The organism is Nostoc sp. NMS4 (assembly GCF_017115095.1).
GTDB lineage: Bacteria > Cyanobacteriota > Cyanobacteriia > Cyanobacteriales > Nostocaceae > Nostoc.
The window spans coordinates 1-43,619 of record NZ_JABXKI010000102.1 but is presented as its reverse complement, the minus strand read 5'-3'; the positions used below and the strand labels follow the sequence as shown (position 1 = coordinate 43,619).

Annotated in this window: 36 protein-coding genes; 22 read left to right on the top strand and 14 right to left on the bottom strand. The window is 42.1% G+C overall.

The window, feature by feature from the left end; genetic code table 11:
- Positions 1 to 127: 127 nt before the first annotated feature.
- Both HWQ37_RS07445 and HWQ37_RS07440 read right to left on the bottom strand, forming a co-directional pair.
- Positions 128 to 1,078 (bottom strand): AAA family ATPase, encoded by a 951-nt coding sequence (locus tag HWQ37_RS07445; protein WP_292745411.1) that lies wholly within the window; start codon positions 1,076 to 1,078, stop codon positions 128 to 130.
- An 85-nt stretch (positions 1,079 to 1,163) separates the two neighbouring features.
- A complete protein-coding gene (locus HWQ37_RS07440) occupies positions 1,164 to 2,258 on the bottom strand; it encodes a DUF4350 domain-containing protein (protein ID WP_292745408.1) in 1,095 nt (364 codons plus the stop codon).
- A gap of 296 nt (positions 2,259 to 2,554) precedes the next feature.
- Here HWQ37_RS07440 and HWQ37_RS07435 point away from each other — a divergent pair, with 296 nt between their 5' ends.
- On the top strand, positions 2,555 to 4,462 hold the full coding sequence (locus HWQ37_RS07435) for a calcium-binding protein (RefSeq protein WP_292745406.1): 1,908 nt from the start codon (positions 2,555 to 2,557) through the stop codon (positions 4,460 to 4,462).
- 136 nt (positions 4,463 to 4,598) lie between these two features.
- Here HWQ37_RS07435 and dpdE read toward each other — a convergent pair whose 3' ends face one another.
- Positions 4,599 to 7,910, bottom strand: coding sequence for a protein DpdE (dpdE, locus tag HWQ37_RS07430; RefSeq protein WP_292745404.1), 3,312 nt, complete (start codon positions 7,908 to 7,910; stop codon positions 4,599 to 4,601).
- A 438-nt stretch (positions 7,911 to 8,348) separates the two neighbouring features.
- On the opposite strand from dpdE, the gene HWQ37_RS07425 reads away from it, so the two are divergent.
- The 8 genes from HWQ37_RS07425 (at position 8,349) to HWQ37_RS07390 (ending at position 14,547) form a co-directional block, all read left to right on the top strand.
- Positions 8,349 to 8,603, top strand: a complete 255-nt coding sequence (locus tag HWQ37_RS07425; protein ID WP_292745402.1) for an RNA-binding S4 domain-containing protein — start codon at positions 8,349 to 8,351, stop codon at positions 8,601 to 8,603.
- A gap of 47 nt (positions 8,604 to 8,650) precedes the next feature.
- Positions 8,651 to 9,067, top strand: a complete 417-nt coding sequence (arfB, locus tag HWQ37_RS07420) for an alternative ribosome rescue aminoacyl-tRNA hydrolase ArfB (protein ID WP_292732951.1) — start codon at positions 8,651 to 8,653, stop codon at positions 9,065 to 9,067.
- Positions 9,068 to 9,116: 49 nt separating this feature from the next.
- Positions 9,117 to 9,293 (top strand): hypothetical protein, encoded by a 177-nt coding sequence (locus HWQ37_RS07415; protein ID WP_292745400.1) that lies wholly within the window; start codon positions 9,117 to 9,119, stop codon positions 9,291 to 9,293.
- Between the two features lie 301 nt (positions 9,294 to 9,594).
- Complete coding sequence (locus tag HWQ37_RS07410; RefSeq protein WP_292745398.1) at positions 9,595 to 10,479, top strand: lipid kinase; 885 nt, start codon at positions 9,595 to 9,597, stop codon at positions 10,477 to 10,479.
- Between the two features lie 206 nt (positions 10,480 to 10,685).
- On the top strand, positions 10,686 to 11,291 hold the full coding sequence (locus HWQ37_RS07405) for an exopolysaccharide biosynthesis protein (RefSeq protein WP_292745421.1): 606 nt from the start codon (positions 10,686 to 10,688) through the stop codon (positions 11,289 to 11,291).
- Between the two features lie 633 nt (positions 11,292 to 11,924).
- Positions 11,925 to 12,482 carry a hypothetical protein gene (locus HWQ37_RS07400; protein ID WP_292745396.1) on the top strand — a complete coding sequence of 186 codons (558 nt, stop codon included), beginning with the start codon at positions 11,925 to 11,927 and terminating at the stop codon, positions 12,480 to 12,482.
- A gap of 203 nt (positions 12,483 to 12,685) precedes the next feature.
- On the top strand, positions 12,686 to 13,594 hold the full coding sequence (locus HWQ37_RS07395) for a methyltransferase domain-containing protein (RefSeq protein WP_292745394.1): 909 nt from the start codon (positions 12,686 to 12,688) through the stop codon (positions 13,592 to 13,594).
- A gap of 176 nt (positions 13,595 to 13,770) precedes the next feature.
- Positions 13,771 to 14,547: an SDR family NAD(P)-dependent oxidoreductase gene (locus tag HWQ37_RS07390; RefSeq protein ID WP_292745392.1), complete on the top strand. Its 777-nt coding sequence runs from the start codon at positions 13,771 to 13,773 to the stop codon at positions 14,545 to 14,547.
- 79 nt (positions 14,548 to 14,626) lie between these two features.
- On the opposite strand, the gene HWQ37_RS07385 is transcribed toward HWQ37_RS07390, so the two are convergent.
- From HWQ37_RS07385 to HWQ37_RS07375, 3 genes are all read right to left on the bottom strand, one after another.
- Positions 14,627 to 15,406, bottom strand: a complete 780-nt coding sequence (locus tag HWQ37_RS07385) for a photosystem II S4 domain protein (RefSeq protein ID WP_292745390.1) — start codon at positions 15,404 to 15,406, stop codon at positions 14,627 to 14,629.
- Between the two features lie 205 nt (positions 15,407 to 15,611).
- The gene (locus HWQ37_RS07380; RefSeq protein WP_292745388.1) at positions 15,612 to 16,121 is read right to left on the bottom strand and encodes a hypothetical protein; all 510 of its coding nucleotides are present in this window, start codon (positions 16,119 to 16,121) and stop codon (positions 15,612 to 15,614) included.
- Positions 16,122 to 16,249: 128 nt separating this feature from the next.
- On the bottom strand, positions 16,250 to 16,627 hold the full coding sequence (locus tag HWQ37_RS07375) for a hypothetical protein (RefSeq protein ID WP_099099288.1): 378 nt from the start codon (positions 16,625 to 16,627) through the stop codon (positions 16,250 to 16,252).
- Positions 16,628 to 17,089: 462 nt separating this feature from the next.
- On the opposite strand from HWQ37_RS07375, the gene HWQ37_RS07370 reads away from it, so the two are divergent.
- Complete coding sequence (locus HWQ37_RS07370) at positions 17,090 to 17,869, top strand: FkbM family methyltransferase (protein WP_292745385.1); 780 nt, start codon at positions 17,090 to 17,092, stop codon at positions 17,867 to 17,869.
- Positions 17,870 to 18,049: 180 nt separating this feature from the next.
- Here the strand turns inward: HWQ37_RS07370 and HWQ37_RS07365 are convergent, their stop codons facing one another.
- The 5 genes from HWQ37_RS07365 to HWQ37_RS07345 all read right to left on the bottom strand — a co-directional run bounded on the left by HWQ37_RS07365 (position 18,050) and on the right by HWQ37_RS07345 (position 23,461).
- Entirely contained in the window at positions 18,050 to 18,214 is a 165-nt protein-coding gene (locus HWQ37_RS07365) for a hypothetical protein (protein WP_292745383.1), read from the bottom strand.
- A gap of 255 nt (positions 18,215 to 18,469) precedes the next feature.
- Positions 18,470 to 20,713 (bottom strand): TolC family protein, encoded by a 2,244-nt coding sequence (locus tag HWQ37_RS07360; protein WP_292745381.1) that lies wholly within the window; start codon positions 20,711 to 20,713, stop codon positions 18,470 to 18,472.
- A 103-nt stretch (positions 20,714 to 20,816) separates the two neighbouring features.
- Positions 20,817 to 22,379 (bottom strand): circadian clock protein KaiC, encoded by a 1,563-nt coding sequence (gene kaiC / locus HWQ37_RS07355; protein ID WP_292745379.1) that lies wholly within the window; start codon positions 22,377 to 22,379, stop codon positions 20,817 to 20,819.
- 80 nt (positions 22,380 to 22,459) lie between these two features.
- A complete protein-coding gene (gene kaiB / locus HWQ37_RS07350; RefSeq protein WP_069069132.1) occupies positions 22,460 to 22,774 on the bottom strand; it encodes a circadian clock protein KaiB in 315 nt (104 codons plus the stop codon).
- Between the two features lie 105 nt (positions 22,775 to 22,879).
- Complete coding sequence (locus HWQ37_RS07345; RefSeq protein WP_292745377.1) at positions 22,880 to 23,461, bottom strand: KaiA family protein; 582 nt, start codon at positions 23,459 to 23,461, stop codon at positions 22,880 to 22,882.
- A gap of 560 nt (positions 23,462 to 24,021) precedes the next feature.
- Between HWQ37_RS07345 and HWQ37_RS07340 the strand changes: the two genes are divergently transcribed.
- The 8 genes from HWQ37_RS07340 to HWQ37_RS07310 all read left to right on the top strand — a co-directional run bounded on the left by HWQ37_RS07340 (position 24,022) and on the right by HWQ37_RS07310 (position 38,542).
- Positions 24,022 to 27,339, top strand: coding sequence for an ATP-binding response regulator (locus HWQ37_RS07340; protein ID WP_465249676.1), 3,318 nt, complete (start codon positions 24,022 to 24,024; stop codon positions 27,337 to 27,339).
- 562 nt (positions 27,340 to 27,901) lie between these two features.
- Complete coding sequence (locus tag HWQ37_RS07335; RefSeq protein ID WP_292745375.1) at positions 27,902 to 28,141, top strand: hypothetical protein; 240 nt, start codon at positions 27,902 to 27,904, stop codon at positions 28,139 to 28,141.
- Positions 28,142 to 28,188: 47 nt separating this feature from the next.
- Positions 28,189 to 29,571, top strand: coding sequence for an aminopeptidase P family protein (locus HWQ37_RS07330; protein ID WP_292745373.1), 1,383 nt, complete (start codon positions 28,189 to 28,191; stop codon positions 29,569 to 29,571).
- Between the two features lie 717 nt (positions 29,572 to 30,288).
- Entirely contained in the window at positions 30,289 to 31,209 is a 921-nt protein-coding gene (locus tag HWQ37_RS07325; RefSeq protein ID WP_292745417.1) for an NHLP bacteriocin system secretion protein, read from the top strand.
- 300 nt (positions 31,210 to 31,509) lie between these two features.
- Positions 31,510 to 31,599, top strand: a complete 90-nt coding sequence (locus HWQ37_RS34585) for a hypothetical protein (RefSeq protein WP_363318093.1) — start codon at positions 31,510 to 31,512, stop codon at positions 31,597 to 31,599.
- 150 nt (positions 31,600 to 31,749) lie between these two features.
- Positions 31,750 to 31,971, top strand: coding sequence for a hypothetical protein (locus HWQ37_RS34825; RefSeq protein WP_465249675.1), 222 nt, complete (start codon positions 31,750 to 31,752; stop codon positions 31,969 to 31,971).
- Complete coding sequence (locus HWQ37_RS34820; protein WP_465249674.1) at positions 31,925 to 36,418, top strand: NHLP family bacteriocin export ABC transporter peptidase/permease/ATPase subunit; 4,494 nt, start codon at positions 31,925 to 31,927, stop codon at positions 36,416 to 36,418. Before HWQ37_RS34825 ends, HWQ37_RS34820 begins: the two co-directional genes overlap by 47 nt.
- Before the next feature lie 216 nt (positions 36,419 to 36,634).
- Complete coding sequence (locus HWQ37_RS07310; protein WP_292745371.1) at positions 36,635 to 38,542, top strand: heavy metal translocating P-type ATPase; 1,908 nt, start codon at positions 36,635 to 36,637, stop codon at positions 38,540 to 38,542.
- Between the two features lie 56 nt (positions 38,543 to 38,598).
- On the opposite strand, the gene HWQ37_RS07305 is transcribed toward HWQ37_RS07310, so the two are convergent.
- Entirely contained in the window at positions 38,599 to 39,174 is a 576-nt protein-coding gene (locus HWQ37_RS07305; RefSeq protein ID WP_292745369.1) for a PadR family transcriptional regulator, read from the bottom strand.
- A 273-nt stretch (positions 39,175 to 39,447) separates the two neighbouring features.
- Here HWQ37_RS07305 and HWQ37_RS07300 point away from each other — a divergent pair, with 273 nt between their 5' ends.
- Together HWQ37_RS07300 and HWQ37_RS07295 are read left to right on the top strand one after the other, a co-directional pair.
- A complete protein-coding gene (locus HWQ37_RS07300) occupies positions 39,448 to 39,861 on the top strand; it encodes a hypothetical protein (protein WP_292745367.1) in 414 nt (137 codons plus the stop codon).
- 484 nt (positions 39,862 to 40,345) lie between these two features.
- Positions 40,346 to 41,317, top strand: a complete 972-nt coding sequence (locus HWQ37_RS07295) for a DNA polymerase III subunit delta' (RefSeq protein ID WP_292745365.1) — start codon at positions 40,346 to 40,348, stop codon at positions 41,315 to 41,317.
- Here the strand turns inward: HWQ37_RS07295 and HWQ37_RS07290 are convergent.
- Together HWQ37_RS07290 and HWQ37_RS07285 are read right to left on the bottom strand one after the other, a co-directional pair.
- Positions 41,284 to 41,499, bottom strand: coding sequence for a ParE family toxin-like protein (locus HWQ37_RS07290; RefSeq protein WP_292745413.1), 216 nt, complete (start codon positions 41,497 to 41,499; stop codon positions 41,284 to 41,286). The two genes, HWQ37_RS07295 and HWQ37_RS07290, sit on opposite strands and share 34 nt — an antisense overlap.
- Before the next feature lie 38 nt (positions 41,500 to 41,537).
- A complete protein-coding gene (locus HWQ37_RS07285) occupies positions 41,538 to 41,738 on the bottom strand; it encodes a hypothetical protein (RefSeq protein ID WP_292745363.1) in 201 nt (66 codons plus the stop codon).
- A 183-nt stretch (positions 41,739 to 41,921) separates the two neighbouring features.
- On the opposite strand from HWQ37_RS07285, the gene HWQ37_RS07280 reads away from it, so the two are divergent.
- Both HWQ37_RS07280 and HWQ37_RS07275 read left to right on the top strand, forming a co-directional pair.
- Complete coding sequence (locus tag HWQ37_RS07280; RefSeq protein WP_292745361.1) at positions 41,922 to 43,115, top strand: Coenzyme F420 hydrogenase/dehydrogenase, beta subunit C-terminal domain; 1,194 nt, start codon at positions 41,922 to 41,924, stop codon at positions 43,113 to 43,115.
- Between the two features lie 238 nt (positions 43,116 to 43,353).
- On the top strand, positions 43,354 to 43,605 hold the full coding sequence (locus HWQ37_RS07275; protein WP_292745359.1) for a UPF0175 family protein: 252 nt from the start codon (positions 43,354 to 43,356) through the stop codon (positions 43,603 to 43,605).
- The last annotated feature ends 14 nt before the right edge of the window (positions 43,606 to 43,619 follow it).

Here is a 43,619-nt window from a genome sequence, read left to right as displayed (position 1 = left end):
TTGAGTTTAACTACTGAGCTTTAGCCACTTGACAAGTTTCTATTTTTCTTAACTTTACACCAATGGCATCTTGCCCATCCCACAAGAATAATAAAATCATCCCGCAAATATGCAACGCCAAATTTTTTCATCTTGGAACTGGTACTTGATTAATTACCGACGCAATTACCGCATCCATTTGTAAACCATCTAGCATCGCTTCTGGTTTCAAAATGAGACGATGACGTAGCAACGGCGATGCAACTGCTTTTACATCATCTGGTGTCACAAAATCTTTTCCAGCTAACCACGCTAGGGCTTGAGATGTCTGCAACCAAGCACCGGTGGCGCGAGGCGATGCACCCAAAGTTAAATCAGGATATTGACGCGATGTTCTCACCAACGCCAATAAATAATCAACGATCGCTTCTGATACTTTAACTTCTTTGACTGCTTGTCGTGCTTGCAAAATGTCGGCTACTGTTGCGATTGGTTTCAAACGGCTAATATCTAAACGCCGTGCTGCAAACCCCGCCTGACGATTGAGTAACATTTGCTTTTCAGCAGCTTGATCGGGGTAATCTACCACCAGCTTAAATAAAAATCTGTCCAACTGCGCCTCTGGTAAAGGATAAGTCCCCTCAAATTCCAGAGGATTTTGCGTCGCAATTACCCAAAACAAATCTGGTAAAGGCAAACTTTCACCATCTAGTGTTACCTGCATCTCTTCCATCGCTTCCAGCAGCGCCGCTTGTGTCTTAGGCGGAGTACGGTTGATTTCATCTGCTAGCAGTACTTCGGTAAATATTGGGCCTTTTTTCAAAGTAAAATTGCGGCTATTCAAGTCAAAAATATTTGTACCAGTAATATCTGAAGGTAAAACATCTGGTGTTAATTGAATCCGGCGAAACTCCCCTTGAATTAACTGCGCTAACACTTTTACTAAAAGGGTTTTACCAGTTCCCGGGACTCCTTCTAAAATTACGTGTCCACCCGCTAGCAGTGCTACTAAAAGTTGCTGTATGAGGCTAGATTGTCCGACAATTACTTGATTAAGACCTTGACCAAGACGAATTAAGATAGGATGTGTTTCGCTCATATTTTTGTTTATAAATCATTTACTTAGAAGTACTCAGGCACAAAGATGTTATGCACAGTTCCAAAGGTTGACGCTCAAAGTCAAATTACGAATTACGAATTAGTCTAATACTTCGCCATTTCCCCAACCAGCTTAACAGGTCTCGTTCACTGATAGGTTGTTTGCGAGATTGTAGCTTTAAAACCGCATCTAGTTCTGCTGCACTTGCGCCTGTTTTTTCTATCCAGAAATCGATCAAGATTTGACGTTCTAAAAATACTTGCCCTAATCCCAAGGCTTTTTGGAGTTGTAGTTGTTCTTGTTTACCCACCATTTCGACAACAAAATCGGTGGTATCAGCTTTCTGCAACACTCCGGCTAAAGCTTGGATGTATGCCTCACTATTATCGACAACTGGTGTATCTAAAGCTACTGGCTTTCCAAAGCGGCGATTTTGCGCCCAAACTAGCACCAATAGGATGATACTTACCTGTATCAATATTGGAAATAAAGGAGTTTTAGCAATAAAACTAGATAAATCTCCTTCGCTTTCTTTCTTCCTGACATCAGCATCTTTATAGCCGTGGATGTATTCATCGACAAGTAATGTGTTACTTTTTTCAGTAACTAAACTAGCTAAATACTTGAAATTACTTAAATAATCTTGGTAAGCATTGGCGGCTAAATAAGGAGTGGTAGAAAAAATCACCTTTCCTTTTTTGTAATTTTCTTTCCAGACAACAGCACCAAAGCGATCGCCTAAATTAACTTGCTGGGAGTTAGCTTTTTTATATCGTCTACGTGTATCAATTTTAATATCACCTTCAGGAGATTTTTGCATAGTGCTAAACTCCGCTTCTGTAACTCGCGCCTTCGCACCCAAAATTACCAAAGTATTCCCTTTCTCTACCCATTCTCGCTCTTGACTATCCAGTATTGTTTCCCTGAGATAGCCGCCTACCTGTAGCAAGGTAACAGGGCTATTTTCTGGCTGAATATCGCTAAAAGGCTTTTGCCAGCGCTTGATAGAAATTCCCTGTTGTTGCATAAAAGCATACCAAGCACCATAACCATCGGAGTTACGGTTATAGGTAGAGCCAGTGTTAAGTTTAGTATTATTGGGAGCCGCGAACAAACTAAGTAAAACGATCGCAGCGAGTGCGATCGCACCCATCCAAGCAAGGCGATTTGGACGTTTCATTTTCGATTTTCATGGCCTTTGAATATCACTAGTGTTAATACTTACTTATTTTTCAGGTAAAGTCAAAAATGTAATGAACTTTATCAATACCTTCACCAATTTACAGTTCAGCCGAGACAACCACCAAGATTTCTCTTTTACCAGATCCAACGGCTGATGTCGGTTTAACCTAAACAGAGTATCAAGTTAGACATATTTGCTGAGGCTGTTTAATTTTAAAAAAAGCGAAGCTAGGGAATTCTGTGATCGCAGGGGCGACAGAAGAAGGATCAATTATTCTCAGAAAAGACCCTAATATGATTATTAATGGCACTTCAATTGCAAACAAACTGATTGGTACAGAAAACCAGGATATCATCTCAGGATTGCAGGGCAATGACACCCTCCAAGGACTAGGTGATAACGACACCCTTGATGGCGGTGATGGAAATGATTTATTAGAGGGTGGTGCAGGTACTAACAGTCTCATTGGTGGTAAAGGCAATGACACTTATATTGTGGACAGCATCGGCGACATCATTATTGAAGGCTTAGATGCAGGTATAGATTTAGTTAAGTCTTCAGTAAATTGGATCTTGGCAGATAACCTGGAAAACTTAACACTGACTGGAACCCAGGCAATCAATGGTACTGGTAACAGCCTTAATAACATCCTAATTGGAAATACTGATGCCAACATCTTGAGTGGAGAAAATGGCAACGATAGCCTTTTTGGTAGCTCAGGTAATGACACCTTGTTAGGCGGTGTAGGCAATGACACCTTAGATGGAGGTTTGGGAGCGGATAGTCTCAATGGTGGAGTCGGCAATGACATTTACATCGTAGACAATCTCAACGATTTGATTACTGAATCCGCCAATGCAGGTACAGATTTAGTTAATTCTTCGGTGAGTTGGACTTTGGCAAATAATCTGGAGAATTTGACTCTGACTGAAAGCTCGGCAATTGATGGTACTGGTAACAACCTTAATAACATTCTGATGGGAAATACTGCTGCTAACATCTTGAGCGGAGAAGATGGGAACGACAGCCTGATTGGTGGAGTGGGCAATGACACCTTGTTAGGCGGCGTAGGTAATGACATCTTAGATGGAGGTTTGGGAGATGATAGCCTGATTGGTGGAATCGGCAATGATATTTACACAGTAGACAACCTTAACGACTCTATTATTGAAGGCTTAAATGCAGGTACAGATTTAGTTAAGTCTTCTGTAAGTTTGGTGTTGCTAGATAATCTAGAGAACTTGACTCTCATTGGAGGTGTGGCAATCAATGGTACTGGTAACGTTTTTAATAACGTTCTGACGGGAAATAATGCCGCCAACACTTTGAGTGGAGAAAATGGCAATGATAGCCTCTTTGGTAGCTTAGGTAATGATAACTTAGACGGAGGTATAGGCAATGACAACTTAGATGGAGGTGCAGGGAATGACACCTTAATCGGAGGAGATGGCAACGATGACCTTTTTGGTAGTTCAGGTAATGACAACTTAGATGGCGGCGTAGGTGATGACACCTTAGATGGAGGTTTAGGGAATGACAGTCTCAATGGTGGAATCGGCAATGATACTTACATCGTAGACAATCTGAACGATGTTATTACTGAAGACTTAAATGCAGGTACAGATTTAGTCAACTCTTCTGTGAGTTGGGTGTTAGGAACTAACCTGGAGAACTTGACGCTGACTGGAAGCGGGACAAGAAATGGTACTGGTAACAGCCTCAATAACATCTTGATGGGAAATACTGGTGCTAACCTCTTGAGTGGAGAAGATGGCAATGATAGCCTCTTTGGGAATTTAGGCAATGACACCTTGTTAGGTGGTGCAGGTGATGATTTACTAGCTGGTGGAGTTGGTCGAGATGTGCTGACTGGTGGAATTGGACAAGATAACTTCAACCTGACTTACAGCCGGACTGGAGGCTATGATACGATCGCTGATTTTACTCTTGGAGATGATACTATCTTAATTTCTAAGACAGAATTCGGACTTAGCCAATCTCAGAATACGTCGCTGGATTCAGGATTGTTCCGACTTGGGACAAGTGCGACAATAGGAAGCGATCGCTTTATCTACGATCAAACTACGGGAAACCTATTCTTTGACGCAGATGGGGTTGATAGTAAAGTTGCACAAGTTCAAATCGCCCAGTTCTCGAATCAGGTAGCGCTTACTAGTGCAAATATTACTGTGATTGCTTAACAAAAGCTAACTAAGTAAAACTCGTTGTCGTTTCCATGCTGAACATAGAAACGACAAAGAGAATAAAAGCACTACCTAACCCCTCTTTGCGCGCTGGTTTAACGAGGAGATTATGGCTATTTAACCGCAGATAATATCACTCAAATTGCACAAGCGATCGCCCCGATACGACAATAAAACCGACAGAATCAAGCCTGAGAAGCGGCTGACGAATTCCCTCTAGAATGGCTGCATTTAGAGCCGTTTCTATCTTCAATTCTTCAGCTAATGCATTATCCCAACTTTGCTGGTTTAAACGTAGGCGTAACTGTTCTACTCTATTGGCTAATTTCTTTTCGGCGACCTTAGCACAATTTTGGCATAAGTCAATAAAATCGGGACGATTGGAAAGTAATTCTGAAGAAGTGTTACGCATTTCATAGCAAAAGTTTTGCCATTTACTAGGATCAACAAAATCGTCAATAATTCCTAATCGTTCCTTTGCTAGATTGTAATCTCGTCCTTGATTATTGTTTTTATCCTTATATGCACGTTGCAGAATACTCAAGAGTGCTTTATCTTCAACAACTCGTATTGGCTCCTTGCGACCATCAACATAGATAGTTTCTATAATTGGTGGAAATAGAGCATCGACACGTCGCTGCAAATTTTTGAATTGAGAATTATCTAGTTTGTTATCTAGTAAAACTTGTTTGGCAATTCTTAAATTTGCCTCGACGACATAATTGCATTGAAAACCGAACCACTCCTTCCCTTCTTTCGCATCCCAAGATGCATCAGTGCGCCACATCGCAAAGGCTTCACCTCGGTCATCCCAGTTTATATAGTTCAAGAGTGCTTCGATAAATCCTTCGCCAACCCGAAAGAGTTTAATCCCATCATTCTGGTTTGCCACCCGACGATTATAAGTACCAAACTGGTCTAAATAACTATCAGCAAAACGGTTTTGTAACTCATTTATCGGAACCAATGTGCGCGTTGTGGGTTGATAACGTCGCATGTCTGATGAATCTGGGTTATTGAGTCCCCTGAATCCCAGTGCGTCGCAAATCCAGCCTTCAATTGCTCGTTTCATATCTAAATGACAAGCATCATAATTATCTAGCTCTTGAAAATACTCGGTGGCAATTTCATCGTTAGCATCAATTTCATCGAGAGCATTTTGTTCGCTAATTTTGGCTATTTCTGCTTCAATTTGCTCTTGAATTGGTGAAACCATTTCTAACAATCCAGCAGCACTTGATTGAAACAAAACAGTTTCTAATTCGGCAAGTTTATCATCGACATAAAACTGTAAACTGGCAATTGATTGTTGAAAAATACCAAACCCATCTTTTAATACTTTATACCAAGCATTGTGAGGGCTATCTGGCAAATAGGGGCCAATTAAAGCACTAGATTGGATGCCAATTTTGCTGCCAATGCGGTCAAGTCTACCAATTCTCTGCTCTAATTGATTCGGCGACCAAGGAAGGTCAAAATGAATTAACCAATCGGCAAACTGGAGGTTACGTCCTTCTTCTCCAGAGCGATCGCATACTAAAATAAAGCAGTTAGGATTATTCTTGAACCGATTTAAGCCTTCCTCAACTTTATCTGGTGATTCTCCAAATTGATGGCTGGCGACTGTCTCTGCACCAAAGGTATCAGATAAATATCGGACAATTTCGCCACAAGTTTGCACAAAACTGGTAAATACAATAAATTTGGGCAGAATATCGCCAGTAATTGGCCTCTTGATTCTCTGCTGTATCCTCGTGATAAATTCCTTTTGATTCTTCCGAACGTTTGCGGGAATTTTAAAGTATGTACCTAGCTGATTCAACAGCACTGTTTTCAAATTTTCCGTCCGTTGTCCATCCTCTTGAGGTTGACGAACAATTTTTAGTAAGGATTGGAGAATCTCTTCTTCCCCGGAGAATTTGGGGGTTGTAGTTAATAGGCGAACATCATCTTCTTTAAATTCCTGGCTGAGTTTAGCATGAGGCTTACCAGTTAAACGCGCCGTAATTACCTGTTCTAAAATCCCTAACCAAGTACCAGCAGCGAGAAATAACAGCAGAAAAACTCGCTGATATTGCTTTTCACCAGGAGCAACACTCCGCCATTGATTCAGCAGTTCGTGGATATCAAGCGATCGCTCGTCTAAATCATACTCTTCTTTGGGCGTAAAGTTGCGGTCAAAGATCACATCTTCCACTGCCGCGCGACGGTTGCGAAGCATTCGCCGATGTAGTCGATAGATATCGCTGACATGAACGCGAATCCCTTGGACGATTTGCTCTTGCTCGGTAGAATTTGTTTGTAAACAATTTTCTAAATCATCCGCCAGCTTCAGTAAATACTCATCCTCTGCAAACAGGTTTCGCAATTGCTGCAAGTTGCTTTTGAGAACCTCTGGTGCTGCACCTTCTTTAAAAGAAAGCAGAAGTTTACCAATTTGCTGACGGCTTTCAACTTTGGTGCGGAAACCTGCTAAATCACCAAGTTTATAGGTTGTCGGGTCGAGCAAGTGCAACATTGCCAAAAAATCTTGCTCGTGATTGAGAACCGGAGTCGCAGATAATAAGAGTAAGCGATCGCTTTTATGAGCAAGTTCTTTGCAAGTCTGAAAACGCTGGCGTACTGTCGCATCCTTAGAGGTTGCCATTGCTGCGATGTGATGGGCTTCATCTAAAATTAAGCAGCCTATCTTTGCTTTCAGGTTGATTTTGTGGATATCTTCAACCGCCAGCACCGCCACCCGTTTGGGAAAATGTGAGATATAAAACTTATTTTCTAACTCAGTCCGCCATTGTTTGAGCAAATATTGCGGAACAATCACCACCGCACCTTTTTTCGGTTCATCAAGGAGGAATTGACGCAGAATCGCCCCCGCTTCGATGGTTTTTCCCAATCCCACCTCGTCTGCTAACAAGTAGCGTTGAATTGGGTCTTCCAGTACCCGCCGCACTACTTCAACTTGGTGAGGATAAAGATTAATATTTGCCGAAATCAGTCCCGTCATCCCCCGACTGACAGCGCGTTGCTGAATCAAGGATTTCACGAAAGCCAGTCTTTTGTCGTGGAAGTAGGGCGTTTCGTGACCCTTCATTGCTAGAGTTTGGATGGGGTCTGTGTTGGGTAGATTACAACGAACGTAAATATCTTCAACAGATGCGATCGCAGTTTTCTTATCCGGTAAATCGATTTGATACATTTCTGTATCTTCATCCCAGATGAAAACTCTGCCAACTATCCATTTATCCTGAGTTTGGAACTTAATATAACATCTAGCTTGGGGTTCAAGCTTGACTTCAGAGAGCGAACTTAAAGGTAAAGTTTTTTGGAGACGTTGCCCTATAGAGCAGAAATACTCAACGTTCGCATTGGTATCAGATATTTCCGTGACTTTTCCGATACCCAAAGAATTATTCTGGGACTGTACCAATAAACCAAGCTTAATCATAGATCCAGTCCCCTGAACAAACTAAAAGAACCTTCCAGACTAGTTTTTTAGCCCATATCTGGCAGTTTTGTCGATCAACATTATAGATAATAAACTGGTGTTAAAGTTTTTGTGATGGCGATATCTACGACGGTCACTGAGCCTACGGTCTATACAGAAGTCAAATTACCCCCCTTAATCCCCCCTTATAAAGGGGGGAAACAAGAAATCTAGTTCCCTCCCCAATACATACGGGGAGGGTTAGGGTGGGGTAAAACCGTGATTTATCAGCTATTTCACACTTGTGTATACACCGCATTGGCATTGCAGAGTATTACCAAATTAAATTTGCTACTAATCTAATGAAATGCTGTACTTAGCTGATTATGTGGTCTAACAGATTTACGCTTTTGCTTGAGAAGACCACGATACAATTAAGATCGTGTGCATTTATTGACTATGAAGAAAATTAGAGACAACACAATTAAGTTAAATCAATTTTTAAAATTGATGGGTATAGTGCCAACTGGAGGTCAAGCCAAGCTGATGATTCAAGGTGGCGATGTCCAAGTAAACGGGATGCTGGAAACTCGACGAGGACGGCGACTAGTACCGGGCGATAAAGTGACAATTCAAGGACAAACTTTAGAAGTGAATTTGAACAACAATGAAGACCCAGATGTAATGATAGATTTAAGCGAACAACCTGAGTAAATAAAGTTTATCTCAAATTTCAAAGTTCCTCTTTTGCCTTGTGAGTAATGCTGCAAATTTCTAACAATGTTATCATCCCCCAGACTGAAATTGAAATTACTGCAATTCGCTCCCAAGGAGCAGGAGGTCAAAATGTTAACAAGGTTTCTACCGCGATTCACTTACGCTTCGACATTGCGGCTTCATCATTACCCGATTATTATAAACAACAACTTTTAAAGCTCAACGATCGCCGCATTAACCAAGAAGGAGTAGTTGTAATTAAAGCCCAAGAACATCGAAGCCAAGAAAATAATCGTGAGTCAGCATTGAAACGACTTCAAGAACTCATTCAAAGTGCAGTTGTCGTGACCATAAAACGCAAACCCACTAAACCAACCCGCAGTTCTCAAAGAAAGCGCCTCGATCACAAAAGTAAACGCGCCCAGATTAAATCTAACCGAGGACAGGTGACAGATTGTTGATTCATCGATTCTTTAAAGAAAACCCACCATTTATTAAATCTGAAAAAATATGAATAAGACATTACTAAAGATATTGATGTTTGGGCTTTTAATCTTGTTTATCATCTCTCCCTTTGCAGCCCTTGCTAGTTTAATGCTTGTAATATTAATTGCGGCGTTTTTCTTTTTACTAGGGGATGTATTTCAAGCAATTATTGGTGGAGACACTGACCCGAAAAACTCATAAAAGCACAATTCAAAATCAAGCTAGGGATTTACATAAAAAAGCTGCATTCTCAGGTGCGATCGCTTGAGCATAGACAATTTTAAATATGTCACTGTTACCCAGGTATAAAGCGTGTTTTACTCCTGTTAAGCTAAACTAAAGAAAAAGAAAAATTAAAAATTATTAGTCACAATATAATAAGTATTATAAAAATGAATTGTTGAGAAATATCCTCACAGCCTAAACACTTTTTTATAGTCAACTTCAAGCAGAATACATAGATGCGGATAATTGGACATATCAACAACAAAAGGTACTAACCATGAGTTCCCGCGCACTGCTGTTAGTAAATGGCCATGCTCGCCAAGGGCAAAAGGGTCTGTCGGAAGCGATTGAATATCTGAAAACACTCGACTTTGATTTAATTGAGGAGTCTACAGAAGATCCCAAACATCTTGCTGAAGTTATACTCCGCTATAAACATCAAGTTGACTTGGTAATTATTGGCGGAGGAGATGGTACTCTCAATGCCGCAGTAGATGCTTTAATTGAGACTCAGTTACCCTTGGGAATCTTGCCTCTGGGAACCGCCAACGATCTAGCGAGAACTTTGGAAATCCCAAATTCCCTCAACGAAGCTTGCAAAATTATTGCAGATGGACATTTACAGCGTATCGACTTGGGTTGTGTGAATGGCAAGCACTTTTTTAACGTTGCCAGTATGGGATTGAGTGTAAAAATTACCGAACGACTTACCAAAGAAGTTAAGCGTCGTTGGGGAGTATTTGCTTATGCTGCTACTGCATTGCAAGTGATTTTAGAAGCGAGACCTTTCACAGCCGAGATTGCCATTAACGGTGAATTGGTTCGCGTAAAAACAGTGCAAATTGCTGTCGGTAATGGTCGCTATTACGGTGGTGGTATGGCAGTGGCTGACGATGCCACAATAGACGATCAAAGGCTAGACCTTTATAGCTTGGAGATTGAACACTGGTGGCAGATTATATTATTACTACCCGCAATGCGACAAGGGCGACATATACATTGGCAGAGTGTACGCTCCCATCAAGGTCAAGAAATAGAGGTACATACTCGCAAACCGCGCCCTATCAATACAGATGGTGAAATTACCACCTACACACCTGCTCATTTTCGGGTTATACCTAAAGCTATAGCTGTTTTTGTACCCCCAAAAATTAGAAGTTAGGAGTTATTCAATTTTAGATATTAGAGTTGAAATTTTCCTTCAATTCAAAATCTAAAATTGACAGAGTTTAGAAGTTATCGTAAATTCAAGGGTTTAAATCCCCGTCTGAAATGTCTTTAATTTTGAATTTTGAATTTTGAATTTTGAATTTTGAATTGTTAATCTCCCTCTGCTATAAAGTGGGAACTCGCATCAACTCACGCCAAATGCATCTGAGATTTTCTCAAGATATAAAGTCCCTGTTGCAACGCCTAGCTGAACAACCCCTGACTCTAGGTGATATTCTGACAGAAACCTCAGAACGGGGCTTCAGCCTGGTAATTACGTTATTAGTTTTGCCTTTTTTACTGCCTATGCCACCAGGATTAACTGGCCCTTTTGGTGGCGCTTGTTTACTATTGTCAGTGCAAATGGCTTTAGGAAGGCGATCGCCTTGGCTACCGAAAAGAATCGCTAACTACAAATTTCCTCGTCCCTTTGCCCAGTTACTTTTGCAAAATTTGGGACGGCTTACCAAAGTTTTCCAGAAAATTGCCCGTCCCCGATTAGCAAAAATCGCTCATAATCCTTTAGTTTGGCGAATGAATGGGTTTTGTATTTCTTTATTAACAGTATTACTAATATTACCAATTCCCTTTACAAATCCTATCCCCACTGTAGGTATTTTACTTTTAACTGTTGCCACCATCGAATCTGACGGTTTATTAATTTGCATCAGCTACGGCATAACTGCCCTGATTACCTTGCTGTTTGGATTTATTGGTTATGCACTATGGTTAGCTCCCAGTTTACTGCCATCGATATTGAAATAATAAAAGCCCCCAGCTTTTGGCTGAGGGCTATAATTTATTAGGGTGCATCTACCATTTATTAATCCGCCTTATTGATTGCCATATCCGGGAATATTTAGCTAGTTTACAAAGTTATTTTCTTCACGCTTTGAAAATATCACCAATAAAAAAGCCTTCAACTAAAAGCTGAGGGCTGTAATTTAATTAAGGTGCATCTACCATTTATTAATCCGCTTTATTTATTGCCATATCCGGGTAAATTAGACCTTTGAATAAAATTTTCTTACCGAATTAAAAAAGTATCAGTAATAAAAAAAAGCCCTCAACTAAAAGCTGAGGGCTATGATTTAATTAAGGTGCATCTACTATTTATATATCCGCTTTATATATTGCTGCATCAGGAAGAATTGAAAAGAAATGGATTACCGTGGAATTAATTTACTTCGCTACAACGGTAGTACCAGCCTCAATAACAATCGCCTACGTATTTGACTAGGTAATTATCGACTAACTTCACAGTAATTTTACAATCACCCCAATTTTCCCCTGAATACGCAAAGTTTCTGTTAATATCTCTGATTGGATATCCGCAATAGTACGAATTTAGTTTATTAGTTGGGTATATAGCTATGAATCTTAGACGCACCCAACTTGATGAAGCGATCGCAATTTATATTAGCCCTTGCTAGTCTTAGTATTGTCGGGGGAAGCTTTTTTCTTAGAAGAACTTTTAACAATACTAGCAAACCTAAAATAATAACTGATACGTCACGCTACAAAGAAATTCGTAATCAACTATGGTCTGAGAATGACCAAATAAAACATTTTCCTAATGAGATTCCCCCTGATGCTAAAGACGTTCGTATTGCTTACTCTCCCGAAGTTTTGCAAGGAAGTAGTTTTTTTCAAATTAGGTTAAAAGAACCACCAAACAAGATAGAAAAGTTACTTTCACAATACAGAAATAGTGCCAAGCACAAATATAGGGGTGGTAACACAAACGACCACATAAATCAACCTAACGGTGTACCGACAACTTTCTTCTACACCAGTGACTCTCCTACAGAATCTTTTCCCGCTACTTATGAAATATTGGTATTAAATACAGACGATAAAGGTAGACATGGCTTTAAGTGGAATCACGGGGATAGCTACGGTGTAGCTATTAATAGTTCAGCCTCAGAAATTATCTATTGGTCTGAAAAATGGTAACTATACCAGTCCTAAATCATTTGTGAACAATAAGATCACCGGGATCTGAGTCTCTCGATTTTCACAACTCATTTAGGATTGCTATAACAATTCAAAACTGTTCGATAAAAAATACCTATATGTCATACAGAAACTTATCTTACTGGTACAGTTAATAGTGTTGTGTTCTATTAACGTTAAATTAAGTAAGAGAGGTGTGCCAGATGAAAAATATAGCCAGAAATCTCCTTGATGAACGCATCAAATCGATGATTAGATCATCTGATCTGTATCAAGTTTTATATAATAGAACTCATTCCAGTCAGCTAGCCCTTAAAGGCAAAAGGCTTGATATTTGTGCTAATGAAGTTGCTATCTATCTGCTTCAGTGTGGTAAAGAAAAATATGTATTGCGTGATAAAGTTTGTCTTGAAATTGGAAGTGGATGGTTACTTACTCATTCGTTAGTATTTTACCTTCTGGGAGCAAAAAAGGTTTATGCAACGGATGTTTCCCCGTTATTACAACCCGAAAACATTATCAAAGCCGTATGTAATTCTGTAAATTGGAGTATCTTAGATAGTCTATCTACATTTGAAGATCGGGATATTATCCGCTTCCGGTTAAAAAAACTGTTTTCATTAAAAAGTTTATCTGTAGAAGTCCTACAAGACTTGGGCATAGAATACATTGCTCCAATTGATTTGTCTGAACAAGTGCCGAGTAGCGAAAAAATAGATTTTATATTCTCCAAATCTGTATTAGAACACGTGCCAATTGATGATGTTGTGCCGCTTTTAGAAAATCTTGTAAGTAGCCTCTCAGAAGATGGCTTTATGTTTCATCTCATTGATTTACTAGATCACAGAGATACAAGCGAAAGACCATTTGAGTTTTTTATTTATCACCAGGAAGCGTATTCAAGAGAATTACAATCAAGGTGGGGAAATCGAATTAGACGAAGCCAATGGAAGCAGATATTTTCTAACCTTAAGCATTTGAACTCTAAATTTGTATTTGAGTGGTCGCACAATGACGCAGAATTACCAGAAAAAATCGACTCGTCTATTCAATATACAGATGAAGAAGATTTAAGAATCTCTCATATCGGTGTATTGGGAGAATTCATATAGCCTCCAAATGTCAAGTTTTAGGGAAGTAAAAGTTCTGAGTGGAGCCAGCCTTCACTCAGATTTCATAGTAATATGTGTTGCTTTTACCCTTTTGGATATATTACTTTGGGTAGTTAAAACTTATAATCAGCATAGCTAATATTTATAAGTGCTTAAAAACTATCTAAATATGTAGAATGCCAACTGCTTTAATTACCGGTGCCTCTAGTGGTATTGGTAAAGCCTTTGCTCAAGAACTAGCTGCACGCAAGACAAATCTTGTACTTGTTGCTCGTTCTGAAGAGAAACTAAACCAATTAGCTAAACAATTACAAGAACAACACGAAATACAGGTAGATGTTATAGTCAAAGACCTCACAGAAACTAATGCCTCTGCTAGTGTATTTGATGCCACAAAAGCCAAGGGATTAAACATTGATTTATTAATTAACAATGCTGGTTTTGGTTACTATGGCGACTTTGCTGAAGGGGATGGAGATAAACAAATCAAAATCGTACAATTAAACATTTTGGCATTGGTAGATTTAACCCATAAATTTCTACCCTTGATGCGGCAACGTCGTTCTGGAAGTATTATAAACGTATCCTCTATTACCGCATTTCAACCGATACCATACCTTTCTGTTTATGCTGCTAGTAAAGCTTTTATTCTTAGCTTTAGTGAAGCTTTATGGGCAGAAAACCATCAGTATGGTGTCCGTATTTTAGTCACTTGTCCAGGGCCAATAGAAACAAACTTTTTTGCAGAAGCTAATTTTCCTCCAGCACTGGCAAGCAGTACAGATAAGATGTATTCTTCCAAAAAAGTGGTTTGGGAATCTTTAGAGGCTTTAGAAAAAGGCTATCCAACTGTTATTAGTTCTGATAGTAGTACTCAAATTAGAAGCAAGTTATCTCGACTTGTACCGCGCAAATTTCTACTGAATCTGTTAGCAAAACACTTTAAAGTCTAGAGACGCTATGAATAGAGACGCGATTCATCGCGTCTGTAAATTTTAAATTCTTAACTCTTCACTCTTAACTCCTAACTTATTACATATACCTTGTTAATTGAACTCGGTAACGCTCTTTTTTTGTAACGGCGATTTCCCCAACTTCTAAACGCCCTTTAGAGCGAATGGCGATTAAGTCGCCTGATTTGAGTTGAGAACTAGCTTGGGTAACTTCCTTCCAATTGACGCGCACATCACCAGCATCGATGAAATCAACCATTTTGCTACGGGACATACCAAAACCAGCAGATGCGATCGCATCTAATCTTAAAGAAGCCTCCACAGTAGTTAATTCTTTTTTCTTGGGTTCCCGAACCTTTAACTCAGTTATCTCAATCTGCTGAGTTTTCACAGGAACCGATCGCACCTGTTTCAGACTCATTGACAAAAACTCTACTAACTCCGGTGCAACAATCGCTTGCGCCCCTCGTTCTCCCAAGACAATCACATCTCCCGTTTTTTCACGAACAATTCCCGTCCCCAACATTGCGCCTAAAAAGTCGCGGTGAGAGGCGGTATCAAACAGGAAATTACCTGCAATTTCTACAGCTACAAGGCTGACTTGAGATTGATCTAAGGGAAGTTCCGAACGAGCGATCGCTATTCTTTGGCGTTCAGCTTGCGGATATCCACCCCACGCCGCCAATTGCACTTCTGTTAATCGATTAAATACCCGTTGAATTTCCGCCAATTCTGGGGGAGATAGAAAATCTGTCAAAACCACTTCCCAAGTTTTGATCGCTTGCTCTGCTTGATCGATTACACGAGCTACACTATCTCGATTTTCAACACCTTTTAAAAGTTCTTCTCGTGGCAACATTCTGAAAAATTATGAGTTATGAATTGAGAATTAATCTGCTATAACTATCTTGATTCTAGCTTTAATTCTCATTTCTACAGTTCCTGTCAGATTAGGTTAGCCTTTATACTTGGGATTTGTTTGCGATCGCAGCGATTTAAGCCACTTCCAAAGAACAGGAAAGTAACTCAAGTCGCTGTATCGTGATATGTAAACTATGATTTATTCAATACACAGTATTTGTGTCAGCATAACCTTGGATATTTTCTGGATCAAACTGACGTAATATTTTGGTTGCTTGGCGAGTCAGAATTTCAGAACCTTGAACGGCAACTAAATATTTACCTGCATCTAAGCGGTTGCGATAAGGTAAAGCATCACCACCACCTAGTAGTAAACCGACTCCGCCACCGACAAACACACCACCCATCGCACCACTAGCAGCACCCAGCAGTCCGCCAACGATGTGATTACCAACTTCACCCGCCCAGGCAAAAGTATCTAAACCAGTGATCAGGCTAAATGTAAAACCTGCAAAAAAGCCAAATGGGATCAGCCAGGTTGCCATCAGTTTTGCTTGTTTTTTAGCTTGGTCTTTAGGGTCAATTAAGCCAAACTCGTCAGCTGTTTTATACCCCTTTCCTAAAATAGTACTGTTTATGCCTTCTTTTTCTAAAGCTAAGTAAGCAGCTTCGGCTTGAATGCGGTCTGGTAATACGGCAACAAGGTAATTCATTGATTGTACAATTTGTCTAATAGAAGTTTGCCTTAATTAACAGCGTATCAGTCCTGGTCGATTGAACCTCGTATGATGAGTAGAAGTCAAATAATTGATTCCTATGTGAGATGTAAAATGTGGGTCGATCATTTTAGCAAATCTAGTGGCTCACAAAAATTGTTCACGCCTTGTTTGAGGACATATAGCAAAACTGGTGTTGCCAAAATCTTAGGAAACGTTGGCGTTGTTTTTAGATGTTCCATCATCTTCTGAAGAGAAGTATTAAGCAAATCTTCCCGATATTCTTGTTCGCAAATAACTACACGCCATTTTCTAGCCAAGGCATCTAACCACTCGGAATTTGCTCTTTCTGGTTGTTGTCCTGCTCGGATAGCTAGCGTCATCGCTGCATCTTCTAAATCTCCATCACAGTCTTCAATCAAATCCAGCGCTTCCATATCGCTAGGATCGTCTGCTAATTGAGAGCGAAACTGTGCAATTTCTTGAGATGTTACTTTAGTCATGAGTCTTTGACAAGGCAAGCGATGCCTACGGCGGTAAACTACGAACCACTCAGTTATGTTAGTATAAATTTGACTATAGCGCTTCTCTGTTAAGTCTGATACAAACCTAACAAAAACAACTCCTTTCCTACACCTCTCCCTAACCTTCTTTTCAGAGGATGGGCTTATTGCTAAAGGTTTAAACGTCTCCGAATAGCCTATCTAGCCATCACTTTGAGCCGCGGAAACTAAACCAAACCAGAAACGCTCATTTTCTCGTTGGTTCTTAACGTTGGTTGTGATCGAGAGTAGTTTAGATGCATTGCCTTGAAAAGTATCGGCTGAAAACATTATTTTTTGTTTATTGTCAAGTTACAAAATGTTTACACTTTACTGAAAACACTGTCATATTTATTATTTGGTAATTTATAGCAAAAGCTTTATAATTTTGAGTTGAAAACTACTGATTGAGGTAAAGACAATATGCAAGTTACTGCAATAAAATCTATTGTCAAGGACTTTTCCATATCAACTGGTCTATATAGACCAATCAGGAATCTCTATCGGTTGTTAAATCAAAAGCAGTTAAAAGATCGGTTAAATTATTTTCAACGAGAAGTTTCTTTCTATTCAAAACTATTAGATTCTAATAGTCTCTGCTTCGATGTTGGTGCAAACATAGGTGCAAAGTCAGAGGCATTTCTAATCGCAGGTGCAAAAGTTGTCGCATTTGAACCACAGCCCGAATGCATGAGAGAATTGAAAGCTCGATGCAGTAATTATCATAGTAAGTTTCATCCAGTTCAGAAGGCGGTTGGTGCAGAACCTGGAGAAGCAACGTTATACACTCGTGAACGAAGTGGAATCGCAAGTTTTTATGAGGATTGGGTAGGAACTGTACAAAGCAGTATTCAAGTTTCTATCACAACTCTCGATCATGCAATTGATGAGTTTGGAAAACCAGACTACTGTAAAATCGATGTTGAAGGGTGGGAGCTTGAAGTTTTGAAAGGGCTGACACAACCCATTTCTTTGCTCTCATTTGAATATCATATAACAGAACGTGAAATTAATACTACTGCTGCTTGTATAAATTACCTATCCAATCTTGGAAAGATATTGATTAATGTTGTACCTGCTGAAATGCATTCATTTGTATTTGAAGAATGGTTGTCTCCAGATGAGTTTTTCAAGCGCTTTCCTGAAGATGTAGCAGACCTTGGGAAAGATGGGTATGGTGAGATTTGGATTCGTAGTTACTAATCATATTTTGTTTTGTTGGCGTAATCCTCTCATAGTCTTTTTTTGTTTTTTGGTACAAAAGTGGTCATATTTTAGATAAAACACGTTAGAGGCTATTTATAAAGTAAAAATAAAATTCTTGTAGGGTGTGTTAGGCGCATATTTCGATATGATTTGTCACAAAAAATATAACACGGTGCGTTAGGCTTTAGCCGTAACACACCCTACTGGGGTGGCAAGGCTAAAATGTTGCAAAAAAAATTGTAGGTTGGGTGGAGGCTTTGCCAAAGCCAACATCCTGATATGTGTTGGGTTGCGCTCCGCTCCACCCAACCTACGTCTAATGCACAATTTTTTACTTGCCATGCCACTACCTTTTGATTGACTTTATAAATGGTCTTTTAGGACTTACGCGCTGTACAAAAAGATCGTATTTGTTGAAAAATATGCCCCCTATTTTGATTTTTCTGTCAATTGACTAAAAAGCCTCATTTATTCAGTGTGTTTACTAAATAAATGAGGCTTTTAACTAGCTTTTTATCAGAAACACTACTCGACTGTGTAATGCGCCGAGCAACACAACAGCAGTCAAAAGTTCTGATGAAGTTGAGTTTCAGCTAATTAGCGGAATGCTCTGAGGGTAACAGACCGTTGTAACTGAGCTAAAGCGCGGTTGTAATCCAAAATTGCTGTGACTCGATTACCTTCAGCTTGTGTGAGGTCGTTTTCAGAGTTAATGACATCAGTTTGAGTGCCTACACCAGCTTGGAATCGCAAACGTGCTAAACGTAAGGCTTCCCTAGCTTGCTCTAAAGCAGTATTAGCGGTTTGAACATTCACCAAACTAGATTGCTGGGTAGAATAGGCTTGTTCTACCTGAAAACGAATTTGGTTGCGCTGTTCAGCAAATTGAGTTTCTGCGATCGCAATATTAGCTTTTTGTTGAGCTGCTCTTGCTCTAGCGGCTCCTCCATCAAATAAATTTAGGGTTGCTCTAACTCCGAATGAATAACCATCAGTAGCACTGACTTGATCATCGAACTGATCTAGCAGATCGTAGCTGGCGACCAAACTAACTTGAGGTCCCAGGTCTGCAAGAGCTTGTTTGCGCTGTTGCTCGCTAATATTACGTTGTGCTAACTGCTGTTGCAGTTCTGGACGATTTTGATAAGCCAACACAATACTTTGTTCTAGGGATGGGTTCCAAAGACCAGATAATTGTACAGGGTCAGCAGCACTGATATTTATTCCTTGCGGCAAACTTATCCGAGTTGCTAATTGACGACGGGAAATTGTCTGCTGGGATCTAGCATTGGTTAAATTTTGTTGAGCATTTGCTAAATTCACCTGCGATCGCAACACATCAAACCGCGTACCAACGCCAGCCCGCTCTAAAGCTTCTGCATCACGCAAACTAGCTTCAGAGTTCAAGACTGCCGATTGAGCAATCCGTACTTGTTCATCTGCTTGTTGCAGATTGTAGTAGTCTGTGGCAACATTCAAACGGATTGTCTCAGACTGAGTTTCTACAGCCAACTCGTTGAAACGTACCTGTTCTTCAGCCGCTTTAATGCTAGATTGCACTCTCCCAGAAGTATAAAGGTTATATGAAAGTTGTGCTTGACCAGAAAATGATGTACTAGGTTGATCTTGGTTAGAGGGAAACCCATTATTTCGCGCGCTTAATTCGTCCTGAAGCTGACCGCTAGAAGACTGACTACGAGTCAGATCCGTGCTAACTCCCAAGGTAGGCAATAAAGCAGCTTGCGCCTCTCGTAGAGCCGCTTTATTGCGTTGTAGCTCCAATAAGGACACCTGTAGATCGTGATTGTTACGCCGTGCTAACTCCAGAGCTTGTGCCAAAGTAATTGGTTGATTTTCCTGAAGTCTCACTTCCTCCGCTTTGGTGGGAAATTGCAGTGGATTTGAGCTAGGAATCAGGTTTTTTGGAATTTCCACCGGACCTGACGGTACAGGAGTTCCGGTTGTTGGCACTGTCGCAGGTTGCGCCGAACTCCCTGGTATAGGAGTTACAGTTGTTGGCACTGTGGTAGGTTGCATCGAACTCCCTGGTGCAGGAGTTACGGTTGTTGGCGCAGTGAGAGTTGGCGAATCTGTCGGAATCGGGGTATTACTCTGAGCCAAGCGACCAATAGCATTTGGTTGTAAGCAGGTGCTTGAGGTTAGTAGTAAATTATTCAAGGAGTCAGTTTTGCTTTTGCTCAACTCCTGTGGACACCTCTGCGCTGACAACAGTTTTGCTGCTCCCCCACCTGTGGCTGAAGTTTGTAAAAATGTTTGCAACTGAGTAACACTATTGATCTTTTGAACCACTGGCTGCTGTACAGAAGACAGGGACAAAATTTCTTTTTTGACAGAAGCAGGTTTTGAAGTGTAGTTGGGAACTACTATCTTCTTTAATTTCTGCCAATATGTCCTGGAATTACTCGGTTTTTGGTTATTTTGAGCAGAACTGCTAATATCAAGCTGTCGGGAAGGATTAGAGGTAGGAGTCAAACTGAAAAATCTACCTTCATCTTTCTTAAGTAGTTGTTTTATCGGCACAACAGCATTTTCAGCCGTGAATGCTGGAATACTGTTATTACTTAAAGGCTTCACACTAAGTTTAGTAAAACCAAAAGTAGGCACTAGGGTTGGCACACTAACATTTGCACTGTTAGGCAGTTGCGTATTCATAGTGTCCACAACCAAGTCTTGACCATAATTAGAAGTCAAAACACTAGGAGAAGACGCTAGTTGTACCCTAGTTAGTTTCGCAGTACCAGCCCAAGCGGGACCGGTTGTTAAAACTGCTGCCGTTACACCAGGTAAGAAGCTATAAAAAAATAATTGCTGTCCTTTCACCGCATCCCTCACACGAAAATCAATCTAGCGGCAGAAAACCTTTCTTCACCACAGAATATAGCACGATACTAAACTTAGGAAAGAATATACTACGATACTAAATTTAGGGTTCGGAACTCTGTTTGTCTTCAAAACGTCTAACAATGCGAGAAAGTTCCGCCTTTTCATCGATACTAACGCGAGTAGGAGCACCGCTGATAATCCGTTCGTAGTTTCGGAAAGAATCTTTGATATCGGGCCCGTCAGCAGTAATATTATACTCACGAATACCTTTATCATGCCAAGACCCGCGCATTTTAAACACGTTAATTGCCCGCGACATTTCGCCGCGAATTTCTACGTACTGTAACATTAGAATTGTATCGGTAATCGTGGAAATATGAGAGTCAGTAATCGAATGCGCCCCCAGAAATTGATCGGTTGTGTTAGTAAAGAAACCAGTAATTTCTTCTTGTTTAGCATAACCCGTCACACCAATTACAAACTGCCGAAATGCATTATTTGTGACTCCTCTAGCTAGGGCTGATAAAGAATCAATGGCAATTCGAGCGGGTTTGAAGATAGCAATTTCTGATTTAATAATTTGTAAGTGATCTTCTAAACCAGTTGATTCAGGATAGGTACAGATAATTTTGAGTAAACCTTGATCTTCTAATTCTTCAAAATCAATTCCCCAAGAGGAAGCATTACGAGATAGTTGGGCGCGTGATTCTTCATAAGCAAATAATATCGCCTGTTCTCCATTCAAGCAGCCATCTTGAATAAATTTACTTACTAACAGGGTTTTACCAGTACCGGTCGCTCCTGTTGCTAAAATAATCGAATCTTTAAAGAAACCACCGCCACACATTTCATCTAAGGTTTTGACACCAGAAGATACTCTAACATTAGAAGATCGTTGAGTTAAGCGCATTGCTCCGAGTGGGAAAATGTTAACCCCTTCATTAGTAATCGTGAAGGGATACTCGCCTTTCATGTGAGTTGTACCGCGCAATTTGAGAATTTCAATGGTGCGGCGGCGGCGTTCTCCTTCTAACACGTTGCGAACAATTACTACGTTATCGGAAACAAATTCTTCGACTCCAAAAGAGGCAACAGGCCCATATTCTTCACTGCGTTCAGTGGTAATTACAGTGGTTACACTCAGTAGTTTGAGACGTGCTACCAGGCGGAAAATTTCGCGTCGCACTACTCCCATCGCTTCATATTGCTGAAATACTGCTGTTATTGAGTCGATTGAAACTCGTTTAGCTTTATATTTACGGATGGCATATTGCAAGCGCTCAATGAGTGCAGAAAGGTCAAAGTTTCCCACGATATCTTGACCTTCTGGATCGGGAGATGCATCAAGAATAAATAATTTGCCTTCTTCGATTAAGCGGGGCAAGTTCCAACCAAAAATATTGGCATTTTTAATAATATCGCTTGGTGATTCCTCAAAGGTTACAAATACTCCTGCTTCATCAAAGTAGGTAATGCCGTTATAGAGAAACTGAAGAGAAAATAAGGTTTTGCCTGTGCCGGATGTACCACTAATCAAGGTAGTTCTACCAATTGGTAAACCACCGTGACTAATATCGTCAAATCCCTCGATCATCGTCCGAATTTTTTCTACACCTCTAATTATCGGTGGTTGTTTTGATTCTACTGGCTCGTTTTCACTCATTGCTTGATAACAAAAGGGTATTAAAACCTGTTTTTTTATTACTAACTAAAATTTGTACTCAGTTTTTTATGATTAAAATTTTACTCTTCAAAATCTTCTTCACTCAATTCTTCATAGAGCAAATCTAATCCAATCAAAACTCTTTCTCTATCTGAAAGATCCCCAATAATTTTGCGAACGGGTGGAGGCAAAATTTTAGATAATGTTGGTGTTGCCAATATTTTATCTTCTTCTGCCAGCTGCGGGCTTTTCAGTACATCAATCACTTTTAAAGCATAAACACCTTCAAACTCCTGCTCTAAAATATCTTTGAGTGTTTTTAATGCCCGGACTGAATTCGGGGTGTTTCCTGCTACGTAAAGTTTAAGAACGTAGGTTTTTCTGGCTTTAATCATATACTTAATAGTTAGTCATGAGCATAAAAATAATCAGATGAGTGCATTGGTAGTAATTAACAACAGTGGCTTGTTCCAAGTGGAATCTACAGCGATAAACTTAATTTATTTAGAAATCGAACTCCGATAAACTTCGCACAGGTGAGCCAGAATATCTATCAACGTTAAGCGGTAATCAAGTAACGTTTCATTGCTTCTGCCTTCTAACTTTAACTGGTGAGAAAAGTCATCAATTATCTCCATGTGAATTTCGATGATTTGGGGCACAGGAATATTAGCATAAAATATAGTGTTGATAAATTTATCAATTTTTTCTTTAAGTGTTTTGTCTGTAGTAAAATAATCTATAAGAATCAGGCTATAATCTGATTTAAGCTGTCTTAATAATCCTTGTCTTTCTGCTGGAGTCATCTCCTGAAAGTGCTGTTGGCTTTTTTGCATCTGACTGGCAAATACATAAACGTACTTGCTAGTGTATGCCTGACTTGGATTGAGTTGCGGCCAATTTGGTAAGTAGTTGATTTTTACAGAAGTCGTTGCCGTAATAGGCAGGTAGCAAAGTTGGGTAATAATTGCGTCAATCATTTTCCATACCCACCTACTGAAACCTTTTAGGTTGCCTAAGTCAACTGGGTTATTTAAGCATTTATTAACATCAGATTGCAGAATCAATATTGGTAATAACATCTATTCTTGAATATATCTCCTCGATCGCCCTGACCAAGAAACACGGGCTGATAAGTTTAGCTAACGCTTCTAGGGCAATACTGGGTGTGCAGTAAACTGGTAATTTAACCCTGAAAGAACGCTTTATGTTAGCAGATAGTGCTAGGCACTCAACAATCTCGTGCAGCAACTAAGTGGTAGGACTTAGTTTGTCTTTGATGATAAGGTGTCCGTCGGCATGAGCAAGACACAGTAGCTAATTCATGATTTACATATCTATGTACATAAGTAGATAGATTTTTTTATATTGCTCCTTGATTAAGATACTTAAACGAACTTAAAGGATTGTCGCATTCCAAATCATTATAATTCCTCAAGGTTCTAAAGCGAATCTTTGGGGTCATAATTGTTTTAGCCGTCGCTATCGATGAGGAGTTTAAATACCAGTAAGACACTGGGAAGGCTAATTGCTAAAAATGGGAAACGTCGCCTAATCGAAAAAATACACTTGTCTGCAAGCAAGTGTCCGTTATGGGAAATCCCGTTGTTTTAATGGCGTTGAAATAACCAGAGTTGCTTATATGAGTCTTCTTAAAGGATATGACTTCAGGCGAAAAGACCATCAACTGGCAGATGGAAATGCCGGAGGGTTCCACAGGAAGAATGACCCCAAAATCCCTATGTTAATGCTAGATTACCCGCTTTATGACTTTCAGGCAACCGTACCTAGCTGCCCCCAAACAAGTTCTTTGGCAATGGTGTTGGAGATTTTTGAGCAGGAGCAGTGCGATCGCTTGGTAGTAGTAAATCATCAGCAATGCCCCATCGGATTGCTGTATTCTGCCCGTTTAATCCCAAAATTATTAGGCCAAAGCGACGATAAAAATCTAAATTTACACCAATCACTCTCTACCTGGGGTCAAGGTCTAATTGAGCCAATCCAGACAATATCAGCTTCTGAGCGTGTAGAGCGATTAAGCTTGCGCTGGTGCGATTCCCAAGTCGAAAAACCCCAAAACTTAGATTGGGCGCTGATTGACTCTGATGGTCGATATTTGGGGCTACTGGATAGTTCGCGCCTGTTGCGATCGCTAGCTCAAGAACGTATGGCGGGTTTACAAAGGTCTAGCGAGCATCGCCATGAATATAATGCTGCGCCAAAGGAACCGAAATCCTTAGGACACCAGCCACTAGTACACCTGCTAGAAAGACTGCCTTGGCCTTTGATGTTGCAAACGGGCAATGGCGAAGTGGTAGCGCGGAATCCCGCCTGGTGGCAGCAATTAGGAACCTTGAAAGATCCAGAAGGAGTTAGGCAACAGGTGGAGGCAATACTTGTCCCTAACCGCTCCGAAATAGCAGAATATGTCACCCAACCAGCAATCAAGGTTCATCCCAATGGTAGTGAAGAGGAACTGACTCCGCAAGAAACATCAGGTGATGCTGCATACAGCCGATGCTATTTGGATAGTCAGGTGGGTACTTGTACCTGCGTTGTCGAAGTGCAAAATGGTCAAGAGCGAATCTGGCAATTTGCCAAAATTCCTTTAGATAGTCCTGAGTTTAAAGTGATGAGTGCTGAAGAGGAGGTGACACTCAGCACTGATTTGTGGTTGATTTTAGCCACTGATGTCACCGAACAGCAGCAGCTTTGTAAAGAACTAGCAGCGAAGAATGCTGATTTAATTCAACTAAATCGGTTAAAAGACGAGTTTTTGGCTTGTATTAGTCATGAACTCAAAACTCCCCTAACTGCCGTTTTAGGATTATCACGCTTGCTCGTGGATCAGCAGTTGGGAGAACTCAACGAGCGTCAAGCCCGTTATGCAGGACTGATTCATCAAAGCGGACGGCATTTGATGAGTGTGGTTAATGATATTTTGGATTTGACCCGGATGGAGACGGGACAAATGGATTTGACGCTGACTCCGGTGAAAATTCAGGTTGTGTGCGATCGCGCCCTCTCGGAAGCCAAAGCGATCCACACTCAAACCACCAAAGCGACATCTACCTCGCCACCTCCAAATGCGCGTTCATCTGCTCCCCAATTCTGTCTTTCCATTGAACTAGGCTTAGATCAAATGGTGGCAGACGAATTGCGCTTACGTCAGATGTTAGTACACCTACTTTCCAACGCCTTTAAATTCACCGAAATATCCGGCGAAATTGGGCTGCGGGTGAGTCGTTGGGAAGGCTGGATTGCCTTTACCGTTTGGGATACAGGTATTGGCATTCCCGAACATCAGCAACACTTAATCTTTCAAAAATTCCAACAACTAGAAAATCCCCTCACCCGCCAATTTGAAGGCACTGGTTTGGGGCTGGTATTAACTCGCGCCTTGGCTCGTCTCCACGGCGGAGATGTCAGTTTCTTATCTCGTGAAGGTAAAGGTAGCCAATTTACCCTACTTCTACCGCCCAGTCCCCCGAAAACAGGCTTTTCGGAACCAGATATGGGAATCAGAGAAGACGGGGAGACACGATACCAACCGACACGGGAAAACTCCTCAGCAGCTCGTCAGCAAGTTAGTACGCCCACACAGCATCATCCCGCGAGTTCGCAACGATTGGTCTTGGTAGTTGAGGCTGTAGCTCGATATATTGAAGACTTGACCGAACAACTCAAAAGTTTAGGATATCGGGTAGTGATTGCGCGATCGGGGACAGAAGCAGTCGAAAAAGCGCGGCGCTTGCAACCAATAGCGATATTTTTAAATCCGTTGCTACCCCTACTATCAGGCTGGGATGTGCTGACTTTATTAAAATCTGACACCGCAACCCGTCATATATCTGTAATTGTGACAGCGACGGGAGCCGAAAAAGAGCAAGCATTTGCTAACCGAGCCGATGGTTTCTTAAGTTTACCAGTAGAGCGTCAGGTATTAGCACCAGTTCTAGAAAAATTATGTACCGTACAAGCAGTTTTGCAGCCAGGGTTAGAGAAGGGTGCAATTATCCCAACAAAAACCCCACTGCGAATTCTCAGGTTAGTGAATCCCCAGCTAGAATCGGTCAATCCCCACCCCTCACTGCGAGAACATCGGGTGATTGAAGTAGATGACCTAGATCAGGCAGAACTTTTGGCGCGGGTATGGCAGTTTGATGTCATTTTGCTAGATGTAGAAAGTACCACCGCCCAAATTTATCTACAAAAACTAATTGGACATCCACGTTTAGCAGCCATACCACTGGTTACTTGCGATGTTGCAACTACCTTAATCGCTTCTAAAATACCAGGGCTATCGGTATTTCCTTACTTAACACCATTTGCTAAAGACAACAACAGTCGCGCCGAGAAAACAGATGCCTTACTATCGGTACTAGAAATTGCTTCAGGTATTTGCTGCCCTCCCAACATCTTGGTAGTGGATTTAACAATGCTACGGGATTTCCCACAGGTAAGACGCAGGACAGCTAAGGGTTATCGGACAGAAAAAAATTGCTCTATTAGTAGTGAAACTGCAAAACGGGGGTCTGAATGGTTTCAAGCTTTAATTCAATACCTCCAAACAGCAGGATTCAAAGCGGCGATGAGTCCTTGTTGGGCAGAAGTGTTACAACAAATTCGCCACGAAAGCGTTGATTTACTGCTAATTTGCTTAGGAGAATCTGCTATCCACAAAGATGTACTCAAAGCACTGAAAACATTGGGAGATTCGCCTTTAAAGTTGCCACCAATTTTGGTACTAAATCAGCGATTAAATCGCTCAGAAACCAGTTTCCTGAATGGGGTAGCTGATCAGGAAATTGACAAGCAGAAGAAAAATGGTTTGGAATCGATAGAAACTGTTGTTGGTGCGATCGCTACCCAAATCTTACCGCGATCGATATCAATGGAAGACCTATTAAGCCAGATTAATCAAGCTTTAGTTACCAATGGTTACAATGGCAAATGTTAATGATTATTGAGAAGAAACTGGTGGCGATGTCTACGACGGGCTACGCCTACACTATAATTCCTGTTGCTGGGTAGCAGTTTAGGGAACTCCAAGAATTAATTGGATATTTTTTTATTTGGAAGTCCCTTATCGAACAGAATTCAGGAGTCAGAATTCAGTTGGGCATTCTGTACGACACAACGATCGGCGGTAGTTGAGCGACTTGCCCTGAGCGCGGTCGTACCCCTCCCCTTCGGGAAAGCAAGCTACGCGGGTAGCATCCCGTAGGGAAGGGAGTCGAAACTTAGTGCATCGCAGCGTTAGCAAGTATTTTCGAGTCGCCTCTTGATTCTGAATTCTGAATTCTGACTCCTGAATTCTTCTTCAACGTCTGTTAATCCAAACGAGAACCACTATATACAGTACCTTAGAAATTAGAAATACAATCTCCAAAAAGTGGGGGCAATGTTAAACCAATTCGCAATTACGTTTTGTGACGGGGATTTAGACCTCGACACAAAACGTGGTGTCTATAGAGGCAGGAGACTTAAACCCCCAAAGTTTGTTAAAACAAAACGAAAACATGAGGATAAAAATCTTTAGAAGCATCTTTGCTGCGGTCAACTTCGGGCTAATTTCTGGAGGATTAGTTAGCTGTGTTGTTGAAGCACCACAGCCACCTGCACCAACTGAGCAACAAAAACCAGTCGTACAACCTACCCCGCAGCCTAACCAGACAAAGCAAAAGGACAAAGATAACGGCGATAAAAATGGCGATCGCAAAAATAATAAAAAAGATGACGAGCAAGACGATAACGACTAAATAAAGGCAAAACTATCACCTTTATCCTGTTCTTTGAGTTGACATTTATGCTTATCAAACAAACTTCTACTTCACTTGGCGATACTTTACGCCACCGACGGCAACAACTAGCCAACCTGATTGATTTTCCAGTAATTCTGTGGTCGGGTAACAACAATCCGCGCAACTTTCCCGCCAATACCTTTCCGTTTCGTGCTAGCAGTCATTTCCTCTATTTCGCCGGACTGCCATTACCAAAGGCGGCGATTCGTCTAGAAGCGGGTAAGCTAGAGTTATTCATCGACGATCCGTCACCCAGTAGCGCCCTTTGGCATGGAGAAACGCCAACCCGCGAGGAAATAGCCGAGAAGATTGGGGCGGATGTGGCTCGACCAATGGCAGAATTAGAGTCTTGGCTAGAAGATGCTGCTACACTTGCTGTCCAAGATGCTGGTACTTGGACGCAGCAATCCCAATTATTAAATAGATGGGTTTTACCACAAAGTCCCCCCCAAGGAATTGAGTTAGAGTTAGCTAAAGCGATCGTTTCTCTCCGCCTCAGCCACGATGATGGCGCATTAACCGAGTTGCGAAAAGCTGCGGCTATCACTGTCAAAGCTCACAAAGCTGGGATGGCTGCAACACCCCAAGCTAAACTAGAAGCAGAAGTTCGGGCAGCGATGGAAGGGGTAATTATTGCCCAGAATATGACCACCTCTTACAACAGTATTGTCACTGTTCGCGGTGAAGTTTTGCATAACGAGCAATATCACAATAGTTTGCAACCAGGAGACTTACTACTTGCCGATGTTGGCGCTGAAACTGAGATGGGTTGGGCGGGTGATGTGACTCGCACATGGCCAGTTTCGGGTAAGTTTTCATCTACCCAAAGAGATATTTATAATGTGGTGTTGGCAGCTCATGATGCTTGCATTGCCAAGATACAACCTGGTGTAGAGTATGAGGATATTCATCTGCTAGCAGCTACAGCGATCGCTGAAGGTTTAGTAGAGTTAGGCATTTTACAAGGAAATCCCCAAGATTTAGTAGAAATCGATGCTCACGCCCTGTTTTTTCCTCATGGTATCGGTCATCTACTGGGTTTAGATGTGCATGATATGGAAGATTTGGGCGATTTAGCTGGGTATGAAGAAGGACGTGAAAGGAGCGATCGCTTTGGCTTAAGCTATCTTCGTTTAAATCGTCCCCTGCGTCCAGGAATGTTAGTCACAATTGAGCCTGGTTTTTATCAAGTACCAGCAATTTTAAATGATGCCAACGTGCGTTTAAAATATGAAAATGTGGTAAATTGGCAGCGTTTATCTGAATTCGCCGATGTGCGTGGAATCCGCATTGAAGATGATGTTTTAGTTACTACAGAAGGAAGCGAAGTTTTAACAGCCGCATTGCCAAACGATGCCGATGCTGTAGAAAATCTAATTACACCCTAACCCTCCCCGATGCATTGGCTATCCATTAGTCGCATCTTTCTTAACATTGCTGTAAGTCAGATCCTGAGAGGATGACAGATTCTTTAATTCTTTCTATTGTGCTTTTGATTTCTGCAAGCCGCACACTCGTGACTTCCAGTCATGAGTTAGGCGCTCCATATTCTGTTAAAATCAGAATATAGCGAAAACCAAGCTAAACTGAACCACGACAACTGAAGATATGGGGTTCCACTAGGAAATAGATATTTTTTATCGATCCTCTAGTGGGTAAAATCTTTAAGGTACAGAGGTTAAACATACTTAGACTTTTTAGGTACTTGTTTAAAAGTCGCCGTCGGTGCGCCGGAGACTTCAAAAACGCCTGTGGAGAACTTGTAAGACCTGGAGCAATTCAGGCACAGATCGTTGAAGCAGGAATCACACGACTTCAAGTCGTGTGAGGTTCAAGTGGGCATTACGGATATCTCATGGCTGAAAATACGCCGTAGAGAGGAACGAGCATCGCGTCTGAATCCCCGACTGATTTATTCTGACTCCTGAATTCTGACTCCTGAATTCTTCTTCAACAATTTGTTAATTAAAGATCCGGGTAATAGATAGCCGCTTCGGGGAGAGAAATAGAAGTGGGATTTTTAGTATACTTTACGATTTTTCAAACATCCTCTTACACAAAAACTCAAAGCATATTAACTAAATTATCAAATTTTTATATAAAACATCCTACGCGATCGCACTAGCCAAAGACAAAGCCTAGAATCTCTGCGGGAACTGCTACCGACTTTCAAACAAAGATTAGACAACCGCAAGCAGCTATTAAAAGAGGGAGCAATTTCTGGCGATACAGTCCTCCAGTCACAGCAAGATTACTTAAATGCTGTAACCCAAATTAACGAAGCTGAATCTCAACTCAAGCAATTGGATGTCAAAGAAGCAGATGCCCAGCGCCAATATTTAGAAAATATCAACTCAATCAAAGATTTAGAAACCCAGTTAAAGCAACTAGATAGTAAAGAAGCGACATTGGCACAACAAGATTTAGAAGCCGTAACTACCCGCCAGAAAGAAATTCAAGAAGTGCGGCGGAATATTGTCCAATTGGCGCTGCAATTATCGAGCAATAGCTTAATCAAAAGCACTTACTCAGGAAGGGTTTTAGAAATATCAGCGACACCAGGGCAGGTTGTCTTACAGGGTACACCCATAGGAGCGATCGCTGCACAAAAGCGATCGGTTCAACCTGTGAGTGTGGCATTTTTTCCCGTTGGTGAGGGTAAGCAGATTCAACCAGGGATGAAGTTACAAGTCACACCTAGTACAGTACAACGCGAACGCTTTGGCGGCATCATCGGTGCTGTCACAAATGTGTCAGATTTTCCCGTGACTAAAGAAGGTGCATTAAGTGTGGTAGGCAATTCCGAATTTGTGGAAGCTTTAATGTCACAAGGGCCACAGATGCTAATTACTGCGCGACTGCAACCAGATAATTCGACCTTCAGCAACTACAAATGGTCTTCTTCCCAAGGGCCACAAATGAAAGTCACTTCTGGAACTACCACCTCAGTACAAGTTACCGTCGAAGAACGCGCCCCAGTTACATTTGTACTGCCAATTTTGCGATCGTGGAGTGGGGTTTATTGAAGAGGGGAATGGGGAATGGGGAATGGGGAGTGGGCATTGGTGTCAAGTTAACGTGAAACTTTTGTCAAGACGTAATATTCAGTTTTTTCGCTTAGCATTGCTCACCGCGTTACCCCACCCTAACCCTCCCCTTGTAAAGGGGAGGGAACCGGATTTATTTTTCCCCCCTTTACAAGGGGGGATTAAGGGGGGTAAAACGTTTGTGGGACAAGCATTTAAGCTTAAGTTGACACCAATGGCGACACGAGCGCCCATAACCGAGGGCGGGCAAGATGCCCACCCCACAAGATTGGGTAATTTATTTGTTGGAAGTCCCTTAACGGAGTTCAAAGACTCGTTAACGGAGTTCAAAGACTCGTTAACGGAGTTCAAAGACTCATTAATGGATAGGGCTTACGCAAAAACTCTCTCAAACTCTTATTACTTTGTGTCCTTTGCGTCCTTTGTGGTTTGTTTTTTCATAATTTTGCGTAAGTCTTAATAGAGTTCAAAGACTCGTTAACGAGTATCAAAGGCTCATTCCCAATGCCCAATCAATAAATGATCATCTCACTTCTTCGCGTTGCTCCTATGATATTGTGGCGAAATCTGCAAAACTTACTAAAGCCTAAAAATAAACGGTGTCGCACTCCGACTCTGCTGCAAATGGAAGTAGTAGAGTGTGGTGCTGCGGCTTTAGGAATTATTCTGAGTTACTACGGTCGCATTGTGCCGATTGACGGAACTCCGACAAGCGTGTGGTGTATCCCGCGATGGGGTTAGTGCGTTAAATATCTTGAAGGCTGCCAGAAATTATCGATTAACTGCTAAGAGCTTTAAGACCAATTTAGCCGCCCTGTCTCAGTTAAAATTTCCCTTCATTGTATTTTGGCAATTTAACCATTTTCTAGTAGTAGAGGGATTTGGCAAACAGCGAGTTTATCTTAATGACCCCGCGACTGGGCGGCGCACCGTTTCTCTGGAAGAATTTAGCGGTGCTTACACGGGTGTAGTGCTAGCTTTAGAGCCGAGTTCAGAATTCCAAGAAGGGGGACGGAAACCTAGCACTATCCTCGCTTTATGGTCACGGTTGCGAGGCTCCATTGGGGCATTGATTTACTGTGTGCTGGCAGGATTTTTGTTGGTGATTCCGGGACTGGCCATACCTGCATTTTCCCAAGTATTTGTAGATAACGTATTAATTGAACATCGGAATGAATGGTTGCGCCCGCTCATTTTAGGGATGATTTTCACAGCCGGACTGAATGGATTTTTGACACTACTACAGTTACAGTTTTTGCGTCAGCTGAAAATTAAGTTGTCGGTGGGCATGGAGAGTAAATTTCTCTGGCATATTTTACGCCTACCCGTGAGTTTTTACGATCAGCGATTTGCTGGAGAAATTAGTAGCCGTATACAACTCAATGACAGTATAGCTAATATGCTTTCGGGTAAATTAGCGACTACAGCGATCGCCACAGCGTCAATATTTCTGTATGTAGTAGTGATGCTGCAATATGATGTAGTGCTAACCTTAATTGCGATCGCCTTTGTCGCTATTAATCTTGCTGCTTTACAGTGGGTGAGAGGGCGGCGTGTCGATGCCAACATCAAACTGCTTCAAGAATATGGCAAAGTTAGCGGCGTGGCAATTTCTGGCCTTCAGAGTATGGAAACACTCAAGGCTTCAGGGTTAGAGTCAGATTTCTTTTCTCGCTGGGCGGGTCATTATGCCAAAGCCATCAACACCCGACAGGAATTAGAGACAACAAACCAGACATTAGGAGTTTTACCAGATTTCTTGTCTGCGATCGCTTCCATGCTGCTTTTAGCTGTAGGCGGTTTGCGAGTCATGGATGGAACTATGAGCATCGGTATGTTAATAGGCTTTCTCGGCATGATGCAAAATTTTTTCCAGCCGATAAGTAATCTCGTCAACCTGGGAAGTGACCTGCAAGAGATGGAAGGTAATCTGACTCGCCTTGATGATGTCTTGCATAATCCCATTGATTCGCAGTTACAGGAAAAAGGCAGGGAGCAGGGAGCAGGGCGCAGGAAGCAGGGAGAATGGGAAGAGGTAGGGGAGATCAGAGAAGAGAAGTTTTTACCAAAATCTCCCCTCCGCCCCCCGCACCCTGCCCCTCTGCCTCTTGCCAAACTTCGGGGATATGTTGAATTAAGCAATGTGACATTTGGCTATAGCGAAATTGCTCCACCACTGATTGAAAATTTTAGTCTCTCACTTCAGCCAGGGCAGCGAGTTGCTTTGGTGGGTGGGAGTGGTTCTGGTAAGTCTACCATTGCCAAACTTTTATGCGGATTATACCAACCGTGGCAGGGAGAAATTTTATTTGACGGTAAACCCAGAGAGCAAATTTCCCGCCAAGTATTAGCTAATTCTATATCTGCGGTAGAGCAAGAGATTTTGTTGTTTGCTGGCAGTGTCAGAGACAACTTAACGCTTTGGGATACCACTATACCTGAAAGTCATTTAGTGCGAGCTTGTCAAGATGCAGCACTTCATGATGTCATCCTCTCTTTGCCAGGAGGCTATAGTGCTGACCTCTTAGAAGGTGCCACCAATTTGAGCGGTGGTCAACGGCAACGATTGGAAATTGCCCGTGCTTTGGTGAATAATCCCAGTATCCTAGTAATGGATGAAGCTACTAGTGCCTTGGATGCTGAAACAGAAAAAAATGTCACTCGTAATCTGCGTTTGCGCGGTTGCACTTGCATAATCGTGGCGCATCGACTCTCAACCATCCGAGATTGTGATGAAATTATAGTCCTCGATCGCGGCCAAATAGTTCAACGGGGAACTCACGAGGAATTACGGCAGATTGAGGGACTTTATTTACAGTTGATTCGCAGTGAGGGAGATAAGGGAGATAAGGGAGATGGGGGAGTGGGTGTACATACAAGTCGAATTACCCCCCTTAATCCCCCCTTGCAAAGGGGGGAAACAAGAGAATCTGGTTCCCTCCCCTTTACAAGGGGAGGGTTAGGGTGGGGTAATTCGATAACTTGTGTGTACACCCTATCAAACCAAGGAGAATGCTATCGTTTTCAGGCGAATCAATCGCTGCTATTAAACGATCCGCAGACAATTTGGGTAGTAAAATCCGGGTACTTGGCGCTATTTGCGATCGCTCTTAATGATGACATTCCCGAAGGAACTCGCCGCTATTTATTTAGTAGCACCGCCGGACAAGCGATGTTTGGCACTGCACCAAGTTTAGATGGTAAGCAGCACCAGATTTTAGCGGTGTTCCTTGAGGAAACAGAACTCATAAAAGTATCGAGAGCCGAGTTTAATCAGTTGTTTGCTGATGCTAATAGCGAAGCAGTAGCTTTCATTGAGGGCTGGATTTCTCAATTAGGTTCGGTAATTGCTGGCATCACTACGCCAACGACACCACTATTACCCCAAGGAATTCAGTACTATTCCTTAGCGAAAAACCAAATATTCCAATCTCCGGGTTATGTAGCATGGGTACAAATCCTCCAAGGGCGGGCTAAATGGATGGGGTTTGGCGATTTACTGTTAACTCCTGTTTCTGGAATGTTACCTCTGCATCCAAATATGTGGTTAGAGGCAAATGATACAGTTGAGTTGAAAACCGCTACCACTTTAGAAATTTCAGATTTAGATTCCTTGTTAGGCGGTTTGTCTCAACTACAAACTTATTTCCTGAACTGCATTGAACTACTGCAACGCCAAGAGATGGATGCAGAATTACTCAGATTTGAAGCTAGGGAACGTCTTGAAAGTCAAGTCATGGAAGAGACTTTAGCAGAACTAGCATCTGTATTGCCACAACCGAAGTTAAACAGGTTAACTGGTAGCTCAGAATTTAGTAATAGTGTTGATGCAACTCAACCAGATCGAGCCTTGCTAGTTGCTGCTGGTGCAGTCGGACGAGCATTAGGCATTCAGATTTGTCCCCCAGTAGCGTCAGAAGACCCGAAACGAGTGCAAGATCCTGTAGAAGCGATCGCCCGCGCTTCGCATATTCGGGTGCGGCGGATTCAGTTGCGGGATAACTGGTGGCAAAAGGATTGCGGGGCAATATTGGCATTTACGCTTCAGGACAAGCAACCAGTGGCACTGTTACCTATATCTGATACTCGTTATCAACTCTACGCTCCTTGGCAACAGAAGCGCATCTCTGTAGATGCCGGCATTGCCGCAGCCCTCGCTCCCACTGGTTACGTATTCTATCGACCTTTACCAAATAAACAGCTGAAAACTTTTGATTTGCTTCAGTTTGCCCTCCAAGGACATTCCAAAGAACTAATTGTAATTGTAGTGATGGGAATTACCATCAGCCTTTTAGGAATGTTAACGCCTCAAGCCACAGCTATCCTCATCGACAAAGCCATCCCAGATGCTAATCGGGGGTTGTTGAGTCAGCTTGTTGTTGGTTTGCTAGCTGCTGCCTTTGGCGGAATGCTGTTTCAATTAGCCCTTGGATTTGCTACCATCCGCCTAGAAACTTTTGCCGATTCTGCCACCGAAGCCGCAGTCTGGGATCGATTGTTGAACTTAAAGGCGACTTTTTTTCGTTCCTTCTCGGTTGGTGACTTAAATTCTCGAGTTACAGCTATTAGTCAAATTCGCCAAAGATTGGGGAATACGATCTTCAAAACCATCTTTTCTAGTATGTTCTCGCTGCTGAATCTGGGACTGTTGTTTTACTACGACGGACAAGACTTAGCTGCTCTGGATGTTCATGCTGTGCGCCGTCAATTAGGCGTTGTCATGCAAAATAGTCGCTTGATGTCAGCCTCAATTTTTGAGAATATTGCCAGTGGCGCAGTACTGACGATGGATGAAGCTTGGCAAGCCGCTCAAATGGCAGGTTTCGCCAATGATGTTGCGGCAATGCCAATGCAAATGCATACAATCGTCAGCGAGGGAGGTAGTAATCTCTCTGGCGGCCAACGACAACGATTATTGATTGCGAGGGCGTTGGCGTTCAAACCCCGAATTTTGTTATTTGATGAAGCGACCAGTGCATTAGATAATAGAACCCAGGCAATTGTCAGTCAAAGCTTAGAGCAGTTAAAAGTGACGAGAATTGCGATCGCTCATCGTCTCAGCACCATCCAAAACGCCGATCGAATTTACGTCCTCCAAGCTGGCAAAGTAGTGCAGCAAGGTAATTTCGTTGAACTAGGAAATCAATCAGGGCTATTTGCACAACTCATGATGCAACAGTTACTTTAACTAAACCAATCAACCTGAAAAAATCGGCTCCAAAACACAAAACACAGAAAAAATTTAACTCTGCGTACCTTTGCGCTTCCCTCAGCGCCCCTACCCTGCGGGAAGGCGTTCGCGTAGCGTCTCGTAGAGAAGCGCCTATGCGTTTCAAAAATAGACCTTGACATTAACATTAATGTCAAGGTGTAGCCTAAGAGAGTCCCTATAAATTCACCTCTCATGCTCTACCCCCAACGTTTAGGCCAATTCACCAGAGAACACACAGATACCGTAGCAGCCCTTCTGTGTGGCTTCCTATTATTTCTCGGATGGTTCGCCTTACATCTCGGTTGGTTGGGATTGGCGTTCCTGCTGTTACTTGCTGCTTATGTAATTGGTGGTTACGAAAGTGCGCGAGAAGGATTAACTACCCTCTTCAAAGAAAAAGAACTCGATGTAGATTTGCTGATGATTGTCGCCGCCATTGGTGCTGCTAGCCTCGGCTTATGGCGAAGAGAATATCATCTAATTATTGATGGGGCAATTTTGATTCTGATTTTTGCCATCAGTGGCGCATTAGAAGGCTATGCAATGGCGCGAACTGAGCGGAGTATCCGTAGCTTGATGAAGCTCACACCAGATACAGCAAGGGTTTTAATTCAGGGAAGAGAAGAAGAAATTCCGATCAGTCAGCTAAAAGTTGGTGATGAGATTGTCGTCAAACCTGGAGAGTTAATTCCTACCGATGGGATAATTTTATCTGGTTACAGCACCCTTAATCAAGCTGCAATTACAGGCGAGTCTTTACCTGTAGAGAAAACAGTGGGCGCAGAAGTATTTGCTGGTACTCTTAACGGCTATGGTGCATTGCAGGTTAAAGTACACAAACCAGCCCAAAGCAGTTTAATTGTGCGTGTGATTCGTTTGGTAGAACAAGCCCAAACAGAAGCACCACCTTCCCAACAGTTTATCGATCGCTTTGAAAAAGGATATGCAAAAATCATTGTAGTAGCTGGCATATTGCTGGCAACTTTACCACCATTTCTTTGGGGTTGGGATTGGGAAACAACAATTTATCGCGCTCTGACTTTCCTTGTGGTGGCTTCTCCCTGTGCGCTAATGGCTGCAATTATGCCCACCCTGCTTTCAGGAATCGCCAATGGTGCAAGACAGGGGATTTTGTTTAAAAATGGGGCGCAGTTAGAGAAGATTGGTAAAGTCCGAGCGATCGCATTTGATAAAACTGGTACTCTCACAACAGGACAGGTACAGGTATTTCAGGTAATTGCAGTTAGTGAATACACTAGTAAGGATGTATTAAAAGCTGCTGCCAGTGTAGAATCTTATTCCGAACATCCCATCGGTAAGGCAATTGTACAGGCGGCTGGTGATTTAGATTGGGTTGGTGCAATCCAAGTGCAAGCTATACCTGGACAGGGAATTGTCGGAACTTTCCAAGAACAACAGATAATTGTCGGGAATGCCGTTTTTGTGCAGCAGTATGTCACAAATTTACCTGAAGAATTGCGAGAAATGGCTCAATCTTGGGAGCAAGAAGGTAAAACTGTGGTTTGGGTAGCACAGGGAGCAGAGGTGATGGGTGTAATTGCGATCGCAGATGAAGTAAGATCCCAAGCAGCAGCAACCATCACTCGGTTAAAGAAACTGGGAGTTGAACAAATTGTCATGTTAACCGGGGATAATCAGGAAACGGCTCACAGTGTCGCCAAAGCAGTCGGAATCGATCGAGTATATGCTCAACTGCTACCAGAAGATAAGCTGGATGTTATTCGCCGTCTACAGCAACAATATCAAACTGTGGCAATGGTAGGCGATGGAATTAACGATGCACCAGCCTTAGCGCAAGCATCTGTAGGTATAGCGATGGGGGTATCAGGCAGTGATGTGGCCTTGGAAACCGCAGATATAGTATTGATGGCAGACAGGTTAGAAAAAATTGCTGTAGCGATACATTTGGGTAGGCGATCGCAACTCATAGTAAAACAAAATATAGTCGTAGCCTTGGGTTTTATTATGTTGCTTTTAGTCGGTAACTTTCTAGGGAATATTAACCTACCCATCGGCGTTATTGGCCATGAAGGTTCCACAGTATTAGTTACCCTCAGTGGACTAAGACTGCTTAAATAAATAATTGATGGATAAATTCCCTGTAGAGACGGCGATTTATCGCGTCTCTCTAATCGTCAAAATGAATTTGACAGACCAGTAGAGCAGGGTAATGGTTTTTGCTGACTGATAAGTGCGATCGCTGTCTTCAACCAATCAATATAAGTCTCTTCTCTACGGATCACCAACTCTAGTACTAGCCTTTGCATAACCTGTTCGCGGTTGGCTGACTCATCACTGAGTAATGGCAAATCGATGGTTTCACATTCAGCCAGCTTTTTACTTCGAGCCGCCAATTGTTGCTCCAGTAGGTGAATGATGGTTTCATTCGACAACTGATCTGCAAAATGCAACTGGACTAGCATTGGTTCTCGTAAAATCGGTAAGGGCTGATGAATCCCCAGCCATCGGCTAAATTCGGTTTTCCCTGGCTCAGTTACACTGTAGACTTTACGGTTGGGGCGATCGTGTTGAATCTCAATGGTACAGGTAATCCAGCCTTGCTCAACTAGCTTATCGAGAGTTCTGTAAATTTGTGCCTGATCTGCTGGCCACAAATGGGCAATGCATTGATCGAAGCAGCTCGTTTTGAGGTCGTAGCCCGTCATTTCTTGCTGCTGAAGAAGACCTAAAATTACATTTGCTAGCGACATGAAGACGGTTTTCCCATAATTGATATTTTCTCGCTCGGTTCTACACTATGTACTTCTTATAATTTTATGCTAATATAGGATTAATCCAATATAAGATATAACGGTTACAAAAAGATAGGTTCATTATAATGCTTCTTGGCAGGGAAACCAAATACATAAAAAACTCCATTCATAAAGGTATGGGCGATCGGTAACTCTTCCCCAGCCCCAATTCTCAATGCTTAGAAATTATTTAAGCCATTGAAGGCTATTGTAACGAGAGGATAAGTAACATTGACTTCTAACACACTTACGCAAAGAATACGTCAGCATCAATATCTGCGTGATTTAAGAAACAAATTACTCTACCTTCACAAGATGTTGTTGGAGACAGAACGCATTGCCTACGAACAGATTAGTGGACGAGTATCAAGTGGAGAACTTCTTCAGCTAGTCATCGCCCATGAACAATTTGCTTGGCTACATCGAATTTCTGAGATGGTTGTGCAAGTAGATGAAATGCTCCAAGCAGATGAACCCATATTGCTGGACGATTTCCAAAAATTGATTGCTGATGTCCGCACGCTGATTGTACCGTTAGAGACAGGCAATACCTTCGAGAGAAAGTATTACAACGCTCTCCAGCGCGAACCTGGTGCTGTGTTGGCACACGCGGAGATATCCAGATTTCTTACCTCTAAGGTTTGATTGTTAATTTACCCAAAAGTGCTGAGTGCAGAAGTAAGAATCGTACTCAGCACTCATCAAGAAAGCTAAAACTATATACGGGAGCAAAGGGAAATTAATTATATCCAGGACTTACGCACTGAGATCCCCCAACCCCTTTAAAAAGCTACCGTGTATACACAAGTCTGAAATAGCTGATTAACCACGGTTTTACCCCACCCTAACCCTCCCCTTGCAAAGGGGAGGGAACTAGATTTCCTGTTTCCCCCCTTGGCAAGGGGGGATTAAGGGGGGTAATTTGACTTGTGTATACATGGTAGCTTTTTAAGGGGGTTGGGGGATCTAGGTTTCAGGCTTCAGTGCGTAAGTCCTAATATCATGTCCGGTAAATTAGTTTTGATAAGTGAACACGAGAGCGTCTCTTAGAGAAGCGATCGCAATGACAAGTCTTTAACTAGTTCCGTGGACTTAATTACGAATTACGAATTATTTTAACTCCTAACCAATGACCAATGACCCATTTGCCCCAATTATCGGACAACAGCAAGCCATAGAATTACTTACTCAGGCTGTCAGACAAAACCGCGTTCCTCCAGCCTACTTATTTGTCGGGCCAGATGGTGTAGGCAGGAGTTTGGCAGCTAGGTGCTTTGTGGAATTGCTATTTTCTAATGGGATGGGAGTTAGTGCGTCTTTACAAAACCGTTTGCGTCAAGGCAACCATCCAGCTTTATTGTGGGTACAACCAACCTATCAACATCAGGGACAACGCTTAACAGCAGCAGAAGCAACCGAAAAAGGACTTAAGCGTAAAGCACCTCCGGTAATTCGACTAGAGCAAATTCGGGAAATTACCGAGTTTTTAGGTCGTCCGCCCTTAGAAGCGCCGAGAAATGTGGTAGTGCTAGAAGAAGCCCAAACAATGGCAGAAGCCGCAGCCAATGCTTTACTTAAAACCTTGGAAGAACCAGGACAGGCGACATTAATTTTAATTGCGCCGACACCTGAATCTGTATTACCGACTTTGGTATCACGCTGTCAACGCATTCCTTTTTATCGCTTAAATACAGAATCTTTGGCTGTTGTACTCACACAAACAGGCCATCAGGAAATTTTGCAAAATCAGGCAGTATTGAGCATAGCAGCTGGTAGCGCTGGAAATGCGATCGCATCTTATGAACAATTACAAGCTATTCCTAATGAGTTACTCGAAGACTTGAAAAAAGCGCCTAAATCTTACCGTAACGCCTTAGAGTTAGCCAAAAAAATTGATAAGGATTTAGATACAGAAGCACAATTGTGGTTAGTTGATTATCTTCAGCAATTATACTGGCAACAGTGGCATCAACCAAGCATCATCAACCAACTAGAACAATCCCGAAAACACCTACTTACTTACGCTCAACCACGGCTAGTTTGGGAATGTCTGCTTTTAGCTATATATCAAAAATCAATAAGCTTGTTGTACTCTGTGTGAGTCCCGATCCAAAACCACAAAATACCATCCTTAACTTCTACACCTAATGCCCTATAGTTTCGCCCTGCGCGGACTGACCAGTATTTACCAACCTTCTTGAAATGCAGTGATGGATGGGAGGGATCAGACTTGAGTAGCTGGTAACATTGATCGGCTATTAGCTGAACCTCTTCAGGCAGAATATTGTAACCTTACCAAAATCGACGAGTTGTGTAATGCATCAAATTGATCGACAGTTTCCCGCCTCAAACTCAGCGATCGCCTCCTGTGCAAAAGCTTCCAGTTTGCCATCAGCAATGTTTTTCTCTAATTGTTGATCCCACCGTTGGTAGTCTAAATCAGCAAACCATTCAATGAGCTTATGATAGTCCTGAGGTGGCAGTTGAAGAATCGCAGACTCAATTTGCTCAAGCGTTAGCATAAGGATACATCACCTTCAATCTAAGTAAATTATAGCTTGCTCAACTAATGATCTTAACCGTGCAGAACCAATCACTTCAGCCAAAAAGCGTCTATCCTTTTGTTGTTCAATCTCTATCGTCATGTTCATAGCCAGTAAAGGTATTGTAATAAAAGCGATTCCTGAATAAAACAAAAAGTTTATATGACCTCAGTTTCTCCTCACAAAAAAGCCAGAGCCTTAAAACCTACCAGCCGCCGCCCTGCGAAGGAACTCTGTAGCGAGTGTGGGCTATGCGATACATACTATATTCACTATGTCAAGGATGCTTGCGCTTTTATTAATCAGCAAATAGGCGAACTTGAACAAGAAACGCACACGCGATCGCGCCATCTCGAAAATCCTGATGAACTCTACTTTGGTGTTCATCAAGACATGATAGCAGCGCGGAAACAGCAACCCATAGAAGGCGCACAATGGACGGGTATTGTGAGCAGCATTGCCATTGAAATGCTTAATTGCGGCTTAGTTGAAGGTGTCGTCTGCGTGCAAAACACCAAAGAAGACCGCTTTCAACCCATGCCCGTCATCGCCCGTACCCCAGAAGAAATACTAGCAGCGCGGGTAAATAAACCAACACTTTCTCCGAACCTTTCCATATTAGAACAGGTGGAAAAATCGGGGATGAAGCGGCTGTTAGTAATTGGTGTTGGTTGCCAAATCCAGGCATTACGAGCCGTAGAAAAACAACTTGGTTTAGAAAAGCTGTATGTTTTGGGTACGCCCTGCGTAGACAATGTTAACCGCGCCGGACTGCAAAAATTCTTAGAAACCACCAGCCGATCGCCTGACACAGTTGTGCATTACGAATTCATGCAAGACTTCCGGGTTCATTTCAAACATGAGGATGGCTCATCAGAAACAGTGCCTTTCTTCGGTTTGAAGACCAACAAACTTAAAGATGTCTTTGCCCCATCTTGCATGAGTTGCTTTGATTATGTCAATTCCCTAGCCGACTTAGTAGTTGGCTACATGGGCGCACCCTTCGGTTGGCAATGGATTGTAGTTAGAAATGACACTGGTAAGGAAATGCTAGATTTGGTGAAAGACCAGTTAGATACCCAACCAGTAACCTCTAAAGGCAACCGGAAAGAAGCCGTACAGCAAAGTATTCCCGCTTACGATAAAGGCGTAACTCTGCCGATGTGGGCAGCAAAACTAATGGGTGTGGTAATCGAAAAAATCGGCCCCAAGGGTCTAGAATATGCACGATTTTCCATTGATTCTCACTTTACTCGCAATTATTTGTATGTGAAACGCAATCATCCAGAGAAATTAGAAGCGCACGTTCCAGAGTTTGCCAAGCGTATTGTTGGGCAATATAAATTACCAGAATAGAAGAGGAGTTAGGAGTTAGGAGTTAGGAGTTAGGAGTTAGGAGTTAAAGAAGTCGCAAGGACGCTCGATGACTCGCTACCGCAACGCTAACGCAAGTACAGTTTTCCCTCACTCCCTTGTCTCCCTTGTCTCCCATCTGACTTTTCACGGGATGTGGAAAGTCAGAGCAAGAGGGTAGGCGATCGCTTTTAAAAGGAGATAGTTGATATTATTAATGCAGCAATTTAGGACAGAAATTATGTCTAATGTCATGATTAACCTGCCAGAAGAAGTGTTTAGCGCCCGTCGCCTGAGTCCAGAAGAGTTTGTTCGTGATATGCGCCTCGCTGCTGCTATCTACTGGTATCAGAAGCAGGAAATCTCGATGGAGAAAGCAGCCTCTGTTGCTGGGTTAAACCGCCGAGATTTTCTAGCCATCCTAGCCCGTGAACAAGTGGATGTCTTTGCCGTTGATTTCTGCAAGCCGCACACTCGTGACTTCCAGTCATGAGTTAGGCGCTCCAT

Coding starts and splice junctions, on each gene's coding strand:
- HWQ37_RS07445 (WP_292745411.1), bottom strand. CDS start 1,078: ATGAGCGAAACACATCCTATCTTAATTCGTCTTGGTCAAGGTCTTAAT.
- HWQ37_RS07440 (WP_292745408.1), bottom strand. CDS start 2,258: ATGAAACGTCCAAATCGCCTTGCTTGGATGGGTGCGATCGCACTCGCT.
- HWQ37_RS07435 (WP_292745406.1), top strand. CDS start 2,555: ATGATTATTAATGGCACTTCAATTGCAAACAAACTGATTGGTACAGAA.
- dpdE (WP_292745404.1), bottom strand. CDS start 7,910: ATGATTAAGCTTGGTTTATTGGTACAGTCCCAGAATAATTCTTTGGGT.
- HWQ37_RS07425 (WP_292745402.1), top strand. CDS start 8,349: ATGAAGAAAATTAGAGACAACACAATTAAGTTAAATCAATTTTTAAAA.
- arfB (WP_292732951.1), top strand. CDS start 8,651: ATGCTGCAAATTTCTAACAATGTTATCATCCCCCAGACTGAAATTGAA.
- HWQ37_RS07415 (WP_292745400.1), top strand. CDS start 9,117: ATGAATAAGACATTACTAAAGATATTGATGTTTGGGCTTTTAATCTTG.
- HWQ37_RS07410 (WP_292745398.1), top strand. CDS start 9,595: ATGAGTTCCCGCGCACTGCTGTTAGTAAATGGCCATGCTCGCCAAGGG.
- HWQ37_RS07405 (WP_292745421.1), top strand. CDS start 10,686: ATGCATCTGAGATTTTCTCAAGATATAAAGTCCCTGTTGCAACGCCTA.
- HWQ37_RS07400 (WP_292745396.1), top strand. CDS start 11,925: ATGAAGCGATCGCAATTTATATTAGCCCTTGCTAGTCTTAGTATTGTC.
- HWQ37_RS07395 (WP_292745394.1), top strand. CDS start 12,686: ATGAAAAATATAGCCAGAAATCTCCTTGATGAACGCATCAAATCGATG.
- HWQ37_RS07390 (WP_292745392.1), top strand. CDS start 13,771: ATGCCAACTGCTTTAATTACCGGTGCCTCTAGTGGTATTGGTAAAGCC.
- HWQ37_RS07385 (WP_292745390.1), bottom strand. CDS start 15,406: ATGTTGCCACGAGAAGAACTTTTAAAAGGTGTTGAAAATCGAGATAGT.
- HWQ37_RS07380 (WP_292745388.1), bottom strand. CDS start 16,121: ATGAATTACCTTGTTGCCGTATTACCAGACCGCATTCAAGCCGAAGCT.
- HWQ37_RS07375 (WP_099099288.1), bottom strand. CDS start 16,627: ATGACTAAAGTAACATCTCAAGAAATTGCACAGTTTCGCTCTCAATTA.
- HWQ37_RS07370 (WP_292745385.1), top strand. CDS start 17,090: ATGCAAGTTACTGCAATAAAATCTATTGTCAAGGACTTTTCCATATCA.
- HWQ37_RS07365 (WP_292745383.1), bottom strand. CDS start 18,214: ATGGCAAGTAAAAAATTGTGCATTAGACGTAGGTTGGGTGGAGCGGAG.
- kaiC (WP_292745379.1), bottom strand. CDS start 22,379: ATGAGTGAAAACGAGCCAGTAGAATCAAAACAACCACCGATAATTAGA.
- kaiB (WP_069069132.1), bottom strand. CDS start 22,774: ATGATTAAAGCCAGAAAAACCTACGTTCTTAAACTTTACGTAGCAGGA.
- HWQ37_RS07345 (WP_292745377.1), bottom strand. CDS start 23,461: ATGTTATTACCAATATTGATTCTGCAATCTGATGTTAATAAATGCTTA.
- HWQ37_RS07340 (WP_465249676.1), top strand. CDS start 24,022: ATGAGTCTTCTTAAAGGATATGACTTCAGGCGAAAAGACCATCAACTG.
- HWQ37_RS07335 (WP_292745375.1), top strand. CDS start 27,902: ATGAGGATAAAAATCTTTAGAAGCATCTTTGCTGCGGTCAACTTCGGG.
- HWQ37_RS07330 (WP_292745373.1), top strand. CDS start 28,189: ATGCTTATCAAACAAACTTCTACTTCACTTGGCGATACTTTACGCCAC.
- HWQ37_RS34825 (WP_465249675.1), top strand. CDS start 31,750: ATGATCATCTCACTTCTTCGCGTTGCTCCTATGATATTGTGGCGAAAT.
- HWQ37_RS07310 (WP_292745371.1), top strand. CDS start 36,635: ATGCTCTACCCCCAACGTTTAGGCCAATTCACCAGAGAACACACAGAT.
- HWQ37_RS07305 (WP_292745369.1), bottom strand. CDS start 39,174: ATGTCGCTAGCAAATGTAATTTTAGGTCTTCTTCAGCAGCAAGAAATG.
- HWQ37_RS07295 (WP_292745365.1), top strand. CDS start 40,346: ATGACCAATGACCCATTTGCCCCAATTATCGGACAACAGCAAGCCATA.
- HWQ37_RS07285 (WP_292745363.1), bottom strand. CDS start 41,738: ATGCTAACGCTTGAGCAAATTGAGTCTGCGATTCTTCAACTGCCACCT.
- HWQ37_RS07280 (WP_292745361.1), top strand. CDS start 41,922: ATGACCTCAGTTTCTCCTCACAAAAAAGCCAGAGCCTTAAAACCTACC.
- HWQ37_RS07275 (WP_292745359.1), top strand. CDS start 43,354: ATGTCTAATGTCATGATTAACCTGCCAGAAGAAGTGTTTAGCGCCCGT.